Genomic DNA, 56,380 nt, shown 5'->3' on the forward strand with positions numbered 1-56,380 from the left:
AAAGCCTTTACCGTTAGTTTTAGTATTATTTATTACTTTTAACTAGAGTTACTTAAATCAAGTTTTATCGTCTTTTAAACTAAACCGTTTAGTTTGCACTTGGTGACAGCTTCGCCAGCTCTACGCCATCACATAGATTCATCCCAAAACCCCTGGCTTTTGAGCAATTAAGTTTATACTAACCACTTGCAAAATTTTTTGCATTCAAGAACAGTAAGTTAAGAATAAACTTAAGTCTCTCCATTGCTCATTGAAGTTGAATGTGGCATAAGACCCTTACCCAGTAAGCATTACAGCTTATCAGCCTGCGAATTTCTCTAAATTAGTTGATCGCAACAATAGATATCTGGCTTTGGCACAGTCGGCTGTAATCTGTGCTTTGAGGGTTTCTAAGGAGGAGAACTTTTGCTCTGGTCGTAAAAATTCTTCTAATTGTACTGTTAATGTCTTGTCACACAAATCGCCTAACCAGTCCAATAGGTGTACTTCTACAGATGGATAGGTATCATTGACTATTAAATGATGAGCAACATTCATAACTCCTACACCTATAGGCAAAAGGTGGTTAGATAAAGATGAAGCATCTACAGTCTCATTTACAATGAATACTCGCACCGCATATACACCATGCCGAGGTAGCAACTTGTTAGCTGTTAGTTGAATATTAGCAGGGGAAAAGCCGATGGTTCTATCCAACTGCTGTGCTTTAACAACTTTTCCTGTGAAATTATAAGGATAGTTTAGTAGTACCTTAGCACGGTGGATGTCACCTTTAGCTAAGGCTTGGCGAATAGAGGAACTGCTAATACGCTCGCCTTGAAAAGAGTAATTAGGAACAATGACAACAGGAATATCAAATTTAGCTGCGATATCCTGTAAATCACTAGTAGTTCCGCTACGGTGCTTTCCAAAGCGAAAGTCCTCTCCTACACTGATCATTTGAGCTTTTAGCTGTTGCACCAAAATCTTTTCTACAAAATCTTGCGGACTTAAAGCAGTTAATTCTTTATCAAAAGGTAATAATACTAGCTGTTCTATACCACAATTTTGTAGCTGTTGCACTTTCTCTTGTAAGGGTGTCAGTAAAGACCAAGGTTTTCCCGTAAAAAACTCTTGTGGATGCGGATTAAAAGTGACAACTGTAGGGTAAATATGTTCTTTAGCAAGCGATCGGCTTTTCTTTCCTAACTCCTGCGTTCTAATGTGATTCAAAATAGGTTGAATGACTTGTTGATGGCCACAATGCAGACCGTCAAACTTTCCAAGAGCAACAACAGTTGGTGTGTAAGCAGCAGAAGTAGAGTAAGTTACCCATACATTATTAGTAAAATTTGCTATTTTGTTCATGACTACATATTATTTTTTCTGAATGTACCATAAAACTGATATTTAATTTTTGAACTTTTAGGGGCGGGTTTACCAATATCATCATTAGCAATTAATCATATTGGCAGAGGGAAAATAAATTCTTTACTTCTGCCTCCTGCCCTCTGCCTTTTTCTGGTCAAGAAAACTACACTGCTACCAATTGCTTGTGCGTCAAAGTATTAACAAGTTCTTGAATAGAAGCTTTTAATCTCTGCTCAATATCGCTATCTAATTGGATTTCTTTCTGCTCATTGAACTGAATTTGTGAACTGACGACGTAAACTCCCTTGAGAATGTGAGTAGCTCCCATTGCTGAGAACAGAGGCTTAATCGCATAGTCAATTGACAGCAAGTGATTGATTGATCCACCTGTAACAATTGGCAGGATAGTTTTACCACCAAAAGCATACTGAGGCATTAAATCTAGCAAAGCTTTTAGTATTCCTGTGTAGGAGGAATTGTAAACAGGTGTAGAAATAATTACTGCCTCTGCTTGCCCAACGAGAAGCTGTAGTTTCTTCACCTCTGGACTCTCAAAGTTTCCGTAAATCAAATCCTCTGGGGGGAGATCGCGTACTGTAATAGATGCTATTTCAATTTTATGTTTGGTACAAAGTTTTTGAGCATAGTTTAATATTGCAGCAGAGCGAGAAGTAAGAGAAGAATTACCAGAAATTGTAACGATTTTGTACATGGTTTAAATCTCCTGAGATGATTAGTACTAATTCTCTAAAATACATTGCATTTGATTCGAGCCTTATAGATTCTCTGATGTCGATGGAACACCGAGAGAGGCTCTATGAAATGACCGAGCATTTCACAGAGCAGCATGATTAACATGTAATGTTAGACCATAAAGAGCTTAATACACTTAAGTCGTAACCAAAGAGCGAACTAAGTCATTTTCGCTAAGATACTCAGACTGTTCTTGAGACTTGATCACGTAAGTTAAGTATTCATATTGAGATGGCAATGTAGCACTAAGGTAATCTGTTCTTTCCTTAATTGCATCAAATGTTGCTATGGCTTTTTGGTCTTCAATATGATTCAAAACAGGTAAATTGTTTTCAGGTAGGTAATTTAGCCCTAACAACATTACAGAATAGGAATAAGACTCAAAACCGTGATAGTTCGGATTGATGCTCTTGCTGTTTGGTAGTCTACTCTTCCACAATCTCAATCTTTCTTGCAGTTCTTCAGAAATTACGATGTCGCGCTTGCTTGCCTTCCAGAACTCTGTGTCTGCTCTATTACTAGCACAATAATGAAGTGTCAAGAAGTCTCGAACACCATCTATGCAATTAGCAACAGTTTTGTTGTAGTTTTTAATTACATCCTCATTAAAGGAAGTGTCTGGTAAGTTGTTGACCAACTCTTCAATACCATGCTGAATAAAGAATATGCCGGTAGACTCTAGTGGTTCAACAAAACCACTAGAAAGACCAATAGCTACACAGTTCTTCACCCATGAGTTCCTGTTTCTACCAATTCTCATCTTGATATGTGAGGCTCTGCAATCATTGACAGCTTCTCCCAAGTGCTGTCTAAATTCAGTTTCCGCCTCTTCTTTAGAGATAAACGCACTTGAGTAAACATACCCTGTCCCAACTCTTCCATACAGAGGTATGTTCCAGACCCAACCAGATGAGAGCGCAGTTGCTGTTGTATAAGGATTGATTCCATTTTTCTTGATATCAGTGGGTATTTGCATAGCGATCGCACTATCGCACAGTAGCGACTCCGAGAAGGAAATGAATGGTTCACCAAGAGCTTTATTGATTAATAAACCACGAAAGCCAGTACAATCTATAAACAAATCACCTTTAATAGTCCCATGTTCTTTGGTTTTGACATAATCTATACTGCCATCTTCGCCTAAATGAACGTCAACTACGTCATCAACAATCTGTCTTACACCTCTCTGCTTCCCATAATCTTTTAAGAATCTTGCAAGTAAGTTGGCATCAAAATGATAGGCGTAAGGGTACTGAGCTTTTAAATCAGCCAAGACATTTTTCTGAGTGGTAATCTCTTGAGTAAACAAATCTTGAGCTTTATTGTCAAAAACTTCTCCGTTAAAATGTTTGGGAGAGCGCTTCAGATCGCATAACAAAGGAATCATAAAGCAGGAATAATCAAATGGTGTTTCATGTCTCTTTGTTTTTAGCCACCATTCGGAGATATCAAAACCATCTACCGTTTCATATCTTTGAAAAGGATGGTAAAAGTATTGTCCTTGAGAGTTCCAGTTGACAAACTTAATTGCCATTTTATAAGTAGCATTGCATTTTGGCATCCATTCGTGTTCTTGCAAACCGAGAAAATCAAAGAACAGCTTAATGGTGCTGAAGGTCGCTTCACCAACTCCAACTGTTGTGATGTTAGATGACTCAATTAAGGTAATCTGAACATTTTTGTCCAAAGCCTTGCTCAAATATGCTGCGGTCATCCAACCAGCAGAACCACCACCAACGATTACAATGTTCTTTATATTCTGTGCCATGAGAATATTGCTCCTAAAGGTTTCATGAAGTATTTTGTCAAACGAGAAAAAAGTCAAAGAAATCAACCAATATAAATTCAAACGCAGTGAATTTTACGTTTGTAAAGTATGTAGATACTTTTTGTACCTAATGCAGAATTCGGATTAACTGTTCTAACTTCATCCAGGCTTCTCCACTTTGTAGGATGTCTTTAGCAAGAGCCACCCTTTTTGCATAGAAGTTAATTTCATCTGTGGAAGCGATCGCCTCGCCAACCTGTAAAGCTAGCGCTGCGTTCAAAGCCACAACATCTTGCTGCGCCTGAGTGCCTTTTCCTTGAAGTACAGCTTTGATAATTTCAGCATTTTCCTTGGCATTTCCACCTGCTAACTGAGCAGTTGCAGCAGGTTGTAATCCCAAATCTTGAGGATTCAAAGTTACCTGATGTAGTTGTTTGTCTGCCAACACAACCATGTCAGTCAAATCTGCTAGTCCTGCCTCATCCAGTTTTTCACGTCCATGAAGAACGATCGCTCGGCGAGTGCCTAGTTGATTTAATGCCTCAGCGATTGTGTTCATTAAGTTAGGATTATAAACTCCGATAACTTGCCCTGTAAGTGGTAAAGGATTGAGTAAAGGGCCTAATAGGTTAAAGACAGTACGGATTTTCAACGTTTTACGCAGAGGTGACACCACCTTGAAAGCAGGATGCCATGTTGGTGCAAATAAAAACGTTATCCCAACTTCGTCAAGTGCTGCGATTACCCGATCGCTGCTGGTATAGAGATTCAGACCCAGCTTTTCTAGGACATCCGCCGATCCAGCTTGACTAGATGCTGAACGATTGCCATGCTTGGCAACTTTGATTCCTGCGGCTGCAACCACGAAAGCTACAGCTGTAGAAATATTGAAAGTTGAGGCTCCATCTCCACCAGTTCCACAAGTGTCAATCAAAGGATAGGAGTTGATAGCATCACTGGTTCCTAATTGTAATGACTGCTGTCGCAAAACTTGCGATAGACCAACCAACTCTTCAGGAGCTACTCCCTTGGCTTGAATTGCTGCCAAAATTGCTCCTGATTGTGCTACAGGGATGGCTTCTGTTAACCAACCTTGCATCAGATTTTTGGCTTGGAGTACAGAAAGCGACTGACGGTCTAGCAGTTGTTGCAGTAAGGTAGACCAATCTTCAGAATTAGAAGTTAATGCATTGTCTGCATTTACTGTAGGAATTGCAGCTATCATCTCAAATTTTCCCAAATTTTTACAACAGAGTTAATTTGAACGTGACCTAATTAGATAGCATTCAAGAACTGAATAACGGTATGCACATCTTTGTCTCCTCGTCCAGAGCAACTGAGGATAATTCGTGGACTTCCTTCTATTTCAGGGCAAAGAGTTTCTAGGTAAGCGATCGCATGGGCAGTTTCTAGAGCCGGAATTATTCCCTCTAACCGCGAAAGACGCTGGAATGCCTGTAAAGCCTCTTGATCGGTGATGCTGTGGTATTCAACACGACCAATGTCCTTCAAATAACTATGCTCAGGCCCCACACCAGGATAATCTAGTCCAGCGCTAATCGAATGTGCCTCAATTATCTGACCCTCGTCATCTTGTAGCAAATAGCTCATTGCACCATGCAAAACGCCAACTCGTCCGCGAGTGAGAGTAGCAGCATGTTTTTGGGAGTTAACGCCTTGACCTGCTGCTTCTACTCCAATCAGTCGCACACTTGGTTCATCAACAAACTCGTGGAAAAGTCCGATGGCATTGGAACCGCCTCCTACACAAGCCAGGAGAATATCTGGTAGTCCTCCCCATTTCTCTTGACACTGAGTGCGAGTTTCCTGTCCAATCACAGCCTGAAAGTCACGCACCATCATCGGATAAGGATGAGGCCCAGCAACAGAACCGAGAATGTAATGAGTAGTTTCGACATTAGTTACCCAATCTCGGATTGCTTCGGAAGTAGCATCTTTTAAAGTTCCTGTTCCTGCTTCTACAGGACGAACTTCTGCCCCCATCAACTTCATCCGAAACACATTTAGAGCTTGCCGCTCCATATCATGGATACCCATATAGATTACGCAGTCTAAACCAAAGCGAGCGCAAACTGTGGCTGTAGCAACTCCATGCTGACCTGCACCTGTCTCTGCAATAATTCGTTTTTTGCCCATTCGTTTTGCTAATAACACCTGAGCTAGAGCGTTATTAATTTTGTGAGCGCCTGTATGGTTTAAATCTTCACGTTTGAGGTAGATTTGTGGCCCTGTGCCATCACGTTTGGCATAATGAGCAGTTAAACGTTCAGCAAAGTAAAGAGGGCTGGGTCGTCCTACATAGTCCTGCATGAGGTTTTGCAACTCACATTCGAAAGTAGGAACTGTACGATAGTGCTGGTAAGCTCTCTCTAGCTCACTGAGTGCTGACATTAAAGTTTCAGGAACGTACTGGCCTCCAAAACGTCCAAATCGACCCAACATATCAGGTTGTTTGCTTGCTCTGGGATCGAGAGCATAAATATCTTTTGTGATGACCACGATGAAATCCCCTTGATTAGTTATTTGATGCAGTAATTGCTGCTTTCAGACTTCGACAAAGTTTTTCAACTGCCAACAGTTTTTGAGTTGCTGTCCCATCAGCCAAACATTTCACAAAGGCACTACCCACGATCACAGCATTTGCGCCCCAATCCATCACCTGACGAGCTTGTTCAGGTCTAGAAATACCAAAGCCAACAGCAATAGGTTTATCAGTGACACTATGCAAATCTGTGAGTAAATCTTTAACATGTAGTTGGAGTTGGGAGCGTACGCCTGTGACACCAGTGACACTGACTAAGTAAACGAATCCCTGAGACTGACGAGCGATCGCTTCAATACGTTCAACTGAGCTAGTAGGAGCTACCAATAAAATCACTTCAATACCATATTTGGTGGCTAGCTGTAATAAATTTTCTGCTTCCTCCAATGGTAAATCAGGTACTACCAAACCAGCGATCCCTGCTTGAGCTATTTGTTGCAAGAACTGCTCAACACCTCGGTTCAAAATGGGGTTGTAGTAAGTAAATAAGATTAAAGGTGTTTTGAGGCTGGGACTAACAGTCCGAACCATTTCCAGAACTTGATCTAAGCGAATGCCCCGTTGCAGAGCGCGGGTTGCTGCTGCTTGAATTACAGGCCCATCTGCCAAAGGATCTGAGTAGGGAACACCCAACTCAATCAGATCGGCACCGTGACGATCCAAAACCCGTAAAGCTTCTGCTGTTATTTCTAAATCTGGATCGCCAGCCGTGAGAAAGGGAATTAAGGCGCACTGATTGCGATTCCGTAAAGTCTCGAAGCAATGAGAAATAGAGGTTGTCCTCATAGTTTGTATAACAAAGTAAGTGAATGGCTAGTAGTCTACCAAAGCAACTTTGCTAGGTAAGATTCGGATATAAACGCTGCATTTTTCGGCGAGCATCTTTGGTTTGAAAAGCCCAATAGACACTGGACTTTTGTTGATTACGTTGTTTTTCCCAAGCGGCAATCTCAGAAGTTAATGTTTCTGCATTAGGAATACGCCGTTCTAAACATTGGCGAGATAAAACAGATAATTCAATTTCTACTTGATTCAACCAAGAAGCGTGTTTAGGAGTATAGTGAAACTCTAACTTTTGAATAATTCAACGTGCTTCTTGTGGTGGGAAAACTTCATATAATGCACTTGGAGTATGAATATTAAGATTATCAACTACTAAACGGATTACATCAGCCTCTCGGTAATAAACATCTACTAAATCTTTCATTTGTTTAGCGAAATCGGCTTTAGTTCGACGTTCTGTAACTTCGATATGTCGCCACCCTGCTAAAGGTTGAAAACAAGCAAATAAATTTACTGTACCGTTGCGTTTGTATTCAAAATCATAACGTTCAGGCTGCTCCGGCTCTGGTGGCAAAGGAAGTCTTACTTCTTCTACTAATTGGTAGGGACGTACCCTTCGGGAAGCTTCGCAACATCAAAGCAGACTACAGGGCGTTTAGGATCATAAGGCTCATTGTATAAATCCAGTACATCTTGCCAGCACGTCTAGCCCGTATGTACTGTAAGGTAAGCTGTATTTTAGTACGCCAGTTGCGTAGTAATGTTTACCAAAATGTGTGCAACTGGAATTGGTACATTCTTTACTCTTGCCTGCCACAAATACTGCACCATCCATTGTTTGAACGGTTTTACGCATGTGTCTTGGTCTGCGTAGCGCTAATTCTGCCCCACAATGCACACACTCGATGAGCGAACATTCTAAAATTATTCGTTTAGTATGACTGAATTTTCGTTGTGGGCGATGGCGAGGCGATTTTACTATCACTAATTTTTTACTGCTGGTAGCTGCAATATCACCTTACCTGCTTTGTATACCAATTAGATAGCTAGGGTGTGGATGTGAGAAGTTGCACTCTCGTGTGTACATACGCACGACATTCTTAATAATTGATAGACCTACTTCACCAGAAAGAGTCATGATAGATTCTGGGTGAAATTGAAGTGCGGCAATTGGAAGGGTTTTATGCTCAATGCCCATAATCACACCATCTTCTGAAATAGCTGTAACTTGCAATTCTTGAGGAAGGCGATCGGGTAGAGCAAATAACGAATGATATCTACCAACTTCAAAGGATTGGGGTAAACCTTGAAACATGCCAGATTCTGGAGCTGTAACAACAACACGAGCCGATTTTCCATGTTGCGGATAATCAAGAATTCCTAATTCACCCCCAAAAGCTTCAACAATTCCTTGTAACCCCAAACAAACCCCAAAAATTGGGATTTTTCGACGTATGCAGCTTGCAACTGTTTTGGACACATTAAAGTCACTAGGTCTACCAGGGCCAGGAGATAGTACAACGATGTCTGGAGATTCAATATCTAGAATTTGTTCACAGAAGCCATGACGTAGTGTTTTAACTGTGGCACCGGAAGAGCGGATATAGTTAGCAAGTGTATGTACAAATGAGTCTTCATGGTCAATTAATAAGACACGCTTGTTTGTTTCAGTTTTAGCTCGATTGTTAAGGTTTAAACTGCATGACAAGTTGGACTCTTGCTGAGTCTGGTAAAGTGTTTGAAACAAAGCTGCTGCTTTAGTTATAGTTTCTTGGGCTTCGGCTTCTGGAATTGAGTCATAAAGAACTGTCGCACCCGCACGCACTTCTGCAATTGAGTCTTTAAGCTGGATTGTTCGCAGAATCAGACCGGTGTTCAAGTCGCCTTTGAAAGTGAAGTAACCAACTGCTCCACCATACCAACGTCGAGGGCTACGCTCATGCTGTTCAATAAATTGCATTGCTGCTCTTTTGGGCGCTCCTGTGACTGTGACTGCCCACAGATGAGTGAGAAATGCATCCAAGGCATCAAATTCAGGTCTGATTAAGCCTTCGACGTGATCTACTGTATGAATCAAATGACTATACAACTCTATTTGGCGGCGGCCAATTACTCGTACTGACCCAGGTTCGCAGATTCGGGATTTGTCGTTGCGGTCAACGTCAGTACACATTGTCAGTTCAGCTTCTTCCTTGCGTGAGTTGAGCAGCTGAAGAATTTGTGTCGCATCCTCAATGGCATTTTTTCCACGCTTGATAGTGCCACTGATTGGGCAAGTTTCAACACGCTTACCTTCGACGCGTACAAACATTTCTGGAGATGCACCAATCAAATATTCTCCACCCAGATTGCAGATAAATCCATAGGGGCTAGGATTTATTTGCTGTAACTTTCGGAAAAGTTCTGCTGGGGACTTTTGGCAGGCTTGAAAGAAGTTTTGACTAGGAACTACTTCAAAGAAATCACCTCGACGGAAATAATCAAGTGCTTTCTCAACTTGAAGAGCATACTCGTCAGGTTTGTGATCACAGGGTTGAGTGGGGGTATGGGATTTCCCTTTGTAATCAATGATTTCACCACTCTTTGGCAAACCTCTAGTACTACCATGCTTAGTCTCAAATTCATACTGCACTCTGAATGCACGTTGCAGGTAGTAGTCAACAATTAACAGTTCATCAGGTAGATATAACAACATATCCCTCTGATCGGCAGAACGTTCAAGCTGCTTTGGCATTGGTTCAAATTGGAAAACCAAATCGTAGCCAAATGCACCATACAGCCCTAAATGTTGATCTTCTGGACTCTCAAAAGCAGATAAGATTTCCCGAACGATGTTGAAGACAGAGGGTTGTTTGCTGCGCTCTTCTTCGGAAAATAAATGTTCTGTTGGTCGAATTAATCCAGATAAATGCTTTGTTTCCCAATTAATTATCTGGAGTTGCGATCGCCCAAACAAACGCTCTGCTAAATACTGCAATAGTACTACACCGCGATCATTATGAGCTGTAAGTGTAAAAAAGTTGTCAGTAGTAACGAGTTCTAAGGGTGGATTAACAAAACCTATCGCCCATCTTTTATATCTTCCAGGATATTCGTAGCTACTGGAAAATAAACCTCCACGTTGAGAATCAATACGTGATAAGACTTCATCAATCGCAGTTTCGATCAGTGTCTCAGTGATGGAGCGAGATATGCACACTCCACCTTTAGTTGTGTAGCAATGAGTATCAAACATTGGGGAATTCTCTCAAACTATTTAAAGAACACCATCTCCGACTGGGAGGGAAATTTCAGTTTAACCGTGTCGGTTAACCATGATAACTTCTAGACTTTCACAACCTCGATAATGTCTGTGGAAAACTGAGTATAGATAACCTTGGTCAGCATAAACTACTTCAAATTGATTCCTTTTCGATACATTGACACCAGCATGTCTTTAGACTTAATTATCTTGGCTATCCAGTTGCTTCCGAAGATTTCAAAGGGAAAATGTCCGACACCGTGATTCCTTCCTAAGGTAACAATCATTACCTGACTGCCAATGGCTGGTTTGTACTTTTTTAACTTTGAGGGTTGAATTGATGGATTCATAAGAAGCTTCTCAAGGTTTTTGATAACTACTGTGGCGTGCTTATCAGCCAGCAAACCTAGCTTGTTTTCTGGAAGTGCTATGATGTCACCAACAGCAAATATGTTGTCATAGCCCACAACACTCAAGTTCTCGTTCACCCTAACCCTACCAGCCTCATCCAAAGCATCTTTAAAGTACTCCTTTATGTATGATGTGTCTGAAGTAGCCCCGGTACACCAAAAAAGCATGTTGTACTCAATTTGAGTTCCTTGGTCGGTGATGGCAACTTTGGTTTTAGCGGTCTCGTCGCAATCTGTATGAACAACCTTTTCTTCAAAAATTAGGCGGACACCTTTGTTTTGCAGAAACTGAGCTGCATCTTCTTGTGGTTTTTTTGAGGTATCAGGTAGTAAATAGGGAGTCTTCTGAACCAATGTCACCTGTTTGCCAGGATAGTCTTCGACAATTTCTCCGGCGATTTCCACACCAACTGGACCACCACCCACAATGAGAATTTTCTGAGCGATGGTAAGTTGCTCGTTTACTGAAAAAAAGTAATTTCTCCTTTGTTCTGTTGTCCCCAGGTGCGCTTTCACCGAATCGTCAAAGTAGTTAGAGCCAGTTGCCAGCACTAAGTAGTCGTACTCGACTTTAACAATGGCGTTGTCTCCTTTAATTGATTCAACAACAACATATGCAGGCGTGGCATTCACTGCCTTCCCCTGAATGTGGGTAACTTGAGGCAGGAATTCTGTATATGGAATAACGGCATCTTTTGCTCTTGATGGTTCGACAAAGAGTCGGGGAACTGCCATCGGGATTTCAAAAAAATCCTTGGGATCAATCAGTGTCACCTGAGCTTTGTTCTGGAGGTGGAAAGCAATTTTGTGTCCGGCAAGTCCACCCCCTACAACAACGACTCGAACTTTAGAGTAAAGATTAGTCATGCTTTATACATATTCTGGAGTTGATTTTTTAGATTGCTAATTGCCCTGTTTTATTAGCGATTAACCATTGATGTACTACAGCTATCATCAGTGATACTTGCAACCTCATGCTTGGTAAACAATGTGTCTAAGTACGCTGCAAACTCATTTAAGGCGTTTGCCTGACCTCGGTAAGCGATATATCCATCTGGTCGGATCAGGAATAGCGTTGAGGTATTATTAACGTTATAGCTCTTGTGTAAGCTGTGGTGCTCCTTGCCAATTAGATGGATGCAAATACTAGGTGAGTAGTGAGCAATCAATACCCGAAGTTTCGACTCCAGATCCTCAAACTGTTCCTCAGACCACAGCCCTTCAAAGACGAGCAGTTGATGTCCTGTCACCTTCAGAAGGCTAAAGATGCTTACAGGGTTGTTTGCATTGTTTTTTAAAAAGTCGTAGGGAGCGCGATCGCCTGCTTGCACAATGTTGGTATTTTTTTTGATTTCAGGAAACTGGTGGACAATCGGGCTCGTTCGATAGTGAATCCATAATTGCATGATTAGCTTTAAAAACTTCTTTATGAGACCTGTACGTGTCATCAAAGCCGGTAGGTAATGACCAATCCACAATCGCAACTGTTGCAGCAAAGGGTTACTTGTAGACTGAAAGATAAAGCCTTTATCCGTTCCATTAAGGATGGTGTAGGAAATTGGCATACGCTCAGTTTCGTAACTTTCTAACAAACTGGAATGTGTTTCGCCTCTGACGACAAGAGCTAGCTTCCAACCTAAGTTGAATGCATCTCCAATGCCAAGATTCATTCCCTGTCCACCAGCGGGACTGTGGATGTGAGCAGCATCTCCAGCTAAAAAGCAGCGTCTAACTCGAAAACGCTCAACTATACGACTGTGAATCTTGTACCGTGAAATCCAATTGGCACTATGAACCTTGATGTTCAAACCACTATGTTTATCCAAAGTCGCTTGGATATCCTCAACGCTAATTTTTTCCTTTGCAGCAAGTTCAGGCGGAACGGTAGCGATCAGGCGGTAATGGTTTTTGCCGACCATTGGGAAGAAAGCAAACATTCCCTGCCGGTAGAGGTTGGCGTAGTACTTATCACGATCTAGTGACCAAGTCATCTCGATATCTGCAAGACAAAACATCTGACCATAGGTACTACCCTTAAATTCCAAATTTAGTTCATAACGCACAGTACTGCTGGCACCATCTGCGCCGACAACCCACTTGGCTGCGATCGTCTCCTCACTGCCGTCATCATGCCGAATGATAGCAGTTGTCTCATCAGATGTCTGTGTCAATTTGAGAAGTTCCGTCCGCCACTCAACTTGCATGCTGAACTCAGCAAGTGCATCAATCAAAAGCCGTTCCGTCTTACTTTGCTCTAGCACAAGCAAGTATGGATATGGAGTAAAACCCTCAGCCATTTTTGTCAGTGGTAGTAAAGGCAAACCACATCTTGCAGGTTTTCCTCTAATTAAAAGATGTACTTCGGTCGCTTTCTGTCCCTGCTCAATAGCTTTATCAGCAATTCGCAGCTTGTCCCATAGTTCGAGTGTTCCCGCATGAACCGCAAGTGCTTTTGACTCGGTGCTTGAACCGTTTTTGTTGTCGATAATCCGGAAGTTGATGTTGTAGTGAGCTAAAATGTTTGCCACAGTTAACCCAGTAGGACCTGCACCAATAATCAAGACATCGGTCTGACTGCAATTCACAAAGTTCAAATTTTGCGCCATAAGGTACCTCATCAAATTGACAACAAAGGTTGTAAATTAGCTCTCGTGTGTTCGCTTTTGTCAGTCCCATAAACACTGGCTAAAACCCTCCCTCATTATTGCGTTAACTGACAAAAGTTTTCGGTCAACTGAAGGTAGGTTCTGGCAGAAACTTTAGCTCGTAACATACTAATGTTGAAGTGTCAAACGTACCTTTGTATCAAATAAGTCTTGCAATTAGATTCAATCACTTTTCGTGATTGCAACTATACTTGACTAATGGTGTAGTCTGAAGCGGGTAACGAAAACGTGTTGCTACCATTTTTATTTTCCCATAATTCTGCTGTTTTTGGGATCGTCAATAGTGGCTCAGACCAAAATTCTGCATGGGTATCCCAACCGGAAATTTTTAAAAGCTTTTCTCTAAATACACCTATTAAGATGAAGAGATAGCTTATTACCCAGCCACTTTTGACTAACCAGGAAAACTTATCATAGTACCCATTGTTCCACACGAGTATGCGCCGGAGGAAGGGATTGTTCCAATTGTTGCCATACTTGCCGCTTAGCTTAATAAAGGTTTGTATGGAAACTCGGTATTTCAGCATTTTATATAACAAGCTCATAGTTGTAGCAACATAAAAATGTTCCTTTCTACCCCACTTCTCGTAGTCTTGGAAGGGCTTCATAGTCCGGTTATTTAAAAATGCATCAATGATGTCAGCTGCTCTTTCTGCTGATTCAAATGCAATGTGTACTCCAGATGAGAAAACCGGATCAACAAATTCTGATTAGTTTTGGCTTACACTTCAATTTGATTGCGGGACTAATCAACACCGTATATGTACTCTCGCTCCCAAGCTCCTTGCTCCTGAGCGTGAAGCTTCCAGTACTCCTGTGCAATCTTGTCTGGATCAAAGCGGGTTCCCGGTTGAATAAAGCCACAAATTGTTACAGTAGCAACGTGAACACCGTCCTCCTCCAACTCCTGAGTAAGGCTAAAAGACAAATTACGGATGGCAGCTTTACCTAAACACATCGATGCCACCTCTGGAAAAGGTTCTAGTGCCGATCCCCCACCTGATAACAAAATTGTTCCTTTGTTCTGTTTCCGCATATGTGGAACAACCTGCTGTACAGATACAAGAGCCCCTACCAAATTAACCTTGAAATCTTGGATAACCTTTGTAGCTGTGATGGTTGTTGGGTAACCTTGCTGAAGCTCGCCAGCATTATACACAAGCACTTCCGGGTGACCAAGAGTCTGTCGAATTTTCTCGAAAGCAGTCTCCAAAGATGAACAGTCGGATGCATCTGCACAAAAACCGTGGGTATTGACTCCTATATCTTCGAGTCCTTTTTTGTAATCTTCTAATTTATCTAAGCGTCGTGCTAACAGTGCAATTTGATAACCCTCACGACCAAACTTCTTTGCAATTGCAAATCCTAATCCAGGTCCTACGCCTACCACAGCACAAATCTTGTTGCTCATAGAGAATACCTTTCTAATGTTGTTTCAGTCTGGGCAATACCCACTTTATTGTCTCAGAACTTGTAGGACTTACACATTGACAGAAGTTTTATTATGTGTACTTGCTCCTACCTGAAAAGTTGAACGGAAGTTAAGCTTGGAGAGCTTTTTTACTTCTCAGACATACTCTAACTAAGTAGACTTATTTTTTAATGAAATAGCCTGTAGTAAAGTATCTGTCAGACTTTACTTTTCACCACTAAATGCACACCCTTAGCAGGTGCAGTGTGGATGCCACGACGTACAGGTAGCAAAGGACGCTTTTCAGCCAGTGTGAATGTGTAGCGGGATAACAAACTTGCCAGTACCAATTTCATTTCAAACATGGCAAATGCCATGCCAAGACAGCGACGGTTACCACCACCAAAGGGCAAGTATTCATAAGGAGAAAACTTACATTCTAGAAACCGCTCTGGGTTAAAACGCTTGGGTTCAGGATAAATATCTGGTCGATTATGGGTTAAATAAATACACGGAGACAGCGTCATTCCTTTTGGTAAATTGTAACCCATCAGTTGCATAGAGGTTTGCAAAATTCGCGGAAAACTAAAGGAAAAGACTGGATAAATCCGCAAAGTTTCACAGCAAACAGCATTTAAATAGGGCAGTTGAGAAATTTCCATCGGATCTGCATTCTTTACATCAATGGAGTTAAGTTCTTGCAATAGTTTTTCTCTGACTTCTGGCATATAGTGAATCCAGTACAAACTCCATGCAAGAGCGGATGATGTGGTTTCATGTCCAGCAAACAGCAAGGTCATCAATTGATCGCGCAATTCAACATCTGTCATCGGTTGCCCAACTTCGTCACGAGCTGATAGTAATAAGCTCAGGACATCTTCACCTATAGATTTAGCTTGAGTGCGACGCTCAGAAATTTCTTGGTAAAGCAGTTCATCAAGTCGTTGCCTTTGTCGCAGGAAGTTCCCCCAAGGGGTTAATGGTCCTAAATCATGTTGCAGCGAGCGAAAAAAAAGCAAAACTACTTTTAAAGGAGAATGAAAAGAATTCAAAATATCCGTTAGATAGTTTCTAATCTGTTGATAACGTTCTCCTTCCTTTAGTCCAAAAATAGTGCGTAAAATTACTTTTAATGAAATCTCTTGCATCATTGAGCAAACTATAAATGATTGTCCAACAGTGATCTGGCTCATTGCTTGCTCGGCAATGTCACAAATTATTCTACCATAAGCCCGCATTCCTTCTCCATGAAAGGGAGGTATTAAAAGCTTACGCTTTTGTAAGTGGTGCTCACCATCTAGCAACATTAATGAGTTAGACCCTACAATAGGTTGTATTATTTGGTTTTCTTGCGAAACTGATTTAAACAAGCAAGAATCAGTGGTAAAAATTTCTTGAATTGCTTGGGGATTGCTGATAATCACTTGTGGAGGGAAAGCTCCAAATAGAGGAGCAAAAAAAATGTCCCCATAGCGTTTTTGCATTGTTTCGAGATAATTGATTGGTCTGAGAATTGCCCAAATAGTCTGCAGCCATCTTGGTTCGGGTGGTCTATTTGGCAGTTTGATAATGGTTTGTGACGCGGATTTTTCTGAAAGTATAACCATCATTATTTATCCTATTTTCTTAGTCATCAACTTGGGAACAATTTTACGTGAGTTCAACTGAGTAGATGTGAAGCCTGTAGCGATATGAGACTTGGATTCAAGAAGTAGGTAGCTTCTATTGGAGGAGAAAAGCAGACCTGTGAATAAGCTCTGCTTCAAACTTTAGTTTTTCTACTATGTTGGCTTCACTCCTCCAAGGTACAAATCTACTACCTATTATTTAGTAGACCGATATTCTAAACTTTCACGGCTTCGATAATATCTATAGGAGACTGGGTATTGACAACCTTCGTTAGCATAAAGCCAGCAGCAGCTAAAAGCTCTCGATATTCCGTTTCTGTGCGCTCACTACCACCACCTATCAATAGCATTTCCAGATCGAGCAATTTACTAAAGGATGGGTGGTTGGCGGGTGGAATCACAGTCTCTAAAAGTAGGAGCTTACCATTTTCTGCCATCGCCTGGTGGCAGTTTTTGAGGATGGTTATAGCATGCTCACTATTCCAGTCGTGGATCACCCCCTTGAGAATGTAGACATCACCATCACTGGGCACCAACTCAAAGAAGTTTCCACCTACAATTTCACAGCGTTGTGCAACGTCTTTGCCTTTGAGAAGATGCTCTGCTCCTTCGACTACAGATGGTCGGTCGAAGAGAATTCCTTTCATTGTTGGGTTCGCCTTGAGGATTTCGGCAATGAGAATACCGTGTCCGCCGCCAACGTCAACGATTTGACTGGTAGACGAAAAGTCATAGCTAGCAACTACCGCAGAGATACTTGATAAGGTAAAACTGGTCATCGCCTCGTTTAAGATTTGTGCGGTTTCCGGGTGCTGTTCTAAATACGGTACTATTCCCATCCCGTAGACATTTTCAAACGCACTTTTTCCAGTTTTGACGCTATTAAGGATGTCTCCCCACACTGGTAAGCGCCACGACTCACCAAGATAAATCGCAAAAGCACGCATTGAACCAGGAACATCAGTCTGAAGATATTCTGCAAGGGGTGTCAGTTGAAATTGTCGATTCTCACTTTCAGCAAATATACCAACACTGGATAAAGCACGCAGTAACCGATATAAAGATTTGGCATCAACATCAGTTAATTTTGCTAGTTCATCACTGCTTTTTGCACCGTCTTTAAGTAAGTCGGAAATGCCTAGTTTAGCTGCTACGTGGATTGATTGTGTTACCCACGTACCAGTGAGCATTTGCAGCAGTTTTGTAGGGAGGTGCATTTGGTTGTTTTGGTTAATAGTTTCTGTTTGAGACATGATGATTTCTGTGGTATTCATTAACAAATAAAGGTTGACCAGCAAAAGGTGTTACCTGATGGTGGGCAGTTAGCGTTCAACTGTGGTCTTGTTATGCCAGTAATTTGACAATTTGGGCAATGGAAATACTTAAGGAAAATTATTCAAAACCTGATTTATCTCTAAAGTTAAAAACATCTACGAGGAGCGGGTAGACACCATATTCGATGGAGATGTGCGATCTGGTTGCACAAATATTTCCCATTTCATATTATTCTCTGCAATCTGGCTAATCATGTCTTGATGCGTTCGCTCAGTCCTTAATGCTTCTGAATATGACATACATGTGAAGGAAATATTGTAGTACAGAGATGCAAATTCAGAATTCATTTCCTGTAACTTTCTTTCGATTTTCGTTCGCTCCAAAAACTTGGAATCACCTACCATTTTTCTCAGTACAGTAAAATGTTCTAAGCAGAGATCTGCAAGCGCGTCCATATCTGGTTTACGCAGCGTCTCATATTCTTTAAAAATTGTCTGCCAGTCTGCTGTATGTTGTTCAATGCATTTCGTGAGCAACTGGCAATTCTCAAAGCCTGCATTTGCACCTTGACCGTATGAGGGAACAATAGCGTGGCAAGAATCACCAATGAGTAAAACCTTATCCTGATAGCTCCAGGGGAAACATTTAATAGTAATCATTGCTTCCACTGGTTTCTTAAAATAATCTGTCAGGTTGGGTTCTACTAGTGACCATATATCGGGAAAATAGGTTTCAAAAAGATTTCGGAAAGCGTCGGGTGATGCAGTGGAATCATGAGAAATGTCCCCTTCATAGGGCAGGTGCAATGATAGGGTAAAACTTTTATCTAGATTGGGAAAACCGATCAGCATGAAATTGTCCCGTGGCCAGATATGTATGGCATTTTTATCTAGTACCCAACTGCTATCATCACGAGCAGGGATCATAATCTCTTTATATCCCTGATCAAGATATTCCTGGGAATAATTGAAGCGTTTCAATCGCTGCATCTTGTATCGTATAGGAGAATAAGCTCCATCGGCAGCAAAAATTCTATCTGCTTGAACCTGAGTAATTTCCCCTGTTTTTAAGTTTTGCGATTTCAGCGTAGCTGTTGGCAAATCAATATCGATACATTTTTGATTGAAAGAAAATTCGATATTTTCATGCTTTTCTGCAAAACTAAGAAGCGCCTTATTCAAGTCCTCACGTCCGATGGAATAGATGGCTTCTTTATTGTTGCCGTAGGGCTGATAAATTAGATTGTCATCCTGGGTATGCATAATTCTGCCATAGACAGGAATGCATAACTCGCGCACTAATTCACCCGCACCTACAGCATCCAGTGCTTGAAATCCCCGCTCAGACAGAGTTATGTTTATAGAGCGACCTGATTGCAAGTTGATCTGGCGTGGATCTGAATTTCGCTCATATACACTGACCTTAAAGCCAGCACGCGCCAAGTATACAGAGAGCAAGGAACCTACAAGTCCAGCTCCAACAATGATAATATGTTCCATTTTTACCTCCCCTATTTAAACCAGTCCTGACTTTGCTTTACGCTTTGTACTGGGAAGAATTTATTTTTTGGAAATTTCAAAGTTTTGGTTAAACTTAGAGCATTGAAAGTTCTAAGGATGGTTCTTCAGGATGAGCATCTGATGTGATAGGCTCAAGCTGAGCAGTAAATTGGCGCATCAGTTTAGCTGCATAAATCAGTCGATAGCCAGGTATTTGCTCGCGCCGCGCAGCAGTTTTGCTTAATGTTTCAGCCACATAATCTAGATGGCTTTGCGTATATACCCGTCTTGGCAGCGCCAGACGAAGTAATTCTAATTTGGGATGTACCATCTGACCTGTTTGTGGATCGGGATGAGCAAAACCCAATGAGCCTATTTCTACTGCACGTATTCCACCTTCTAAATAAAGTTCTACCGAAAGGGATTGACCAGGAAATTGTTCTTGGGGGATATGAGGTAATAACTGCCCAGCGTCCACATACACTGCATGTGCTCCAGGTGGCTCAATAATTGGAATTCCTAATTCCCGTAAACGTTCTGCCAGATAAGCCGTTTGCCCCAAGCGATAGGCGAGATATTCTTCTTGGAGTACTTCACGCAAGCCAACAGCCATTGCATCTAAATCTCGACCAGCCAGCCCACCGTAGGTCGGAAATCCCTCACGGATGAGCAACTCATTGCTTGCCTGTTCAAACAGCGTTTTATCGTTCATGGCTATAAAGCCACCAATATTCACAATGCCGTCTTTTTTGGCACTCATGGTTATGCCATCGGCTAAAGCGAACATTTCACGGCTAATTTCTAAGGGAGTTTTATCCGCATAACCTGGCTCCCGCAGTTTGATGAAGTAGGCATTTTCTGCAAAGCGACAAGCGTCTATGAAAAATGGAATCCCGAATTCTTTGTATGTCTGCGAAACTGCTCGGAGATTTTCCATAGAAACTGGTTGACCACCTCCGGCATTGTTCGTTATGGTAATCATGCCAAAGGGAATCTGGTCTGACCCTGTCTGTTTGATAAAGTCTCGCAACTTTTGAATATCCATATTCCCCTTAAAAAGGTGGTATAAAGTAGGATTGTGAGCTTCATCAATGACAAGATTGACAGGGTGACCTCCTTGATCGCGGATGTTAGCATAGCCAGTATCGAAATGGATGTTAGAGGGGACATACTGACCTGGTTTAACCAAACAGGCGCTCAAAATGTTTTCTGCTGCTCGACCTTGGTGGGTAGGCAAAAAATACGAAAAGCCGAAAATATCCCCTATGACTTCTGCTAACCGGAAATAAGAGCGTGCTCCTGCATAGGCTTCATCACCTTCAAACATGGCTGCCCATTGTGTCTGGCTCATCGCGCTGGTGCCGGAGTCTGTGAACAAATCAATGAAGATGTCTTCTGCTCGCAGACTGAACAGGTTGTAATTAGCTCGCCGTATAGCTGCCTCACGCGCATCGCGATCAAGTAATTTTATGGGTTCAACTATCTTGATCCGAAATGGTTCTGGGGGATGATGAACCATATTCTACCTCCAAATTTTGTTTGTATCCACTCAAAAATCTGAGGAGATGTCATAAGTGAGAAACGATTTTGCATCACTTGATGACACTTGCACTTCAACAACTCAAGTCTAGAATCGGGGCTTGATAATAACTTTGAAATCCTTTGGCATAAAAATAGCTCCTGGCGTGCCCTCAAAACTCAATTTCTCTCCAGGAACCCTTTCAAATGTGCATTTTTGCATTAGATTAGTGATGAAAGTGAATATCTCAATGCGTCCTAGGTATTCTCCTAAGCACCTGCGTTTTCCAAGTCCGAACGGGTAGTACTTATCTAAGAGATCTTCTCTGACTTCTCCTATGTCAGTTAAAAATCGATATGGGTTAAATTTTTCAGGCTCTTTCCAATAGCGTTCGTCACGGGTCAAACCATAAAGATTTATGAACACAGCTGTGTCTTTCGGAATGAAGTGACCATTGATAGTAGTGTCAGTTGTAGTAGCATTTGGGAGAGCAAGCGGAAAAGAAGGAGCATGTCGCAGGATCTCATGAATGCAGGCTTCTGTAAATGGCAATTTCTTGCGATCCGTTAAGCACACTTGTCGCTCTCTACCTACGACTGTGTCCAGTTCTTGATGGACTTTAATCTGAATATCCGGGTTAGCCATCATGTAAAGCATAGCCCAGCATATTAACGGCGCAATGGGCTGTAATCCCGTACCCATCATTTCTTGCGGTGTTCCTTCCACGATAACCTTTTCGGTGAAACCTAAGGTTTGCTTCTCGGACTCGTCTAACTCGTTAACTGCTTTCAACAGCGCATCTACCATACCTCGCAGATTTTTAGGATTGTATGAGTCTCGACATTCCTTTAACTTCTTGACAACAAATTTTTCTAGCTTATCAAGGGCGTTACGCCATCTGTATAATCCTTGTCCAAAAGTTTCAAAAAATATGCGAGTCTCTGGCATAAAATCAGCTAACAGAGCACCTCCACTATTTTGAGGGAAATCCTTAGCAAATTTGGTAAAAGCAATAAAATCCTGATCGTCACGGTTACATCTTTCTCCAAATAAGATTTTGACCATAACATTTGCAACAGAAAGATTTACCTCCATTGTTGGGTCGAAAGGTTGACTTTGATAGCTCAGGAGGATATTCACTAATTCAGTTGCTTCCTGCATCACTGTTTGTTCAATCGAGGCTGTTTTACTTGTGACGAACATATGCAGAGCGTTAATGGCAATTTCACGGTGCCTTTTCCATGGCAAACCGTACTCCCTACCCCCAATAGCCCTACCTTTAACAGCCTTCCTTAGGGTAAAAAAGTCAGGTCTACCAGCAAAATCCCCTTGCTGCTTTAGTAAAGCCTCTCTAATTGTCTCAAGTCGATTGAGCACAACTACAGGTTGCGAAAAAATACGTATTTGAAAAACATCACCGTACTTTTTCGCTAAGTCAGTAAATGTCAGATATGGGTATGGACCGATGATAGGCAAGTTCCCGATGATAGGTAACCCACGTGGACCCGGTGCCGTAATCTTTTTAAGTTGTGTGGAAGACGGTGATGTCACTTGCATAACTATCTCCTAAGTTAAACAAAATTGAACTTTAGTCCCTAATCGAACTTATCTGCTATGTAGTTATTAATGTCTTTTGTTGGAAGTCTTGCGGTGATGCTAATAATATTGCATCATCTTGTTCCGGAAAGAGCAATGGTTTAGCTAACTCCGGATGGGCAGCCAAATCAAGATGCCGTGCTGCAGGATCTCCCCAAGGATAAATTGATTGTGGCAACAACTCGGATTTCTTAAGCAAAGAAAGCATTCCATTAGCTGCTTCTTGTGGTGGTATTTCTCCGGCTTCAAATTTATCTAACAGAGCCTGATAACTATCAAGAACTGGCTGGAATCGTTTGCTGAAAGGCGCATTTGCACCAGTGAAAGGTTCTTCTCTACCGAGGTCTAAAAAGGCTGAAATATCTCCACTAGATTGATATTTCATACAACTACGAAATAGATTGACATCATGGAAAATGAGGTAAGCTAACCACAGTTGAGTCATCGCATTCCATAACTCAAAGTTTGCCATTGAGCGAAAAGTGTTATAGACTATCTGGTCGTTGTGGTTCAATTTTGCTGTTTGCAATCTGTCCACATAGGCGAAGCGTTCAACAGAAAAATCATCATCTTTTAATGCTTCTATCAATCGACCTGCCAGGGCATGAACGTTTTCGAAGGTGCTAATAAAGCCTCTTGAGTATAGGGGGTCAATAAAGCCTTGAGAATGGCTCAACAAAGCAAAACGATGTCCCACAGACTTTGTAGATGAGTATTGAATCCGATCCGTACCTATCCACTTCATTGCTGGTTTTAGGTCTTTGAGATGATTAGCAATGCTTGGGAATCGCTCAACGATGCTGTAGAATTCCTTTTCCGGGTCTGTGCCTTTTTCGGGATACTTGTAGCCATTGAGCATTAATCCGACGCTGCACAAAGAGCTTTCGGAAAGACTGTGGTTATCAAAGGGAATAACCCATATCCAACCCCCATCAAAGACATGGTGCAGTGTACCTTGATGCCATCTACAACTTAACCCTGGCAAATCTTCTTTGGGCACACAATCATCATATGCAGGTAAGTTAGTTACATGGGTAAAGATGCCACGAGTATTGTTTTTTAAACGCGTTGGCTTCTCCCGGAGATTAAATTTCTCTGCAACTAGTGAACGAAAGCCTGAGCCATCTGCCAAAAAGCGAGCGGTATATTCTTTGCCATCTTTTGTCCGTACCTGTACATAATCTTCGTGAAAATCAATTTCTTGTACATCAGTCAATTCACGATAGACTGCGCCGTAACTTTGAGCGACTTTCACCATATAGTGGTCAACATCTGGGCGATAAAGATGGCTCTCAGAGGTAAAAGAGAAATCTGGTGAGATAAGTTGATGCGTCTGATTCGGGTTTTGTTTCTCACCTTCATTGTGATAAACAAACCCAAGTAAACGCTTCACTCCACAACCTGATGACACATATTGGCGAAGAGCATTCACATCGGTCAAATTCTTAAGTTCTGGTATACCATAACGTTCTCCCACAATCCACATCCACATTGCACTTTCTGGCAACATGGCTTCACCAATTGTAAAACGTGGATGAGAGCCCTTTTCAATTAACAAAACGCTAAAACCATGCTTTGCGAGGATACTGGCTAAGGTTGATCCTGCAAGTCCTGAGCCGAGGATAATTGTGTCAAAGTGTTTGTTTGATTGCATATTTCTCTCTTGAGTTTCTACTTGATTAACTTCCTTGGGCTAATAGGTACATCAAAGCTTGAGGTAAAGTTTAACCTCTTGGATGTAACGAAATAGCGTTGAATGTTGATAATAAAGCCTACTTGTTTGAAATTAACAAATGGCTTACAGCCTGTTCTATATCAGTTTGCTTGACTAAAGATTCTCCAACCAAAACCGCATCGGCTCCCCACTCGGCAACTCTAGCTAAATCAGCCGATGTGTATAAACCAGACTCACTTACAACTGTTATCCCTAAGCTAGTAATTTTTTCTTGATGCTGTGTTATCAAGAATTGGGTTGTTGTTAAGTCAACAGTAAAATCTTCCAGATTCCGGTTATTAATCCCAATCAATTGTATATTTGGTAATGCCAGCACCCGCTCAAGTTCGCTAAGAGTATGGACTTCTATGAGAGCATTCATACCCAAATATTGAGCAATTTCTAGAAAATCGTGGAGACCTTGATCGGATAATATGGCGGCAATTAATAATACAGCATCTGCCCCATTAACCCGTGCTAGATAAATTTGATATGGGTCAATAATGAATTCTTTGCACAACAATGGCAGTGCCACATTGTTTCTAATTTTTCGCAGATTATCAAAACTGCCTTGGAAAAATTTTTCATCGGTTAACACTGATAAACAGGTAGCACCACCGCGTTCATAAGCTTGGGCAATCCTGACAGGATCAAAGTCTGCACAAATGACTCCTTTACTAAGGGAAGCTTTTTTGACCTCTGCAATCAAGCTGGGTTTATAAGGATTATCTTGCAAAGCACCAAGAAAATCTTGTGGGGAAGGGGCAGCACTAATTTGATTTTTTAAGACTTCTAAAGGCAGTTGCTTACATCTTTGAGCGACTTCTTGTTGTTTGTACAATACAATCTCTGCAAGAATATGGCGGGGTTTTCCTGATAGTACTGTCACTTGGTTATTAATGGCAGTAAGGAATTCGGTTGTTTGATACTGACGATTCGACATATAGTCTTTAGAAGTTTGGATGTGAGTGAAAGAAATTTATGTAATTTTTGATGCCACTGACTGAATGATTAAGTATGACTAATCTAAAACTTAGTTTCCAGTATTTACTCATAATTGTCGATATATATAAGTTCGCATAAAGTTCGTAAAAGCTCGTATGAAGTTATGGTAAAGTACTGATAATGCTTGGTACTTCATGGTTACATACTTACAGTACTAATATTGCAAATTATGAACTTTGAACAAGGACTGGAAGTAGCAGATGAAGCAGTCTTTACCAAGGCTGGAACAAGGTTAAATCATGCTGAAATTGCCATTCTACAGGGTTCATGGCAAAACAGGACCTATGAGGAAATTGCCAAAGAAACAAGTTATTCGGTAACTTACTTAAAGCAGACCGTGGGACCAAAGCTGTGGAAATTGCTGACAGAAGCTTTGGGTGAAAAGGTTACTAAGACCAACTTTAAATTAGCACTAGAGCGTCGGTGGCGTAGTACTTTGGACACGCCAAGTGTGAAAACCAGATTTGAAAATCAGTTTTCAGAAGACCGCCAGACTGAACAAGATTTAGAAAACGAAGTACAACAAAATCAGTTCGCAATTCCTCGCACTGACTGCCAAGAAGCGATTAATGTCTCTGAGTTCTATGGACGTACTGAAGAAATCGCGCAATTAAAGCAATGGATATTAACTGACCGTTGTCTCCAAGTAGCAATACTGGGCATAGGCGGAGTAGGTAAAACCGCCTTAACTGCAAAATTGGTACAACAAGTGCAGTCTGAATTTGAGTACGTGATTTGGCGAAGTCTAGGGAATGCCCCCCCTTTAGAAACCCTATTAGCTGAGTTAGTTGCCTTTGTGTCTAATTTTCAGAAAAGTAAAGCAGATATATCGCGGTTGCTCCATTATTTATGCTTTTCCCGTTGCTTGCTAATTTTGGACAACATGGAAACTATCTTAGATGCTAAAGAGACTGGGCACTTTCGTGACGGTTACTCTAATTATGATGAATTGTTAAGGGTTATTGGAGAGAGTACACATAACAGTTGTTTAATTCTCACTAGTCGAGAAAAGCCTGATGCGATCGCTACTTACGAAGGAGAACATTTGAAAGTACGCTCTCTTAGGTTAAGTGGTTCAAAAGAAGCTGGGATTGGCTTACTCCATGCTAAAGGTATAGTAGGGAGTGAAGAACAAAAACAACAGCTGTGCGATCGCTACGGTAATAATCCACTAGCAGTAAAAATTGTTGCTACTTCAATTAACGATCTATTTGATGGGGACATTGAGGCTTTTGTGCAACAAGATACCTTTATCTTCAATGGAGTACGCAGACTACTCAATCAACAGTTTGAGCGCTTGCCACCTTTAGAAAAGGGTATCATGTATTGGTTAGCGCTGAATCGTGAATGGACATCTTGTGGCGAGTTAGAGTCTGACTTAGTATCTATGGTGTCTCGCTTAAATTTATTGGAAGCACTAGCAAGCTTATGGAGACGCAGTTTTATAGAAAAGCGGTCTGGCAGCTATACACAACAACCTGTTGTGATGGAGTACGTGATAGAAAACTTCATTGAATTGTTTTGTGAAGAAATTGTAAAAGAGAAACCTGAATTACTACTTAACCATGCACTGATAAAAGTAACCGCGAAGGAATACATTAGAGAAAGCCAAATTCGCATGGTTTTAGCTCCGATTGCCCGTCGGTTAGAAACGACTTTTGGGTCTAAAAAAAATCTCGAAGACAAACTGCATCGAATTTTAGTTAAGCTTCAAACCGAGTTTGTTACAAATGAATATGGCGGTGGAAATATTATTAACTTATTGATTCAAAGCCAAATTGATTTAACAAACTATGATTTTTCTAATTTAAAAATTTGGCAAGCAGACTTACGTCGGGCGAAATTACATCATGTCAATTTTCAAAACGCAGATTTAACTAAATCTATTTTTGCTGAAACCTTCGGAGGTATTTTATCAATCGTCTTTAGCCCAGATGGTAAACTTTTAGCTATGGGTGATACAAATGGTGAAATCCACTTGTACCAAACTTTAGACTGGAAAAACTTTTTAACCTGTAAGGGTCACAACAACTGGGTTGTATCACTTGCTTTTAGTCCTGATGGCAGAAGAATTGCTAGCAGTAGTACTGACTGTACTGTGAAATGCTGGGATATCATTACAGGCCAATGCCTTCAGTTTTTAGAAGGACATGAGAACGAGGTTTGGTCTGTCGCTTTTAGGTTAGATGGTGACATATTAGTGAGTGGTAGTGACGATCGCACAGTGAAGCTGTGGAGTGTATGTACTGGTCAATGCCTAAGAACCTTTCAAGAGCACACAAGCTGGGTATGCTCTGTCGCTTTCAGTCCTGACGGACAAAGAGTCGTCAGTGGTAGCGACGATCACACAATTAGGTTGTGGGATATTAATACCGGGGAATGTCTCCAAACTTTTCAGGGACACTGTGATGGAATAAGGTCAGTTACTGTTAGTCCTGATGGGCAGATGTTGGCAAGTGGTGGTGATGACCATATAGTAAAATTATGGGATATAAATACTGGCAAATATATTACAAGCTTTACAGGGCATTCCAGTGCAGTTTATTCGGTAAAATTTAGTGCAAAAGGAGATATTTTAGCCAGTGGTAGCAATGATAGCACGGTAAAGCTTTGGAATATCCACGCCAATGAATGCCTGAAAACTTTATACGGACATTCCAGTCATATATTTTCAGTTGCTTTTAGTCCACAAGATGATTTGTTAGCAAGCGGTAGTGAAGATCAAACGGTAAAACTATGGAGTGTTCAAACTGGTGAATGCCTGAATACTCTACAAGGATATACCAGTCAATTACTCTCGATCGCATTTAGTCCAGATGGAAAGAAGCTAGCAAGTGGTAGCCGTGACTTTTCAGTTACATTATGGGATGTCAATACAGGTCAAGTATTACAAACTTTTCAGGGACATAGTGCGGCGGTGCGATCAGTTGCCTTTGATCCCCAAGGACAAACATTAGCAAGTGGCAGTGTCGATCAAACCGTAAAGTTATGGGATGTAAATACAGGTCAAGTATTACAAACTTTCCAAGGGCATAGCGCTGCTGTTTGGTCAATTGCTTTTAATCCTCAAGGAACAATGCTAGCAAACGGCAGTGACGATGGAACCATAAAGTTATGGAATGTAAATACAGGTCGAGCTTTACAAACTTTCCAAGGGCATAATGCTGCTATTTGGTCAATTGCTTTTAATCCTCAAGGAACAATGCTAGCAAGCTGCTCGTTAGATGGAACAATCAAATTATGGAATACCAGTACCAATGAGTGCGAAAAAATCCTGGAAGGACATACGAGTTGGGTTTGGTCAATTGCCTTTAGTCCTAATGGAGATTTAATCGCAAGCACCAGCCCAGATGGAACATTAAGGCTGTGGAGCGCCAAAACTTTTGAATGCTTGAAAATTTTACCGTTAAATACAGCTTGGTTGCAGTCAATAGCATTTAGCCCAGATAGCCGAATATTAGCAAGCTGTAGTCATGATTATACAGTAAAACTGTGGGATGTAAATACTGGGGAATGCCTCGAGTCTTTGCAAGGACACACTGCTAGGGTTTGGTCAGTTGTGTTTTCTCCTGATAATCAAATTTTGGCTAGCAGTGGTGAAGATGAAACAATTAGACTTTGGAGCGTTACAACAAGAAAATGCTTAAAAATATTAAAAACAGCACGTCCTTATGAACAAATGAATATAAAAAGAGTTAAAGGATTAACTTTTGCTACTATTTCTACACTAAAATCATTGGGAGCGGTTACTCACTAAAAGTATGTGTAAAGATAAGCAAATCTAATACAATACTGCTCGTTTAAGCAAAACTTAGAAACCCGGTTTTTGTGAGAAACCGGGTTTCTTGCCCCTCAACTATCGTTAAGGCACAAGTATTAAAATTTAATAAGCATTGAATTCCATGTCACTGGGTAAACCGTGAATGAATTCAGTGCTTAAAAGGCTTTCCAATTCATCAATTTTGTTGCCATCTAATGTGTTCTGACTAATTTCCAACAGGTGATTTTTGAAATCCTCAGTGGAAGATTGCTGTTTGGGAGAGATGTTTACTGTAATCATGGCTTTGTTTTCCTTAAAGTTATACAATGAGTAGTCAGCAATACTGGCTGTTGGCAATCTAGGTTAGTTTACAGAAAGACAAGCTAAGTCTAATAAGCATTGAATTCCATGTCGCTGGGTAAACCGTGAATGAATTCAGTGCTTAAAAGGCTTTCCAATTCATCAATTTTGTTGCCATCTAATGTGTTCTGACTAATTTCCAACAGGTGATTTTTGAAATCCTCAGTGGAAGATTGCTGTTTGGGAGAGATGTTTACTGTAATCATGGCTTTGTTTTCCTTAAAGTTATACAATGAGTAGTCAGCAATACTGGCTGTTGGCAATCTAGGTTAGTTTACAGAAAGACAAGCTAAGTCTAATAAGCATTGAATTCCATGTCGCTGGGTAATCCTTGGGTGAATTCAGTGCTTAAAAGGCTTTCCAACTCATCAATTTTGTTGCCATCTAATGTGTTTTGACTAATTTCCAACAGGTGATTTTTGAAATCCTCAGTGGAAGATTGCTGTTTGGGAGAGATGTTTACTGTAATCATGGCTTTGTTTTCCTTGAATTTGTTTTGAAAATTACAACACTTAAACATTATCTAAACTGTCTAAAGCTTTTGATTATGCCGTTAGTGACTTGCAATTGAATTTTGCTTGCATATGTGCTGGTAACTCTAACGGTTTCAATATGTGCTGAAGTTCTTCATTTGAGATGTAACCATCTTTAGGTGGGGTAAAGCGTAACAATGCAGTTTTATAACAAGCTTCCGCTATATGATTGCGCTCGCGCTCACTAAGCTGTGCAACAACTTCAATTATCTCTTCTACATGCTTAATTTCAGCACCAACAGCGGTGTGTACGCGCAGCCAACGTGTAGCACAAATATTTGGTGGTAGTAAAGCTTCTACACTCTGGATATACTTTTCTCCTTGAAATGTCCCAAGACGTTCACTTGCATAAGCATGACCAACACAATCAATTGGATTTGAAGCTTGTACACTTCGGGTTAAAGAATCTACTAAGGATGTGGCAGCAGATGGAACTAATGCTTGCACAACCGCAATAGGATCGTATCCCATTGATTGAATATCAAGCAGAGCAAGACGGTCATGACCTGCTTCTTCTTTGGCTTTCTGTGCCGCCCATTGTGCTAAATTCTGACGACCAGATGCAGCAAAGCGTTGGGCTGCTTCTTCCATTAATCTCGAAGTATAACGGCTTGAGTGGTAGGCACCTGCTAGACGCCATACCCAACGTGTACGAGTTAAAGCAGGCGGCTTGCATTTGAACTGCACTGTGTGCCAAGCATACACTATTGAACTATCCAAAAGCTTTCGTGTTTTAACTATATCTGTGTCATTTGCAGAATTAGGTTGATGAACCCAAGCATGAGTGTCAATGTTCGGTGTTACACCGTTAGGCATAGTAGATGTTGAACTAACATCTACTAACAAGGAATTATGCATAGTCAGTCTCCTAATCTAAATTAGGTGGATTACAAAAAATGGCAGGTAAACTTTTCATACTTCTATAATTTCGCTATCTGCTCGTAGAGCTTACTTGACTGATACGAGGGCGAATTGTCGAAAAATGAAAAATGTTTCATAAGTAGGTCGGCTTGGCTTTCAAAGCTGACTTTTTATTACACAATTTAGCTGGTTTTACACCTACTTATGAAACCGGATTTTACAACAGTTCTTTTTTCATCAAAAAATGTAATTTAGAGAGCTAATTTTGATGAATATTTACTGGGTTGTGAGAAATCCTGGCTAAACCCAAATAATTACTTTTGCAAAAATTGTTCCAATTGATAACATGGTATTTAACAAGCGCAGATTAACTTAATTCTAACTACTCTTTTAAGCAACCTCTTACTTCTAAATCAGACTAACAATGAAAAATTATGAAAACTATTTGGAAGATAAATTGGTAAAATTTTTTTGAAATGTTTTTCCAAATCAAGCCTCTAATCCTATATCAGTGAAAATTTGGATAACTATGAAAAATACAACACCCCGACCCAATACTTTTCGGTTAAAGGGTAAAGGGGAAGGGGGAAAGGGAAAGAAAAAACCTTTCCCCCTTCCCCTTTAACCTTTTCCCAGACCCGATTCCGAATTAAAAATGCAAAACCCGAGAAGTATTGCACCCCGACCAACTTGCTTTAAATAATTTCTCTTATCTGCTCCTGGACTGCATCTCAAGGATTAGCAAGCAAAATTCTAAAGTTTTCATATTTTTTTGATTCTTGCCTGATATAAGAGTAAGGTCAATTGAAGAAGGCAGAGGCCAGAAGGAACAAGACACTTATAGGATTCAGACCCCTCCTGTCTTGGAGCCACTAAACTCTTGTTTAGTGGGGGTCTTAAACCCAAGTTCACTTTGGTCACGGGCTTCAGTGCAGGAGTCAGAATTCCATAAAAGCCTTCTGCCTTCAGCAAGACCTGCCCTCTGCCTTTCCTGATAAAGCAGTGCTTATAACTGTGCTGCTGTGTTGTGTCTACTGTATTATTCTTTGGTAAAAGCTTTTATGGATGATCAGGATGAGCGCCTACGCCAATTGATAGCAGCAGTTTGTCAACACCCAGACGGCAGCCGGGAATGGCGAAAATCTATGAGTCGGCTTCTAATTTTAATTCAAGGACTACCGGAATTTAGAAAATACTCAAGCATGGACTGCCCCAATCACTTTTTAGATGCCTTAAACCAAAGTTTGGAGTGGTTGAGCTACAATATCAAAAATTTTCAGCCACGTACATCTTCAGTGCGATCTGATTTAGTAAAATGGCTTAAAACCTACCTTTACTGGCGCATCAAAGATTTAAATTTACCATCTTCCTCCCGAGGAAAAAGATTTCATCTTTCCTTGGATGAAAGCATTTTGGATGCTGACACAGAGATAACAACTTGGTTAGAACGAGTGTCAGAACAAGGACAACTATTAGGAACACCATCTAACCCGTATGTTCTAAGCGGACTAGAAATTTATCTTGAACAATTACAACAGGAGTCACAACAATGCTTAGTAGCCAATTTAGCAATTTACATTGAACAAGATCCAGACAAGCAACTACGAAACTGTTATCCTCGAAAACATCCCGAATGCAATTGTCAAGTACTCAGTCAAAGGTTGCTGTTCATATTTAAGAATCCACCAGATAAGCTTACTGATATTGCTCGTGAGTATCAAATCAATTACCAAACTTTAGTATCCTACTGGAAATTAAAAGCAATACCGCTCCTGCAAGAAGTTGCCATTCAACTCGGATATCAATCTAATTAACAGCCATGAGTAGCACAGAAACACCTTGCTTAAAAATTACACTTGGACAAGAAGCTCATGCCATTGCCCGCCAGTTTGCTGTTGAACAAACCACGCCTCAAAAAGGGAAACAAATATATTTGAATACACTAGCAGTTTATGCTGTTTACAGTTACCTGAAATGGCTGTGGATTGATACTGCTCTAGAAGAAGGTGATAGTTGGCATCCTCTTAAACGAGCTTTATTTGATGTTGCCGATCTAGTTCTTCCCAACATTGGTAAGTTAGAGTGTCGTCCAGTTCAACCTGGTGAAACAGTAATTTTCCTACCACCTGAAGTGATGGAAAATAGAATTGGTTATGTGGCTGTCCAGTTTAGCGAGCAGTTAAATGAAGTGCAGTTGTTGGGATTTGTTAAAAGAGTTAATATTCCTTCTGATTGGCAGCAAATACCACTAGCAAGCCTCAAACCCCTTAATTTCCTCTTCGACTGTATTCCTGACGCTGTTGCTCACCCTGCACTCAGTGCTAGCCAAATACGGGTAAATTTAAACCAATGGTTCGAGAATTTGTTTGAAAATAGTTGGATGGCTCTAGAAGAAGTTTTCAGCAGTATAAATGATAAAAAGTTTGCCTTAAGAACTATTTCATCAAAGCGTGAAGGCAATGTAGCACGAGCAAAAATAATAGATTTGGGATTACAAGTTGGAAATCAATCTGTAGTGCTGCTAATAGCGATCGCACCTTATTCTGAAGATAAAGTAGAAATACTAGTACAATTACATCCATTAAACGGAAAAACTTATTTGCCATCTAACCTGAGGCTGAATTTACTATCAGAATCAGAAGAAAATATCCAAGAAGTTGTATCACGAAGTAATGATAATTTTATTCAATTAAAGCGATTTAGAGGGTATTCTGGAGAAGGCTTTAATATACAAGTGTCTAATGGTGATTTCACAATTAAAGAGGCTTTTGTCATCTGACATTTTTTTGTCGGAGTGTAATGAGTAAGTTAGTTGTTTTAAATTTGGGTAAGGGAGACCTCTACAAAGGCTTCCCCGATGTCACAGTTCAACTTGGGTTGACAAATGATCATCGGGCGATGGAATTTCGTGGTAGTTTACCAGCAGCACCAGAAATTCCCCAACTTTATCGAAATTGGCAAATACTATACTCGGCTCTCTACCGCTATCATGGTTGGTCTGTACGCCTGGAAATCGAAGAGACTGATGTTACAAATTTTTCGGAAGTTGAATTTAACGATTTATGTGAGGAATTATCATTTAGAATCAATATCTGGCTCAACTCGGAGCAGTTTCGCAAAATAGAGCAAAAGTTACGCACGCAATTAAATCCAAATGAAGAAATTTGCTTTATGATTGCAAGTGGCGATTATTTATTGCGACGTATACCTTGGCATTTATGGAACTTTTTTGAAGACTATCCCAATGCAGAAGTAGCACTTAGCCCTATAGAGCTACAACGACCAAATAAAATATATAATAAAGAAAATAAAGTTAGAATATTAGCTATTTTGGGTAATAGCCAAGGAATTGATATTAGTAAAGATCGGCAATTTTTAGAGAAATTATCAACTCAAGCTCAAATAAAATTTTTAGTAGAACCACAACGAAAAGAATTAAGTAACGAACTTTGGAATAAAGCTTGGAATATTTTATTTTTTGCGGGACATAGTTATAGTAAAGAAAGAGGATCTTTGCAAATCAATCAAACCACGACAATTAGTCTAGATAAATTAAAGCATGGACTCAAAAAAGCAATTGAAAGCGGATTACATTTAGCAATTTTCAATTCTTGCGATGGTCTAGGTTTAGCAGAAGCATTAGAGGATTTACACATTCCTCAAGTTATTGTCATGCGCGAACCAGTTCCTGACTTAGTAGCACAGGAATTTTTAAAACATTTTTTAACAGAATTTTCCAATGGTCAATCTTTATACTTTGCACTACGGGAGGCGCGAAAAAGGCTTGAAGGAATAGAAGATGAATATCCTTGTGCAACTTGGTTGCCGGTAATTTGCCAAAATCCTTTGTCAGCAACAATGACTTGGCAGATGCAGCGAAAGATTTTCACTGCTAAGAGCCTTTTTAAAATATTGGTTACAAGCTTTTTGGTAACAAGTTTGGTTATGGGGGTGCGGTATTGGGGTTATCTGCAAACCTCGGAGTTACAGGCTTTTGACCATTTTATGCAATTGCGATCGCAGCTTGTGACTGAAAAACCTGATGAACGGATTTTGATTATTACTATTGATGAAGCAGATATTCAGTACCAAATTAATAAAGGGATGCAAATGCGATGGTCGTTATCTGACCAAGCCCTTGCTCAATTATTAGATAAATTAAATAAGTACCAACCGCGAACTATCGGTTTAGATATTTACCGTGATGGGACTGTAGATCCCAAATATCCAAATTTAGCCACTCGTTTTAACCAGGATAATCGTCTATTTTTTGTGTGCAAAGTTGCTACAACTGATGATGATGGTGATAGTGATGGTATTCCGTCACCTGATGGAGTTCCAAAGGAACGGTTAAGTTTTAGTGATTTTGTTGCAGATGATGAAGTTATTGCTCGTCGCCAGCTTTTATATTTGACTCCTCCTCCAACATCTTTATGTACCACAGAATATGCTTTTAATCTCCAACTAGCACTTCATTATTTAGATAAAGAAGGGAAAAGATCAAGTGTTACGAAAGAAGGTTATTTACAGATTGATGATGTTGTATTTAAACAATTAAACGAACACACTAGCGGTTATCAAAAAGTTGATGCATCTGGTTATCAAATATTGTTAAATTATAGTTCTCTCCCTTCTGTTGAAAAAATTGCCGAGCAAGTTAGTTTGAGAGATGTGTTAGATGAAAAGATACCCCTAGAATCAATTCAATCACTTAGAGACCGTGTTATTCTTATTGGTCTTTCTGCCCCTACCAACACGAACGATTATTGGAAGACACCATTCAGTTCTAGCGCAAAGCAGAAACAAAAGCAAATACCGGGGGTGTTCGTACAAGCACAGATGCTAAGTCAAATCCTCAGTGCAGTTTTAGACCGCAGACCCTTGTTGTGGTGGTGGTCTGCATGGATAGAGACAGTTTGGATATGGGTATGGTCATTATTAGGAGGTATTATAGCGTGGTATTATTCCAAACCTCTGCACCTGGGACTAGCGGTGATAGCAATACTTTTAACGCTATTTGGCTTATGTTTTGGCATTTTTATACTGGCTGGATGGGTGCCACTTATCCCCCCAGTATTAGCAGTGTTAACTACCCAAGTAATTGTAATTTCATGGTTTAGACGTTCTCATCTTGATAAAAGAAGAAAATTAAATTTTAATCATGATTAGAAAAAAATTACTAATCCAAAGAATTCAAGAGACTTGCACAATTTCTTTGCTAATTATTAGTGCAACAAGTCATTTGCAATCAGTGCAGGCACAACTGACTAATTCGATTCAAAACCCTGTTAAAAATTCGCATTTCCAATCCTTCCAGCAACCGACATTGCCCAGAAACGGCGCACCTACAGGTCGGCGCAAAGCAGGGGCTGGGCGTAATCCTGAGTGTCCTAAGTCCCTGGCGAGTCTTACTGCTTTAGTACCTGGTGATGGAGGAAAATCAGTCTTGGCATCAACAGTTGCAGAAAATCCAACTTTTTGGTTTTATGTTCCTGAACTACCAGAGACTGCCCGTTCCGCAGAATTTGTGTTACAGATGCAGGATGGTCAAGATGTACAGAATGTTTATCGAACACCTCTTACTCTGTCTGGAAAACGTGGTATTATTAGCATTACTCCACCACAACCGCAATATTCCTTAAAAGCAAATAAAAAATATCATTGGTACTTTCATATTTATTGTGGTGATGTGGGACAAACATCTGACAATTTTTATGTAGATGGGTTTGTGCAAAGGCAGGTGCTGACTCAGGCTCTTGATAGTCAATTAAAGACAGCAAAGCCAAGGGAGTACATTGCTTATAGCGCTAATAATATTTGGTACGATGCCCTAACTAATTTAGGTCAACTGCGCCATGCAAATTCGCAGAATGCAACTCTTAATAAAGATTGGGTTGACTTATTAAGTGCAGTTGGCTTACAAGATATTGCTAAAGAGCCAATTGTACAGCATTACAACTTAGAAAACTGACAAAATCAGACAATTAATCGGGTGGGTACAATGTTAGGGATAACTCAAGATTGGCGATGTTGGTGTTGTAGTTTGGCGATGGGCAGCCAATTGATTGCTTCTTCGCAAGAGCATGTTTTCGCTGAAATTGCTCCAGATGGCACTTTGCCTAACAATTCCAGTATTACAAGGGATGGGAATACTTTTAATATTACTGGAGGAACGCAAGCAGGAAGTAATTTGTTTCACAGCTTTGGCGAATTTTCTGTGCCTATTGGTGGCACTGCTTCTTTTAATAATGCTCTTGATATTCAAAATATTATTAGTCGAGTAACGGGTGGATCTGTATCTAATATTAATGGGATAATCAGCACTAAGGGTACAGCTAACCTATTTTTGATAAATCCCAATGGTATTGTTTTTGGTCAGAATGCTCAGTTAAATGTTGGTGGTTCTTTTGTTGCGACTACAGCGTCGGCAATCGCTTTCGGCAATCAAGGTTTTTTTAGTGCCTCTAATCCAGAAAGTTCTTTATCTCTGCTAACAGTCAATCCTTCTGCCTTACTGTTTAATCAAATCAAAACCGCATCTATTCAAAATAACTCAATTGCTCCCTCCGGTTTAAATCCATCTTCTGAATTTATAGCAAGAGGTTTGCGCGTACCAGATGGCAAGAGTTTGCTATTGGTAGGCGGCGATATCAATATGGATGGTGGCAATTTGTATGCTTTTGGTGGACGAGTCGAGTTAGGTGGGTTAGCAGGTGCGGGAACGGTTGGGTTGAATGAGAATGGTAATAACCTGAGTTTGAGTTTTCCCGATAGTGTAGAAAAAAGTGATGTAACACTAAGCAATGGTGCAAGAATAAGAGTTAATGCTAGTAATGGTGGAAGTATCGCGGTTAATGCCCAGAATTTAAAGATGACAGGAAGGAGTTTCCTGTTTGCAGGAATAAATGGTGCGCTGGCTTCTGAGAATAGTAAGGCAGGAAATATTGAAGTTAATGCAACTGGAGTAATTAATCTTGACAATAATAGCTTCATTGCTAATCAGGTGCGACCAGAAGCAGCTGGACAGGGAGGCGATATCAATATCAGCACTAGAACCTTACGAATTGAGAGTGGAGCTTTTGTAACTACTAGTACATTTGGTGCAGGCAAGGGAGGAAATTTAAGTGTTGATACCCAAGATGTACAAATTATTGGCACACGTGCTGATGGTGGGTCTCCCAGTGGCTTGTCTGCTACCGCACAACCAAACTCAACGGGGGATGCAGGTGATTTGACTATTAAAACTCATACTCTGCTAATCAAAGATGGGGCGCAGGTAACTACTAGTACATTTGGTGCAGGCAAGGGAGGAAATTTAAGTGTTGATGCCCAAGATGTACAAATTATTGGCACACGTGCTAATGGTAGGTTTAGGAGTGGCTTGTTTGCTGACGCACAACCAGACTCAGCAGGGGATGCAGGTGATTTGACTATTAAAACTCATACTCTGCTAATCAAAGATGGGGCGCAGGTAACTACTAGTACATTTGGTGCAGGCAAGGGAGGAAATTTAAATGTTGATGCCCAAGATGTGCAAATTATTGGCACAAGTGCTGATGATGGGTTTGGCAGTAGCTTGTTTGCTGCCGCACAACCAAACTCAGCAGGGGATGCAGGTGATTTGACTATTAAAACTCATACTTTGCTAATCAAAGATGGGGCGCAGGTAGCTACTGGTACATTTAGTGGAGGCGAGGGAGGAAATTTAAGTGTTGATGCCCAAGATGTGCAAATTATTGGGAGAAGTGCTGATGGTAGGGATTTCAGTGGCTTGTTTGCTGACGCACAACCAAACTCAACAGGGAATGCGGGTGATTTGACTATTAAAACTAATACTTTGCTAATCAAAGATGGGGCGCAGGTAGGTGCTAGAACAAGGGGTGGAGGCAAGGGAGGAAATTTAAGTGTTGATGCCCAAGATGTGCAAATTATTGGGAGAAGTGCTGATGGTAGGTCTGCCAGTGGCTTGTCTGCTGCCGCACAACCAGACTCAACAGGGGATGCGGGTGATTTGACTATTAAAACTCATACTCTGCTACTCAAAGATGGGGCGCAGGTAAGTGCTAGTACAAGGGGTGGAGGCAAGGGAGGAAATTTAAGTGTTGATGCCCAAGATGTGCAAATTATTGGGACACGTGCTGATGGTATGTCTGTCAGTGGCTTGTTTGCTTCCGCACAACCAGACTCAACAGGGGATGCGGATGATTTGACTATTAAAACTCATACTCTGCTAATCAAAGATGGGGCGCAGGTAGCTACTGGTACATTTGGTACAGGCAAGGGAGGAAATTTAAGTGTTGATGCCCAAGATGTGCAAATTATTGGCACAAGTACTGATGGTAGGTCTGGCAGTGGCTTGTTTGCTTCCGCACAACCAGACTCAACAGGGGATGCGGGTGATTTGACTATTAAAACTCATACTCTGCTACTCAAAGATGGGGCGCAGGTATTTACCGGTACATCTGGTGCAGGCAAGGGAGGAAATTTAAGTGTTGATGCCCAAGATGTACAAATTATTAGCACAAGTGCTGATGGTAGGTTTGGCAGTGGCTTGCTTGCTTCCGCAGAAGCAGACTCAACAGGGGATGCAGGTGATTTAACTATTAAAACTCATACTTTATTAGTGCAAGATGGATCTGAAATAAACGTGCAGAGTTCGGGAATAGGAACCGCAGGTATCATGACATTAAATGCCCGCTCTATCCGTTTAAACAATAATGCCGTACTTAGTGGTAATACACAAAGTGCTAAAGTTGACCCAAGTAGGGAGCAAGCGACAATTAACATTAACTCAGAAAGTTTAATCATGAGTCGCAATAGCAACATCAGAACTAACGCCAGGGGCAAAGACGTTATTGGCGGCAACATCAACATTGACACCGATTTCCTTATTGCTTTCGGAAATAGCGACATCAGTGCCAATTCGGATAACTTTCGTGGTGGAAGAGTGCAAATCAATGCCTCTGCCATCTTTGGTACACAATTCCGAGATGTGGCATCTAATAGCACAAGTGATATTACCGCTACTGGAGCAAGTCCTCAGCTTAATGGCACTGTAGAACTTAATACACCTGGTATCGACCCCAACAGTGGCTTGGTTGAGTTGCCAATAGTACCAGTTGACACCCAACTAGCCCAAGGTTGTTACAGTCCAGGTTACGCTCAAAACCGATTTGTGATTACCGGACGTGGCGGTTTACCACCCAATCCCAAAGACATTCTCACTCCAGATGCAACCCAAATAGATTGGGTGCCTTTTAAACCCAACAATAACAACCGTTCCCTACCACCTGTTACTAATAAACCAACAACCCCCACTCCCAAACGCATTGTTGAAGCCACAGGTGCAGTGCTAAACGCCAAAGGACAAATAGTCCTCAGTGCTAATTCATCTAACGCTACTCCTCATACTTCCAGACAGAACCCAATTCAATGTCAACATAATTCGTAATTGATAATTCGTAATTCGTAGTTACAATTAGTGTCCGATTGAACTCACCACTCTCTTGTTGACCACCAAATCAAAGAATTGGTGGGGGTTGTACTCTCCTTAATTACGAATTACGAATTACGAATTAGTAATTATTTGGTCATGGTAGCTAAAATTACTCCAACTCTTGCAGCATCCTGCTTGCTTATATTACTCAGTAGCCTAGCAACTACACCCGGTAAGGCGCAGACAGTCGATCGCGTACAACTACTCCAAAACAATTTTCCCTCGCTCCCACAACTCCCACCACCGCAGGATGTCCAACCACTTTCGCCCAGAACACCAACAACACCCTCTCCACCACCGCAACTACCCCCGCCATCCGAACTATTCCAACCTGATCAACTAGTTCCCATACCAGATGAACCACTCCCTGAAACATCACAAATCTTTACTGTTAAACAATTTGAAGTTATTGGCAGTACAGTATTCAGCCAAGAAAAATTTAATCAAATACTAGAATGCAGTCAAAAAAACCTGACATACAGGTTGAGGCAGAAAACCGAGTGTTTTACAAATCGACCAATTACATTTACAGACTTATTAGAAATTCGTTCTAAAATTACTGAACTTTATATTCAAGAGGGGTACGTTACTTCTGGAGCTTATATTCCTGAACAAACTCTTACTGATGGCGTTGTTCAAATCCAAGTAATTGAAGGGAAATTAGAGGATATCCAGATAACTGGAACTAGACGACTCAACCCAAATTATATCCGTAGCCGTATAGCTTTAGAGGCATCCACTCCTTTAAATCAAAAACGCCTACTAGAGTCTCTGCAACTATTGCAACTCAATCCTTTAATTCAAAACTTGTCTGCTGAATTATCTGCTGGCTCACGTCCTGGCTCTAATTTGTTGGCTATCAAAGTAACAGAGGCAGATACATTTAATGTAGAAACAGTATTTGACAATGGCCGTTCCCCTAGTGTTGGTAGCTTCCGACGGCAACTGCAAGTTAACGAAGCCAACTTACTAGGATTTGGAGATAGTATCTCGTTAGCATACAGTAATACTGACGGTAGTAATACCATAGATGCCAGCTACAGCTTGCCTCTCAATCCCCGCAATGGCACTCTCACCTTCAGCTATGGCAATACATCAGCCGATATTATTGAACGTCCTTTTAATACACTAGAGATTGAATCAGCTTCCCAATATTACGAACTCACATTCCGCCAGCCGCTAGTGCAAACTCCCAATCAAGAATTCGCTCTAGGAGTCACGGCTTCTCGCAGAGAGACTGATATTTCCTCCTCTGTGTTTGAACAGGAGGATGCTCCCCTTTCTCTACTTTCGCCGGGGGCTGATGCAGAAGGAAACACGAGTGTTTCTGCGTTGCGATTTTTTCAAGAATGGACTCTTCGTAATAGCCAAGAAGTAATTGCGGCTCGTTCTCAATTTAGTCTGGGAACTGGTGCATTTAATGCCACAATCAACAATACCGAACCTGACAGCCGCTTTTTCGCTTGGCGAGGACAAGCACAATGGGTACGTCTGTTAGCTCCTGATACTTTGTTGTTAATTCGTGGCGATGTACAACTAGCTTCTACAACGCTTTTAGCTTCAGAACAATTTGGTCTAGGTGGTATAAGTAGTGTACGGGGCTATCGTCAAGATTTACTGTTAGCAGATAATGGCGCTCTTGCTTCTGTTGAGTTACGGCTACCAATTGTACGTGTACCACAATGGGATGGAGTTATGCAAGTTACCCCGTTTGTTGACGTTGGCACTGCTTGGAATAATTCGTCGAGTATAGATGAAAATAATACTAACACTAACACTCTAGCTTCTATTGGTTTGGGTTTGCGTTGGTTACAGGGCAATAACTTTAATGCTGGTGTTGAGTGGGGTATTCCTTTAGTTTCTGTTGATACTCAAGGTAATACATTGCAAGAGAATGGGCTGTATTTTTTTGTACAATATAATCCGTTTTAACCTTACACAAAGGAGCTAATGCGTTGCGTGGAGAATATCCGATTTACAACAACTATTGCCATGTTGTAGCTACAACTTCATCCAAAGCCACACAGAGTACCACATGGTTTTTATAATTAATTCATTATCAGGAACAAATACAAAATAAATTTTGTAATTTATATATATATGAAGTCTTTTAAATACTTGTTATTATCATTGTTGACTGTATTTTTTTGTGTATTTTCATCTGTTATTTTCGATTATTCTATTTTTTTAACAGCAGCCTTTGCCAAATCTAAAGTTTTATATTTTCCTGTTGTAGCAACAAAACCTGCTGTTAACCAAACCCAAATTTTTAGTTTAGTGCAGCAAAGCCAAGCACTTTATGAAGGGGGAGAGTTTGCAGAAGCAGTACAACTTCTAAAAAAAGCAGCAGACGAATTTAAAGCTACTAATAATGTATTGAATGAAGCTATAGCTTTGACTAACCTTTCCTTAGTGTATCAGCAGTTAGGACAATGGCAGCAAGCGAATGAAGTCATCTCACAAACTATTAAATTATTACAAAGTCTAGAAGATTCAGATTCTTCACAAGAGCGAGCCTCCGCAGGAGGAGCTGCGCTAACGCAAATTTTTGCTCAAGCTTTAGATGTTCGAGGTGGGCTGGAGTTAGCACAAGGACAAACTGAAGTAGCCCTAAGTACTTGGCAATCAGCAGCTAAAATTTATCAGCATTTAGATGATATATCAGCGCTAACTCGCAATCACATTAATCAAGCCCAAGCAATGCAAGCTTTGGGGAATTATCTCCAAGCAGATCACACTTTAACCTCACTACGAGAAAATCTCCAAAAACAACCAGATTCTCCTGTTAAAGCTAAAGGATTGTATAGTTTAGGGAATGTATTGCGAAGTTTGGGCTATTTAAACGATTCGCACAAAATTCTAGAAGAAAGTTATTCTGTGGCTAAACGGGCAGGAGGTGCGATGCCTACGGCGGGCGAGTACGCTATCGCTCAAAGTAATGCTTTACTTAGTTTAGGTAATACAGCCCGCGCTCAAATTTACGCTCAACTGAGTTTGGGTAACTCAATCAGCGCCAAGGATTACGCTAAAACAGCAATTCAATATTATCAACAAGCGGTAGATATTGCATCTGCTACACCCACTATGCGCCTCCAGGCTCAACTGAATTTATTAAGATTATTGATAGAGCAAGAGGAAGTTAGTACAGCAAAAGCTTTATTGCCGCAAATTCAGTCTCAGATAGACAATTTGCCTCCAAGCCGGACGGCTGTTAATTATCGAATTAACTTTGCCCAAAGTTTGAGCAAAATGATACAAAACTCAGTTGAACTAAAAGATGTTGCTAAAATGCTAGCGCAAGCTGTGCAGGTGGCTAAAACTTTAAAAGACGAACGAACTGAATCTTATGCCCTTGGTACTCTTGGCGAACTGTACGAACAAACCGGACAGTTATCTGATGCCAAAGGTCTTACACAACAAGCCTTGGAAAAAGCTGAGTCCATTGATGCCCAAGACATTGCTTATCAATGGCATTGGCAGATGGGACGGATACTGCAAAAGCAATCTAATATCCCAGCCGCAACAGATGCTTATAGTCGAGCTTATAATGCCCTCAAATCCCTTCGTAACGATTTAGTTGTAATTAATCCTGACGTACAATTTTCTTTCCGTGAGAGCATAGAACCTGTATATCGACAGTATGTTGATTTACTATTGCAACTTCAAGAAAATACGATTCAAAAACCAGATAATCTCATTCAAGCTCGTCAGGTAATCGAATCTCTCCAGTTAGCGGAATTAGATAACTTCTTTCGTTCGCCCTGTTTGGTACCAAGAGTTGACCTTGATAAATTAGTTGAAAAGGAAATATCCACAGCTGTTATCTATCCAATCATTTTAGATAACCGACTAGAAATTATTACTCGTTTGCCAGGGCAAGATACAATCTACCGTAAAACAACTAAAGTCCCTAAAGATGTATTAGAAAAAGTTGTAGAACAACTACAGAAAGATTTACCCGTTGCTAGCCGAGAACCTGATGTTAAGCAGCTCTCACAACAGTTATATGACTGGTTAATTAAACCTATTGAATCAGATTTTGCAAATAAAGGTATAACTTCCCTAGTGTTTGTGCTAGATGGTTCTTTACGGAATATCCCAATAGGGATTCTATACGACAAACAACAGCAAAAATATTTGATAGAAAAGTATGCTATTTCTTTGATGCCTGGGCTACAACTCCTTGATCCTAAACCTTTACAAAATGTGCGGTTAAACGCTTTAATTGCTGGAGTTGAGCAAGAACGTTTGATTGAAGGTAAATCATTTCCAGAACTTGCAAATGTCACACAGGAATTAAAACAAGTTCAATCTTCAGTTCAATCAAGTAAAGAACTCTTAAATCAAGAGTTCACTAAAACTAATCTGCAAAACCAAATTCAATCTACTCCTTTTTCAGTAGTACACTTGGCTACTCATGGGCAATTTAGCTCAGATATTGAACAAACCTATATTCTTACCTGGGATAGCCTACTAAAAGTTAGGGAGTTAGATAGTTTACTTCGAGCCAGAGGTGAAAGCCGACCAGAAACAATTGAATTACTCGTTCTTAGTGCCTGTAAAACTGCCACAGGAGATAAACGAGCTGCTTTAGGATTAGCTGGAGTAGCGGTACGAGCAGGCGCACGTAGTACATTAGCTACTTTGTGGACAGTAGATGATGAGTCTACTAGCGACTTTATGGGTGAATTATATCGACAGTTGGATGCCGGGGTAACTAAGTCCCAAGCACTACAACGTGCCCAACTTGCGATTTTAGCTAAAGAAAATCGTCCATACTTTTGGGCACCTTATGTTCTTTTGGGCAATTGGTTGTAATTATTTAACAATAAAGTAAGAGTTAAAATTGGTGAATTTACCTTTTAGCGATTAGTGAGCTTAACTGTTTTATTATATGAATAAAAATGGTTGTATCTAAAGTTATTAAGCATTGGCGATCGCTCTTTTGGAAAAAACTTGGCGATTTACTAACATTACAAAAATCTACACCTCTATCTTAAAGAGCAAAAAATACACCTAACTTAGAAACTCTTGTAAGTAATTAGCAGGTTTTACATAAAACCTGTACTTGTAAAATTGAGAAATATGCAGGTGTTAACTTGATTTCCCTTACTCGTGGTTTACTGAAAAATGAGTATATCTTTTACAAAGCTTAGGAGGATGCGATGTTTGGCATGACTACTCCTTGTTTTTTGGGAATGGCGATCACAAGTGCGATCGCTTTCGGGGCAAATTGTGCTTCTGCTCAAATTACCCCGGATGGCACTCTGCCTAATAATTCCATCGTTACACCCGATGGTAGCACTCTCAATATCACTGGAGGAACGCAAGCAGGAAGTAATTTGTTTCACAGCTTTGGCGAATTTTCTGTGCCTATTGGTGGTGTTGCTTCTTTTAATAATGCTGTAGATATTCAAAATATCATCAGTCGAGTTACGGGTGGGTCAGCTTCTAATATTGATGGAATAATTCGCGCTAACGGCACAGCTAATTTGTTTCTGATTAATCCGTCGGGGATTATTTTTGGACAGAATGCTTCGTTAAATATTGGTGGTTCGTTTGTTGGGACTACAGCTAATGCACTGCAATTTGGAAATCGAGGATTTTTTGGTGCTACTGAGAAAAATATCCCTTCACCCTTGTTGACTATTAATCCTTCAGCATTGCTATTTAAATGTCAATGTTAATGTTACTGGCATTGTTGATATTGCTGGGGAGAAAAACGGTTTTGCCAGTGGGATTCTCAGCAGTATGGGAACGGGGACAGTTGGTAATGGGGGTAACATTACTATCGATTCTGGTTCTTTCTCGTTACGCGATCGCGCTCAACTTCAAACCTCAACTTATGGACTTGGGAATGCGGGGAATGTGACAGTGCGGGCACTTGATGCTGTAACTCTAGCAGATGCTAATATCTTCAGCACGGTGGAAGTTGGAGGTATAGGTAAAGGTGGCAATATTGACATTAATGCTGCAACATTATCACTAATTGATAGCGCTCAACTGCAAACCGCTACTCGTGGTGCATCTGCAACAGCGCCAGCAGGACGGGGGGATGCGGGGAATGTCAATGTTAATGTTACAGGTATTGTTGATATTGCTGGGGAGAAAAACGGTTTTCCCAGTCAGATTCGTAGCTTGGTGTCCACGGAGACAGTTGGCAATGGGGGTAACATTACTATCGATTCTGGTTCCTTCTCTCTAAGTGATGGCGCTCTACTGACTGCCTCAACTTTTGGACAAGGAAATGCAGGCACAATTAAAGTTAATGCTGCTGAAGAAGCCACCATTTCTGGTAAGAGTTCAAACTTTAACAATGGCTTGTTCGTTAACTCTCAAAGTCCAACGGGTACTGCTGGAGATATTATCGTCATCTCACCTAGAGTTACCTTGGACAACAATGGCACACTCAACGCCCAATCTGCATCAGGTAACGGTGGCAACATCAACTTACAGACTGATTTACTGCTTCTGCGTCGTGGCGCTCAAATTTCCACTACCGCAGGCACAGCACAAGCTGGCGGTAATGGTGGCAACATTAATATTGATGCCCCGTCAGGCTTCATTGTTGCTGTCCCAAGCGAAAACAGCGACATCACTGCTAATGCTTTTACAGGCACAGGTGGGAGAGTCGATATCAGAGCCAATGGCATTTATGGTATTGAGTTCCGTGAAAGTCCAACTCCCTTGAGTGACATCACTGCTAGTTCAGAATTTGGTACACAAGGCACTGTAGAACTTAATACACCTGGTATCGACCCCAACAGTGGCTTGGTTGAGTTGCCAACAGTACCAGTTGACACCCAGGTAGCCCAAGGTTGTTACAGTCCTGGTTACGCCCAAAACCGATTTGTGATCACCGGACGCGGCGGTTTACCAGCCAATCCCAAAGACATCCTCACTCCAGATGCAACCCAAATAGATTGGGTGCCTTTTAAACTCAGCAATAACAACCGTTCCCTACCACCTGTTACTAATAAGCCAACAACTAAACCAACAACCTCCACTCCTCAACGCATTGTTGAAGCTACAGGTGCAGTGCTAAATGCCAAAGGACAAATAGTCCTCACTGCTAATTCATCTAACGCTACTTCTCATACTTCCAGACACAACCCAATTCAATGTCAAAGCAATTCGCAGTTGACAATTCGCAATTTGCAATTCAAATCCTAGAACGTTAAAACTAACTTGAGAGCGGAGATTAAAGCCTTAATTGTGTTCGCTAAAAAGACAATCTCAAACGAGTTTTCTACGATTTAAAGATACCTCTAACAAGTTTTACTACGCTAGAATTAATTGCATTCACCAAAAATTCTTTTCAATAGGATCTGAACCAATCAAAAAATCAAAATTACCTTCACCTCTGCTTCTCTTCAATGTTTCCATGATTTTTTTCGGGTTATCATGGGGGCCATTGACATAAAATGGTTTCCCGTCACGACCACATTCAATACGTATACTCTCATCCCATTCTCCGATATGCGAACGCGATTTAGAAAAGTCTTTGTGTGGTTGAAACCCTAAGCTTAGAGCGTATTCGCAAGCACTAAATATCATCCCTTGGGCAACTTCAAGGGAAACCTCTTGCGGTTTTCCGGGAAATGGCTCGAATAGTGATTCTGTAAATTCTTTAAATTTTATCCTGTCTACTGTACGTGGTGATATGGTATCTTTAACGCCCAAGCACCATATATCTAAAAGGTAGCTACAGACCGTGATTTGATTGTATCGAGCAACTCTTGCAATAACTACCAATCCTAAACCGCGATCAATATCGTCATTGTTTTTTACAGGTAAAATTTTTGTCAGCAGATTTTTGATGCTGTTTTCTGATGGGATTTTCGGTAACAATTGGATAAGACTATCGCTTGCTAAACACTGATATACGGGGTCTAGTTCTCCTTTTGTCAATTTATGAGAAGAATTCAGAACTCAGGAGTCAGAATTCAGCATGAATTCTGTACGAGTGGGTGATGAATATTGGTTAAAACCTCGCCCCTGGTGGGCGAAACTAAAATAAATATTTTTCGTAATCAAAACTGTATCCCCTTGTGGGTAGAGTTTTCTGAATTCTGAATTCTGTCTTCTGACTCCTTTTTATCTAATGTGGTTTGCTGTGCTTGATTTTGAATCGCTGCATTGACGGATGACACTTTCATACCCAGTTTTCGAGCTATTTGTTTGGGTGTTAAATTCAATGCCCGTAAATCCATTATTTCTTGTTGTGTTCCTGTCATAAATTACTACTTTCTACAAACAACTGGAGCAGAAATATATTAAACCAAAACAAGATTTTATTAATTTAATACCACAACCAATCACAGAAAGCATTGCTTCTTTGTTGCATTAATCTCTAATTTCCAACTCCAGAACCTTCAACAATTTCTCTTCCAGTCCAGTCAAATAAGCACGATTCAGCTTCCCCAACGACTCCAAAAACTTCTGCACCGACTCCTCCAGTCCACTCGAATACACCCGATTGATGCGATCGCAAATCACCTGCATCTGCTCACACTCGGCAGGCAGGTAATTGTAAGATTTGAGGTGCTGCAAACCAACGGTGTACCCCCCATCCCAGAGTTTTACAGTGCAGCTGAAATCATTCACCTGATTAACGATGCCCCAGCAGCCACCCTTGCCCCTGAGTTCGGGGTTGTCCTTGACTACGATTTGGCACACTTCGCCGATTTGGTAAGTGTTTGGGATTTTGGCGCGTTCCATTATTCGCTGCACCACATCCTTTACGATTCTACCACTTGGCACTTTACCACCCGCTTCCTCTACAGCCTGCTGCCATGCTTCTGGCTGTTGTGATGGTTCTAGCTTTGTCAGTGGTCGAACTTGCACTTCTGATGTCGGCAAAATTTGGGAACTATTAGTTCCCATTTCATCTTGACTTTCATTTTGGGAACTATTAGTTCCCATTTTTATATTGTCAACTATCTTTGAACCAGCTATTAGATAATTTACATGGCGGTAAGTATAACTAAACCTGTCCCTGCAATATTCCTCAAAGGTTTGGTGGGTCGAGCGGTACAGTCTGCGATCGCGTAATTCCGTTAATGCCTTCCCCGCTTCAAAAAACGCCCGTTCTACCTTCCGTTCAAGATGCAAGCGATCGCGAATCTCCTGCTCGATTAATTCAGGAATCTCAACAGCAGTGACGGTGATTGTTGCTGTAACTGGGTTTTCTTCTTGGGTCAGGTTATCTGGTGGCGTGTCGTCACTGGATGTGGCAGAGGTGGCTTTGTTGCGCTTACGGGGTGGTTTAGTCATTTTTCCACCTCTAGCTGAACAGTGCTTGAAGAGTCAACTTTCAGGGTCTTGTCTCCATCTGACTCTACCTGTAGTAGCTTCCAAGCATACTTTTTCTCCATATTGCGGCACTTCTTTTTCCTCTGTTGCAGCGTGTTGTGACTCTGGTTTCTTTTCCCTAGTCATACCTGTTCCACTGTAAGGAGAGTAAGAATAATGCTGTTGATTTTCACTTTTCCAAGGGCAAAAGCACTCATGCAGCCTCGACCTCTGAGTTGGAACGCTTTCTTGATTTGCGTTGAGGTATGTCTTCTGGATTCCTCATTTCAAAAAGATCACCTACTTCTCTAGTAAAGTAATTGCACAAAACTTCAACTGTACCGACATCAACGCGGCTGAAGTTATTTGTGAACAAGCGGTTAATCGTTGTGATATCTAACCCAGTTTCTTTTGCCAACTGTCTCTGTGACAGCTGTGGATCTTTTTCTGCCATAAGCACGGCTAGCCTACAAAACATTTTTTTGCTCATCCCTCCATCGTACCTGTAGGCTACATTAACACAAACTTATGCACTAGCACATACATAATATGTGCATATACATATAAAACTTGCATTACCCCTCGACAATTGTATGTACTACCGCATACATTGATATATATTAGAGCAAATAAAATTTGCCAAAAACAAAAGACGACCGCCCCAGTCTGCAAAACGAAGCGATCGTCTTTCAAAAGATCCACCATCAAGATGGAGTATTACTCATCATGACATATCCGACTTACAGCCAACAACAGCTGCAATTGAAATCCATAGCCCGCCTCAAGCAAATCTACAGCGAGATCGGCTGCACAGTCCAAGTAAGCGACAAACGCTGCAAGGATGCATGGATTACTGCGATCGCTGATTATCAAGCCACCCAAGCTCAGAAAATCGCCCAGGCTGCCCCCAATGAACAAATCACAGCCCAAGCCAACGCGATGGCTGCGCCAACGCCAAGGGCGAACGTACCGGAACAACTCACTCCTGTAGAAATCAGCTTCTACGAGCATGAATATTACGCTGGTAATCAGCTGATAGCCAGCATCAGCCATGACGACAGCCACTTAACCCAACGCTGGGTAGTCATGGTCAACGAGAAAGAAGTATTTCGTGCTAATACTCTAATGCGCTGTCATCGCTTCATCTGCACACACTACAAAGACGGCACACTGCCAGTGCAAGAACAAGAAGAACCATGCACCACTGGCAATGAAATCATGTCTCAGATTTGCACCGAATGTGAAAAATTCGGCTTTGAAATCCTCGACGATGGAATTTACCACAACGACGCGAAACTGGGCGAAGTGGGCTGCACTGACGGCATCTGGTCGTTCACACGCGCCACAGACGAAACTCAGCAGCGCATTCCCTGCGACTCAGCGCTGGATGCCGTGTGGTGGCTGTTGATGGTGGAAACTTCGTCCAGCATTGAACCAACACTTGAAGAATTGCTAGACCGACCATTTGAGATGCTGACAGCCATTGACTGGGAACTGTTGCGGGAGTATGTGCCAGTTGCAGAAAGTCGGGATTTGGTAACGGCGTAATTATTCTCATTCCAGGCGATCGCTCAACAACTGCGATCGCCTCTCGCCACATTTTCAACAATCCCCATTAAATCAATGCAACCCACAATATCAATCCCCCAACACTGGGGCTACCCTCGCTTTGCTTTACAGCAGCGTACTAAAGACGGCATCATTCTGGGGCTTTATTACTACCCAAATGGTACAGAGTTGGCTGAACAATTCGGTGATGGTTGGCGCTATGTGCTGATGCCTAATAAAAACTCTGATGAATTGTTTCACTTCCAGGAGTCTCAAATTCAACCGCTCTCCCCACAGGAATTATTTTCACAGATACGCGCAGAGATTGAGTTTTATCAAAGTCAAATAGCAATTCTGCAACAACAGTTATTCGCCATCACTGGAGGTAGCACCAATGGCTAATTCTACCAGTTTTGACCGTAGAGCAAATCATTTGCTGCGTTCGATTCGGCTTTGTGGTGGTTGTGTGCCTCTGCATCGTCTGCAATTCCAATTCTCCGCCAAGGTCATTCAAACACTGCTGGATAAAGAACTGGTGCAAGTGCAGAACACAGGACGCGGCTTTTTGTTGGAGATTGCCGAGGATTTTTAACTCTTAATCGAAGAGGAACCAATTATGAAACTTTACGCTAAGACCATTCCACAAACTTTACCCAATTGGGCAACTGTCGTTACAAAAGGTGCAGATTTGATTGAGATTGAAATTAACGATGAACACCCTAACTTTCAATCCCTACTTGAAGAGTTAGCCACAGAGATTGAACCAGGAACCATCGGCGTGAAAGTGGAAGATTTATGTTCACGCCTTGGCATAGAAATGTCTAACCCCAACCTATACCAATTACTTGAACAAGCCCAAAACCTGATATTAGAAATTGCTACGCACCCAGACTACAAACAACTGCTGGAGTTAGGATATAGCCCAGATTTAAACATTGCTGATGCTCAAACTGCACTGAGTTATCTGCAATGGGAGATAGAGCGCAATCGAGAACGATGCAACAGTTGCAAGCAGCAAAGGCTGGGGCAGGCTGAACCGGAATTTAGAAGTCGGAAGTCAGAATTATTCTGGCTTCTTATCTATTCAAATTAGCAAGCAGAAATTAACCAATGAGAGTCATCGTTACAGTTGTTGAAAAAATCACAAGTGAAGCGCACATTGATATCCCTGATGGGCTGAATCAATCCGCTTTTCCCGCAGCACACCGTAGACCGCTACAACAGTGGGGAAATACTCACAAATATGAACATCTTTCAAGTTGACTTTGAATCTATCAGCGCTCGGATTGTACAAGAACAAGCTGACACCAATTTTCTCTCTTTATTAGAGGTGACATTATGAATACAAAATGGACAGATGAAGAATTAGCAATTATTGAAGCGAAAGTTGAAGTCTATACAGTTAAACAAATAGCTTCAATCTTAAAAAGACGAGGATATCAACGCACACCAATTGCAATTTATCTGAAGTTAAATAGCTTAGGTTATTCAGCCCGTCCCACTCTTGATAACTATTCTTGTCAAGAAATTGCTCAAGTTCTTCAATTGAATTTCTCAACTGTATGTAGGTGGGTAAAAAGAGGATGGCTCAAAGCAACAAAACGTTCTGCTAGACATTACCAAATTCGGAGATGGCATCTAAAACAGTTTTTTGACAACCCACCACAATCAATTAAAAAACGTATCACCTCTCTTGATCCAGAAGCAATTAATTACTTGTTAGGGAGAAAAGCATGACAGAACAAATCACTCCCTTGGAAACTCAAAAAGTTCTTGACCTCTGCTCTGGTATTGGCGGCTTCACCCTTGGTCATCTGATTAGGGGTAGAACTAGCGAGGCTGTCATGAAGTGCAAACTAAACAGTTTAGTTTAAAACTAGAGTAAATCCATAGATATTTGATTATGATAAAAGCGTTTTTATCATATTATAAACTATACATTGAGATTGCATATTTTCAGTCACCTCTTGAGGGGTGCGATCGCCCTTTGAAGGGCAGGGCTGTTTCATTCGTAATGGTCATGGTTTTGTCAAGAGTATGAGCGATAAATTTAGGGAAGTTGGGAACCCTTAAAATTACCGTAACACTCCGTAAAATTAGGTGCGATCACCATGATAATTATCCAATTTTATTTTTTAATCACCTGATTTTTTGCCTGAGACGCTTGTAAATGAGGGCCTTTTTGGGAATGAAACAGCCCTGCTTTAAAGGGCGGTTACACTAGGAGCAGCGATGGCGAAACGCCCGCCTGATTGCGATCGCACGCCCAAGAGGTAATAGACATTCTTAATTGAAAGAAGATAACTTGAGAGCGTAAGGGTTTGTGTTTATGAGACTGTTTCAATTAGCAAACGTTCATTCATATCCAATTCTTTGAGAATATCTAAAAGACTAGTCGTAGGCCAACGCTGCAAAATTTCAGTTTTGAGGCGGAATAAATTTAACGGTTCAATTTGGGGTGGTATAGGTGATAGACAAATTCTTGATTGTCCTTTGTTTTTAATTTTGATATATTTATTTTTAGGTAATCCTAGTTCTAACTGCATCAACGCTGATTGCATTTGCTGCTGTAAATCAGCAATAAATTCTTCGACATCAGATGGTTGTGAGAGAGCTTGAAAATATTCAGTCCGTTTGACTTCAAAATCCTTTGGTAAATCTAATTCTGGGTTACGATAACGGTAGGCTCCAACTACCCAAATTTCTTTGCATCTGAGTTTGTCTCTTAATGCTTGAAGCACACTTAATTCATAATTGATCCGATTAACCTTAATATCACCATCACTACTCCTTTCCAAGATTAACTCTTGCCAGCCACTACGTAGCACTCCTTGAATAGGAATATCTTCTGTTATGTCATAATATCGCTGGTTACTATCAGCATATTTTTTGAGTAATTCTAGTGCTTGAATTACTGGACGATGAACGTCATTATTTGAACGAAATTCTAGCTGCTCTAAAATTAATGGTAAAATTCTCCGGTAATGTCTGCTATAAGAAGAGCGCATCACAGTATAAACTCGTTCGCGGTAAGCATTACCTGTTGATTTGTATTCTTTAACTAAATTTTTAAGAGTTGTTTCACTGACAACCGGAAAAATAACTTCTCTAATAACTCCATCCGGCTGTTGCAAAGAAGCCTCTGCCATTTGAAATAGTAAATTAGTCTTGCCATTAACCTTTTTAAAGTCTTGTAATAATTCTTGGTCTACACGTTTTTCTGCTTTCGTTCCTATTCGATGTACAATTTGGATAATCAGCTCTACTAAATTATCTATGATTTCTTGACTTCTCAACCAAGCAAAAATAGCAACTAATGTGTAACGTATTGATTCAGGATGGCGACGTAAGTCACTAGGATATTCAACAACTACACGTTGTTTATATTGTTGTAAAACTTTAGTTGATATAGTTGTAAATAAACCAACAGGTAAGTCTAACTGGCGTAAAATAGATAATTTTTCTATCTCTCTTTGGAAGCTTTCTACACCTATTCTACCTGGGTCTAACTTTAATTCGTTCCATACCGATAGCTCTACTGATTCAATAATCTCTTCAGAGACTATAAAGTTTGAGTCAGACTCAGTAGTATGCATTTGGAATAAGTTATCTATTTGTGAAAGTGTTTGACTAGATAACTGTGCAACAGTGTTTTGGAAGAATTTATCTTCAAAACTATGAAGAGCAGAGCGAACGATACGTTCTAGACGACTGAGAGTTGGTGGCTCAATTTTCAATTCTCGTAAACGATCAAAAGCTGCTAACTTTAATTGTTCAAATTTTAATTCATAAATCAGTGCTTGTTCTGTTAACCAGTCAGTTAATTCTTGAGCGTCATTGACAGTAGCTTCTCGAAATCCAAAAAGTTCTCTAATTTTCTTACGGTAATATTTTATCGACCGTCCTTGCCAATTACAGTCTTGGTAAATACTTGGAGAAATACTGAGTTTTTGTGTCACATAGTTAACAACTACAGATGGAATTTCATGGTCTGTTTCTGGAAATCTGGCTTCTAGCTGAAAAAATTTGAGTAATAGAGCAAAAACTAAGCGATTTTGAGGATTTTTATGCACTAATAGCACTAATTCGTTTGGTAATAACGTCCAATACTCCACCAGTTCTTCTGGTTGCCAGTTTCGTTTCATTAACCCTCATTCACTTGATAAAGAGTAGAGTACCTACTCTGTACCGTGAGAATTAACCTCTAGTCAATATATGTATTAGTAAATTTATTACTCAGAAATGTTCCTTAACTTTTATATACTTTTTGTTAAATTCTCTAAAGCAGACTTTGCTACTATTTCTGCTCTTGCACTAGTTACTTTTTGGTAGCGGAGAGTTGTTTGAATGTTTTCATGTCCCATCAGCGCCCGTAATTCTTCAATTCCCATCAATCCCACCCGCTCAGTAGCAAAGGTATGGCGGAGATCATGCAACCTAATCCCTTTCAATTTAGTGTTAGCTCATAAGATTTAAGTGTACTAGCAGCTAATCCATCTCGTGAAAGAAAAGCTGTAGCAACTTGTGCTAATGTAGTTGTCAAGTTTCACCTCTTTATCTAATTAAAAATACTGCTATTCATTTAAAATACGCACTTATTTTAAATAATTAATTATATACTTTAGTACATATTAAAAGCATGGACAATACCCCCCAACCCCAAGAAACGCTGGCTCTTTACGTTAAAAGAATACGCACAAGCCTTTCGCTAAGTCAAAATGATTTGGCAACTAAGGCAGGCATTCATCTTCAAAGTTTAGGTAAGATTGAACGAGGCATGACTACTAAGCTCAATAGTAAAAGCCAGCGTGGATTAGCCATCGCATTGCAGGTTCCATCTGAGTACCTTGATGCGGTTATCCGGGGTGTACCCATGTCTGCAACCGATATCCTTAAATTTTGCCCCCACTGCTGGCAGCCTGGAACAACTCTTGAAGAAATAATGCTACATCTTTATCTTGCCATCAGCGACTTACTTAGGCGATCGCATGGCACTTTTATGAAAGCAAGTTTTCCCGAACGCCTCACTTAAGGCGTGGACATCTCCAATTTTGACGGAGCAACAAAAAGTGTTGCTTCTGGGCTTGAGCGATTCTTCGAGAACACCGCAGGCATCGCAGAACTTTTTGGTGTACTGAGTGTATCTTAAGTTCCCAAGGATGTGATAGCATACCTTCAACAATTTTAGATAGCATAGCGAGCAGCCAGATTGGGGAATAGGAGAAGCTCAAGTCGATATTTTCCTCCATGAAGGATTAATTGATGATGCAATAAAAACAGTAGAGAGAGATACTTACTATGATTCCAAACTGGTTCATCGAGTCATGAATGTAGCAGTTTCCCATCG

At 40.8% G+C, this 56,380-nt stretch carries 44 protein-coding genes and 4 pseudogenes; 17 read left to right on the forward strand and 31 right to left on the reverse strand.

Annotated elements, in window-relative coordinates; all coding sequences use genetic code 11:
* Positions 1 to 300 precede the first annotated feature (300 nt).
* From LC586_RS23550 to trpC, 20 genes and pseudogenes are all read right to left on the reverse strand, one after another.
* Positions 301 to 1,347 carry a bifunctional riboflavin kinase/FAD synthetase gene (locus LC586_RS23550; protein WP_229487083.1) on the reverse strand — a complete coding sequence of 349 codons (1,047 nt, stop codon included), beginning with the start codon at positions 1,345 to 1,347 and terminating at the stop codon, positions 301 to 303.
* A gap of 166 nt (positions 1,348 to 1,513) precedes the next feature.
* Positions 1,514 to 2,062 (reverse strand): NADPH-dependent FMN reductase, encoded by a 549-nt coding sequence (gene ssuE, locus LC586_RS23555; protein WP_229487084.1) that lies wholly within the window; start codon positions 2,060 to 2,062, stop codon positions 1,514 to 1,516.
* Between the two features lie 177 nt (positions 2,063 to 2,239).
* On the reverse strand, positions 2,240 to 3,871 hold the full coding sequence (locus tag LC586_RS23560; RefSeq protein WP_229487085.1) for a tryptophan halogenase family protein: 1,632 nt from the start codon (positions 3,869 to 3,871) through the stop codon (positions 2,240 to 2,242).
* Positions 3,872 to 3,998: 127 nt separating this feature from the next.
* Positions 3,999 to 5,096: an anthranilate phosphoribosyltransferase gene (gene trpD / locus LC586_RS23565; protein WP_229487086.1), complete on the reverse strand. Its 1,098-nt coding sequence runs from the start codon at positions 5,094 to 5,096 to the stop codon at positions 3,999 to 4,001.
* A 50-nt stretch (positions 5,097 to 5,146) separates the two neighbouring features.
* Positions 5,147 to 6,334 (reverse strand): tryptophan synthase subunit beta, encoded by a 1,188-nt coding sequence (gene trpB / locus LC586_RS23570; RefSeq protein ID WP_229487125.1) that lies wholly within the window; start codon positions 6,332 to 6,334, stop codon positions 5,147 to 5,149.
* 73 nt (positions 6,335 to 6,407) lie between these two features.
* Positions 6,408 to 7,220, reverse strand: a complete 813-nt coding sequence (gene trpA, locus LC586_RS23575; RefSeq protein ID WP_229487087.1) for a tryptophan synthase subunit alpha — start codon at positions 7,218 to 7,220, stop codon at positions 6,408 to 6,410.
* A 52-nt stretch (positions 7,221 to 7,272) separates the two neighbouring features.
* Positions 7,273 to 7,791, reverse strand: a pseudogene (locus LC586_RS23580) (IS630 family transposase).
* Positions 7,792 to 7,887: 96 nt separating this feature from the next.
* Positions 7,888 to 8,073, reverse strand: a complete 186-nt coding sequence (locus LC586_RS23585; RefSeq protein ID WP_229487088.1) for a hypothetical protein — start codon at positions 8,071 to 8,073, stop codon at positions 7,888 to 7,890.
* A 162-nt stretch (positions 8,074 to 8,235) separates the two neighbouring features.
* Entirely contained in the window at positions 8,236 to 10,452 is a 2,217-nt protein-coding gene (locus tag LC586_RS23590) for an anthranilate synthase (RefSeq protein WP_229487089.1), read from the reverse strand.
* Positions 10,453 to 10,607: 155 nt separating this feature from the next.
* Positions 10,608 to 11,735, reverse strand: a complete 1,128-nt coding sequence (locus LC586_RS23595) for an NAD(P)/FAD-dependent oxidoreductase (RefSeq protein WP_229487090.1) — start codon at positions 11,733 to 11,735, stop codon at positions 10,608 to 10,610.
* Between the two features lie 53 nt (positions 11,736 to 11,788).
* Complete coding sequence (locus tag LC586_RS23600) at positions 11,789 to 13,474, reverse strand: FAD-dependent monooxygenase (protein WP_229487091.1); 1,686 nt, start codon at positions 13,472 to 13,474, stop codon at positions 11,789 to 11,791.
* A gap of 245 nt (positions 13,475 to 13,719) precedes the next feature.
* Entirely contained in the window at positions 13,720 to 14,142 is a 423-nt protein-coding gene (locus LC586_RS23605) for a hypothetical protein (protein WP_229487092.1), read from the reverse strand.
* 137 nt (positions 14,143 to 14,279) lie between these two features.
* Positions 14,280 to 14,945, reverse strand: a complete 666-nt coding sequence (locus LC586_RS23610; RefSeq protein ID WP_229487093.1) for an SDR family NAD(P)-dependent oxidoreductase — start codon at positions 14,943 to 14,945, stop codon at positions 14,280 to 14,282.
* A gap of 218 nt (positions 14,946 to 15,163) precedes the next feature.
* The gene (locus tag LC586_RS23615; RefSeq protein WP_229487126.1) at positions 15,164 to 16,552 is read right to left on the reverse strand and encodes a cytochrome P450; all 1,389 of its coding nucleotides are present in this window, start codon (positions 16,550 to 16,552) and stop codon (positions 15,164 to 15,166) included.
* 236 nt (positions 16,553 to 16,788) lie between these two features.
* A complete protein-coding gene (locus tag LC586_RS23620; protein WP_229487094.1) occupies positions 16,789 to 17,826 on the reverse strand; it encodes a methyltransferase in 1,038 nt (345 codons plus the stop codon).
* A 177-nt stretch (positions 17,827 to 18,003) separates the two neighbouring features.
* Complete coding sequence (locus LC586_RS23625; protein ID WP_229487095.1) at positions 18,004 to 19,347, reverse strand: FAD-dependent oxidoreductase; 1,344 nt, start codon at positions 19,345 to 19,347, stop codon at positions 18,004 to 18,006.
* Positions 19,348 to 19,441: 94 nt separating this feature from the next.
* Complete coding sequence (locus LC586_RS23630) at positions 19,442 to 20,866, reverse strand: tryptophanase (RefSeq protein ID WP_229487096.1); 1,425 nt, start codon at positions 20,864 to 20,866, stop codon at positions 19,442 to 19,444.
* Between the two features lie 108 nt (positions 20,867 to 20,974).
* Positions 20,975 to 22,423, reverse strand: coding sequence for a cytochrome P450 (locus tag LC586_RS23635; protein ID WP_229487097.1), 1,449 nt, complete (start codon positions 22,421 to 22,423; stop codon positions 20,975 to 20,977).
* Between the two features lie 55 nt (positions 22,424 to 22,478).
* Positions 22,479 to 24,116, reverse strand: coding sequence for an NAD(P)/FAD-dependent oxidoreductase (locus LC586_RS23640; protein WP_229487098.1), 1,638 nt, complete (start codon positions 24,114 to 24,116; stop codon positions 22,479 to 22,481).
* A 118-nt stretch (positions 24,117 to 24,234) separates the two neighbouring features.
* Positions 24,235 to 25,119 carry an indole-3-glycerol phosphate synthase TrpC gene (gene trpC / locus LC586_RS23645; protein ID WP_229487099.1) on the reverse strand — a complete coding sequence of 295 codons (885 nt, stop codon included), beginning with the start codon at positions 25,117 to 25,119 and terminating at the stop codon, positions 24,235 to 24,237.
* Positions 25,120 to 25,350: 231 nt separating this feature from the next.
* On the opposite strand from trpC, the gene LC586_RS23650 reads away from it, so the two are divergent.
* The gene (locus tag LC586_RS23650) at positions 25,351 to 28,938 is read left to right on the forward strand and encodes a WD40 domain-containing protein (RefSeq protein ID WP_229487100.1); all 3,588 of its coding nucleotides are present in this window, start codon (positions 25,351 to 25,353) and stop codon (positions 28,936 to 28,938) included.
* A gap of 126 nt (positions 28,939 to 29,064) precedes the next feature.
* On the opposite strand, the gene LC586_RS23655 is transcribed toward LC586_RS23650, so the two are convergent.
* The 4 genes from LC586_RS23655 to LC586_RS23670 form a co-directional block, all read right to left on the reverse strand.
* Complete coding sequence (locus tag LC586_RS23655; protein ID WP_229487101.1) at positions 29,065 to 29,241, reverse strand: hypothetical protein; 177 nt, start codon at positions 29,239 to 29,241, stop codon at positions 29,065 to 29,067.
* Positions 29,242 to 29,330: 89 nt separating this feature from the next.
* Positions 29,331 to 29,507: a hypothetical protein gene (locus LC586_RS23660; protein ID WP_229487101.1), complete on the reverse strand. Its 177-nt coding sequence runs from the start codon at positions 29,505 to 29,507 to the stop codon at positions 29,331 to 29,333.
* 89 nt (positions 29,508 to 29,596) lie between these two features.
* Positions 29,597 to 29,773 (reverse strand): hypothetical protein, encoded by a 177-nt coding sequence (locus tag LC586_RS23665; protein ID WP_229487102.1) that lies wholly within the window; start codon positions 29,771 to 29,773, stop codon positions 29,597 to 29,599.
* 73 nt (positions 29,774 to 29,846) lie between these two features.
* Positions 29,847 to 30,692, reverse strand: coding sequence for a hypothetical protein (locus LC586_RS23670; protein WP_229487103.1), 846 nt, complete (start codon positions 30,690 to 30,692; stop codon positions 29,847 to 29,849).
* A 1,064-nt stretch (positions 30,693 to 31,756) separates the two neighbouring features.
* On the opposite strand from LC586_RS23670, the gene LC586_RS23675 reads away from it, so the two are divergent.
* From LC586_RS23675 to LC586_RS23715, 8 genes and pseudogenes are all read left to right on the forward strand, one after another.
* Positions 31,757 to 32,509, forward strand: coding sequence for a hypothetical protein (locus LC586_RS23675; RefSeq protein WP_229487104.1), 753 nt, complete (start codon positions 31,757 to 31,759; stop codon positions 32,507 to 32,509).
* A gap of 5 nt (positions 32,510 to 32,514) precedes the next feature.
* Positions 32,515 to 33,474: a DUF1822 family protein gene (locus LC586_RS23680; protein ID WP_229487105.1), complete on the forward strand. Its 960-nt coding sequence runs from the start codon at positions 32,515 to 32,517 to the stop codon at positions 33,472 to 33,474.
* Positions 33,475 to 33,494: 20 nt separating this feature from the next.
* Positions 33,495 to 35,864 carry a CHASE2 domain-containing protein gene (locus tag LC586_RS23685; protein ID WP_229487106.1) on the forward strand — a complete coding sequence of 790 codons (2,370 nt, stop codon included), beginning with the start codon at positions 33,495 to 33,497 and terminating at the stop codon, positions 35,862 to 35,864.
* On the forward strand, positions 35,857 to 36,666 hold the full coding sequence (locus LC586_RS23690) for a DUF928 domain-containing protein (protein ID WP_229487107.1): 810 nt from the start codon (positions 35,857 to 35,859) through the stop codon (positions 36,664 to 36,666). The genes LC586_RS23685 and LC586_RS23690 overlap by 8 nt, the downstream gene beginning before the upstream one ends.
* 30 nt (positions 36,667 to 36,696) lie before the next feature.
* Positions 36,697 to 40,146: a two-partner secretion domain-containing protein gene (locus LC586_RS23695; RefSeq protein ID WP_229487108.1), complete on the forward strand. Its 3,450-nt coding sequence runs from the start codon at positions 36,697 to 36,699 to the stop codon at positions 40,144 to 40,146.
* Positions 40,147 to 40,287: 141 nt separating this feature from the next.
* Positions 40,288 to 42,123 carry a ShlB/FhaC/HecB family hemolysin secretion/activation protein gene (locus LC586_RS23700; protein WP_229487109.1) on the forward strand — a complete coding sequence of 612 codons (1,836 nt, stop codon included), beginning with the start codon at positions 40,288 to 40,290 and terminating at the stop codon, positions 42,121 to 42,123.
* Positions 42,124 to 42,291: 168 nt separating this feature from the next.
* Complete coding sequence (locus LC586_RS23705) at positions 42,292 to 45,009, forward strand: CHAT domain-containing protein (protein ID WP_229487110.1); 2,718 nt, start codon at positions 42,292 to 42,294, stop codon at positions 45,007 to 45,009.
* A 380-nt stretch (positions 45,010 to 45,389) separates the two neighbouring features.
* Positions 45,390 to 47,364: pseudogene (locus tag LC586_RS23715) on the forward strand (two-partner secretion domain-containing protein).
* A gap of 129 nt (positions 47,365 to 47,493) precedes the next feature.
* On the opposite strand, the gene LC586_RS23720 reads toward LC586_RS23715, so the two are convergent.
* The 5 genes from LC586_RS23720 to LC586_RS23740 all read right to left on the reverse strand — a co-directional run bounded on the left by LC586_RS23720 (position 47,494) and on the right by LC586_RS23740 (position 49,975).
* Positions 47,494 to 48,102 carry a DNA-binding response regulator gene (locus LC586_RS23720; protein ID WP_229487113.1) on the reverse strand — a complete coding sequence of 203 codons (609 nt, stop codon included), beginning with the start codon at positions 48,100 to 48,102 and terminating at the stop codon, positions 47,494 to 47,496.
* A 122-nt stretch (positions 48,103 to 48,224) separates the two neighbouring features.
* Positions 48,225 to 48,428 carry a helix-turn-helix transcriptional regulator gene (locus LC586_RS23725; RefSeq protein WP_229487114.1) on the reverse strand — a complete coding sequence of 68 codons (204 nt, stop codon included), beginning with the start codon at positions 48,426 to 48,428 and terminating at the stop codon, positions 48,225 to 48,227.
* Positions 48,429 to 48,537: 109 nt separating this feature from the next.
* The gene (locus LC586_RS23730) at positions 48,538 to 49,467 is read right to left on the reverse strand and encodes a hypothetical protein (protein ID WP_229487115.1); all 930 of its coding nucleotides are present in this window, start codon (positions 49,465 to 49,467) and stop codon (positions 48,538 to 48,540) included.
* 33 nt (positions 49,468 to 49,500) lie between these two features.
* Positions 49,501 to 49,632, reverse strand: coding sequence for a PQQ-like beta-propeller repeat protein (locus tag LC586_RS23735; protein ID WP_229487116.1), 132 nt, complete (start codon positions 49,630 to 49,632; stop codon positions 49,501 to 49,503).
* 67 nt (positions 49,633 to 49,699) lie between these two features.
* Positions 49,700 to 49,975, reverse strand: coding sequence for a helix-turn-helix domain-containing protein (locus tag LC586_RS23740; RefSeq protein ID WP_242064958.1), 276 nt, complete (start codon positions 49,973 to 49,975; stop codon positions 49,700 to 49,702).
* A gap of 146 nt (positions 49,976 to 50,121) precedes the next feature.
* Here LC586_RS23740 and LC586_RS23745 point away from each other — a divergent pair, with 146 nt between their 5' ends.
* The 7 genes from LC586_RS23745 to LC586_RS23775 all read left to right on the forward strand — a co-directional run bounded on the left by LC586_RS23745 (position 50,122) and on the right by LC586_RS23775 (position 52,907).
* Positions 50,122 to 51,033 (forward strand): hypothetical protein, encoded by a 912-nt coding sequence (locus tag LC586_RS23745; RefSeq protein WP_229487117.1) that lies wholly within the window; start codon positions 50,122 to 50,124, stop codon positions 51,031 to 51,033.
* Positions 51,034 to 51,108: 75 nt separating this feature from the next.
* Positions 51,109 to 51,435, forward strand: a complete 327-nt coding sequence (locus LC586_RS23750) for a hypothetical protein (protein WP_229487118.1) — start codon at positions 51,109 to 51,111, stop codon at positions 51,433 to 51,435.
* Positions 51,428 to 51,625 (forward strand): hypothetical protein, encoded by a 198-nt coding sequence (locus tag LC586_RS23755; protein WP_229487119.1) that lies wholly within the window; start codon positions 51,428 to 51,430, stop codon positions 51,623 to 51,625. The genes LC586_RS23750 and LC586_RS23755 overlap by 8 nt, the downstream gene beginning before the upstream one ends.
* Positions 51,626 to 51,649: 24 nt before the next feature.
* Positions 51,650 to 52,126 (forward strand): hypothetical protein, encoded by a 477-nt coding sequence (locus LC586_RS23760; protein ID WP_229487120.1) that lies wholly within the window; start codon positions 51,650 to 51,652, stop codon positions 52,124 to 52,126.
* Positions 52,127 to 52,143: 17 nt separating this feature from the next.
* Positions 52,144 to 52,296: a hypothetical protein gene (locus LC586_RS23765; RefSeq protein WP_229487121.1), complete on the forward strand. Its 153-nt coding sequence runs from the start codon at positions 52,144 to 52,146 to the stop codon at positions 52,294 to 52,296.
* Positions 52,297 to 52,371: 75 nt separating this feature from the next.
* Positions 52,372 to 52,770, forward strand: a complete 399-nt coding sequence (locus tag LC586_RS23770) for a MerR family transcriptional regulator (RefSeq protein ID WP_229487122.1) — start codon at positions 52,372 to 52,374, stop codon at positions 52,768 to 52,770.
* Positions 52,767 to 52,907 (forward strand): hypothetical protein, encoded by a 141-nt coding sequence (locus tag LC586_RS23775; protein ID WP_229487123.1) that lies wholly within the window; start codon positions 52,767 to 52,769, stop codon positions 52,905 to 52,907. Before LC586_RS23770 ends, LC586_RS23775 begins: the two co-directional genes overlap by 4 nt.
* A gap of 486 nt (positions 52,908 to 53,393) precedes the next feature.
* Here the strand turns inward: LC586_RS23775 and LC586_RS23780 are convergent.
* Positions 53,394 to 55,178: pseudogene (locus LC586_RS23780) on the reverse strand (DUF4158 domain-containing protein); the annotation flags it as partial.
* A 111-nt stretch (positions 55,179 to 55,289) separates the two neighbouring features.
* Positions 55,290 to 55,487: pseudogene (locus LC586_RS23785) on the reverse strand (tyrosine-type recombinase/integrase); the annotation flags it as partial.
* A 185-nt stretch (positions 55,488 to 55,672) separates the two neighbouring features.
* Here LC586_RS23785 and LC586_RS23790 point away from each other — a divergent pair.
* Positions 55,673 to 56,065 carry a helix-turn-helix domain-containing protein gene (locus LC586_RS23790; RefSeq protein WP_229487124.1) on the forward strand — a complete coding sequence of 131 codons (393 nt, stop codon included), beginning with the start codon at positions 55,673 to 55,675 and terminating at the stop codon, positions 56,063 to 56,065.
* The last annotated feature ends 315 nt before the right edge of the window (positions 56,066 to 56,380 follow it).

Origin of the sequence: Nostoc favosum CHAB5714, assembly GCF_020829495.1 — a bacterium.
GTDB classification, from domain to species: Bacteria; Cyanobacteriota; Cyanobacteriia; order Cyanobacteriales; family Nostocaceae; genus Nostoc; species Nostoc favosum.

Bases quoted from the DNA above. Each gene is read 5' to 3' on its own strand.
- LC586_RS23620 (WP_229487094.1), bottom strand. From the start codon at position 17,826: ATGTCTCAAACAGAAACTATTAACCAAAACAACCAAATGCACCTCCCT.
- LC586_RS23650 (WP_229487100.1), top strand. From the start codon at position 25,351: ATGAACTTTGAACAAGGACTGGAAGTAGCAGATGAAGCAGTCTTTACC.
- LC586_RS23770 (WP_229487122.1), top strand. From the start codon at position 52,372: ATGAATACAAAATGGACAGATGAAGAATTAGCAATTATTGAAGCGAAA.
- LC586_RS23740 (WP_242064958.1), bottom strand. From the start codon at position 49,975: ATGAGCAAAAAAATGTTTTGTAGGCTAGCCGTGCTTATGGCAGAAAAA.
- LC586_RS23595 (WP_229487090.1), bottom strand. From the start codon at position 11,735: ATGACTAATCTTTACTCTAAAGTTCGAGTCGTTGTTGTAGGGGGTGGA.
- LC586_RS23700 (WP_229487109.1), top strand. From the start codon at position 40,288: ATGGTAGCTAAAATTACTCCAACTCTTGCAGCATCCTGCTTGCTTATA.
- LC586_RS23690 (WP_229487107.1), top strand. From the start codon at position 35,857: ATGATTAGAAAAAAATTACTAATCCAAAGAATTCAAGAGACTTGCACA.
- LC586_RS23685 (WP_229487106.1), top strand. From the start codon at position 33,495: ATGAGTAAGTTAGTTGTTTTAAATTTGGGTAAGGGAGACCTCTACAAA.
- LC586_RS23760 (WP_229487120.1), top strand. From the start codon at position 51,650: ATGAAACTTTACGCTAAGACCATTCCACAAACTTTACCCAATTGGGCA.
- LC586_RS23640 (WP_229487098.1), bottom strand. From the start codon at position 24,116: ATGCAATCAAACAAACACTTTGACACAATTATCCTCGGCTCAGGACTT.
- LC586_RS23585 (WP_229487088.1), bottom strand. From the start codon at position 8,073: ATGCGTAAAACCGTTCAAACAATGGATGGTGCAGTATTTGTGGCAGGC.
- LC586_RS23665 (WP_229487102.1), bottom strand. From the start codon at position 29,773: ATGATTACAGTAAACATCTCTCCCAAACAGCAATCTTCCACTGAGGAT.
- LC586_RS23635 (WP_229487097.1), bottom strand. From the start codon at position 22,423: ATGCAAGTGACATCACCGTCTTCCACACAACTTAAAAAGATTACGGCA.
- LC586_RS23675 (WP_229487104.1), top strand. From the start codon at position 31,757: ATGGATGATCAGGATGAGCGCCTACGCCAATTGATAGCAGCAGTTTGT.
- LC586_RS23725 (WP_229487114.1), bottom strand. From the start codon at position 48,428: ATGACAGGAACACAACAAGAAATAATGGATTTACGGGCATTGAATTTA.
- trpB (WP_229487125.1), bottom strand. From the start codon at position 6,334: ATGTTGGGTCGATTTGGACGTTTTGGAGGCCAGTACGTTCCTGAAACT.
- LC586_RS23550 (WP_229487083.1), bottom strand. From the start codon at position 1,347: ATGAACAAAATAGCAAATTTTACTAATAATGTATGGGTAACTTACTCT.
- trpC (WP_229487099.1), bottom strand. From the start codon at position 25,119: ATGTCGAATCGTCAGTATCAAACAACCGAATTCCTTACTGCCATTAAT.
- LC586_RS23670 (WP_229487103.1), bottom strand. From the start codon at position 30,692: ATGCATAATTCCTTGTTAGTAGATGTTAGTTCAACATCTACTATGCCT.
- LC586_RS23625 (WP_229487095.1), bottom strand. From the start codon at position 19,347: ATGGAACATATTATCATTGTTGGAGCTGGACTTGTAGGTTCCTTGCTC.
- LC586_RS23655 (WP_229487101.1), bottom strand. From the start codon at position 29,241: ATGATTACAGTAAACATCTCTCCCAAACAGCAATCTTCCACTGAGGAT.
- LC586_RS23750 (WP_229487118.1), top strand. From the start codon at position 51,109: ATGCAACCCACAATATCAATCCCCCAACACTGGGGCTACCCTCGCTTT.
- LC586_RS23680 (WP_229487105.1), top strand. From the start codon at position 32,515: ATGAGTAGCACAGAAACACCTTGCTTAAAAATTACACTTGGACAAGAA.
- LC586_RS23590 (WP_229487089.1), bottom strand. From the start codon at position 10,452: ATGTTTGATACTCATTGCTACACAACTAAAGGTGGAGTGTGCATATCT.
- LC586_RS23755 (WP_229487119.1), top strand. From the start codon at position 51,428: ATGGCTAATTCTACCAGTTTTGACCGTAGAGCAAATCATTTGCTGCGT.
- LC586_RS23695 (WP_229487108.1), top strand. From the start codon at position 36,697: ATGTTAGGGATAACTCAAGATTGGCGATGTTGGTGTTGTAGTTTGGCG.
- ssuE (WP_229487084.1), bottom strand. From the start codon at position 2,062: ATGTACAAAATCGTTACAATTTCTGGTAATTCTTCTCTTACTTCTCGC.
- LC586_RS23600 (WP_229487091.1), bottom strand. From the start codon at position 13,474: ATGGCGCAAAATTTGAACTTTGTGAATTGCAGTCAGACCGATGTCTTG.
- LC586_RS23615 (WP_229487126.1), bottom strand. From the start codon at position 16,552: ATGGTTATACTTTCAGAAAAATCCGCGTCACAAACCATTATCAAACTG.
- LC586_RS23730 (WP_229487115.1), bottom strand. From the start codon at position 49,467: ATGACTAAACCACCCCGTAAGCGCAACAAAGCCACCTCTGCCACATCC.
- LC586_RS23735 (WP_229487116.1), bottom strand. From the start codon at position 49,632: ATGACTAGGGAAAAGAAACCAGAGTCACAACACGCTGCAACAGAGGAA.
- LC586_RS23610 (WP_229487093.1), bottom strand. From the start codon at position 14,945: ATGAGCAACAAGATTTGTGCTGTGGTAGGCGTAGGACCTGGATTAGGA.
- trpA (WP_229487087.1), bottom strand. From the start codon at position 7,220: ATGAGGACAACCTCTATTTCTCATTGCTTCGAGACTTTACGGAATCGC.
- LC586_RS23765 (WP_229487121.1), top strand. From the start codon at position 52,144: ATGAGAGTCATCGTTACAGTTGTTGAAAAAATCACAAGTGAAGCGCAC.
- trpD (WP_229487086.1), bottom strand. From the start codon at position 5,096: ATGATAGCTGCAATTCCTACAGTAAATGCAGACAATGCATTAACTTCT.
- LC586_RS23775 (WP_229487123.1), top strand. From the start codon at position 52,767: ATGACAGAACAAATCACTCCCTTGGAAACTCAAAAAGTTCTTGACCTC.
- LC586_RS23560 (WP_229487085.1), bottom strand. From the start codon at position 3,871: ATGGCACAGAATATAAAGAACATTGTAATCGTTGGTGGTGGTTCTGCT.
- LC586_RS23705 (WP_229487110.1), top strand. From the start codon at position 42,292: ATGAAGTCTTTTAAATACTTGTTATTATCATTGTTGACTGTATTTTTT.
- LC586_RS23630 (WP_229487096.1), bottom strand. From the start codon at position 20,866: ATGGTTCATCATCCCCCAGAACCATTTCGGATCAAGATAGTTGAACCC.
- LC586_RS23660 (WP_229487101.1), bottom strand. From the start codon at position 29,507: ATGATTACAGTAAACATCTCTCCCAAACAGCAATCTTCCACTGAGGAT.
- LC586_RS23790 (WP_229487124.1), top strand. From the start codon at position 55,673: ATGGACAATACCCCCCAACCCCAAGAAACGCTGGCTCTTTACGTTAAA.
- LC586_RS23605 (WP_229487092.1), bottom strand. From the start codon at position 14,142: ATGAAGCCCTTCCAAGACTACGAGAAGTGGGGTAGAAAGGAACATTTT.